Raw genomic sequence first — 57,671 nt, forward strand, 5'->3', positions numbered from 1 at the left:
GTACCGAATGAGAATCGTCTTTTTTTAATTTGATTTACCGTACTAGTTAGAAAAACGTGAGTTTTTCAGCAGCCTCATTAAGAGAGGGGATTTTTTGGTGATTTCCACTACTTTTCAATATAGACCGAACGAATCAGCGTACGGGTTCTTTCAGGACCATTCATGCTTTTTTCCTTGACGTCAATTGTTACATTATAAACACCTGATTTAGGCACTTCTGGAAGGGTACCCGAAAAATTTTCGGTATCCATTTCCTGAATTGTGCTTTTTTCACTAATTTCTTTCCCGCTTTCATCTATTAGATGAAGCAGAAATGTTGTGCTGATTGGCCTTTTTTTATCATTCATCGGATTCTTAATGATAAATTTAGCATCTTTTTGCTTAACTTTACCAGCCATACTTAATGTAATCGGATTCTTTTCGTTAAATTGTGCCGTGAAAAGGTATGCATCTTTTGGTGATTTAGTCTTCATTCGCACTCTCCAGTCACCAATTTCAAGTTTATTCCTATTAAATGTTTGTATGGTAGCACCATTAAAAAAGGAAGTTTGATTTTTTGCAGATTGAACTTTTAAGGAAGGTCTATACTTTATATTAGATGGAGAAATCAATTCAACCTCGACATCATTTGTGGCAGTGTATATGGTTATATTACTTGGAGCTGCTTCATTTACATGGAAACTTTGTTCGTTCCAGACATTTTGTTGCAGGACATCTCCCAGGACAGTTTGCGAAAGAGCGGTTGTGATGACATCATCTTCAACGTTTTCTTTATAATTGACATTTAAACCAGGAATCCCAGCAATAGAAGTGCTTCTTAAATAGGGTTCAATCCTTGAAAATACAGCTGAACCTATTCGAATATTGTCGTGATCATAGTTGGGATCCGTAAATAAATGTGACGCGTAGGGTATTTTCGTACTCCATACATTCACTAAACCATCATTTTCTCCATATGAAGATAAATATTGTCCACCCATTGATAAAGCGGAAAGAACCGGCCCTCTATTCATACCGGCCACGGTGAAATACATATTTTTCCGGGAGTTAACATGGTTATCCGTGACAGAACGAAACTCCGCCATTTTACCAACCTGTAAAGAATAAGTTCCTTCATCTTTTTGGCCCAATAGGGAACCAAGCCAGCCCGCATACCAGCTATATGCCAAATCAGCCAAGTTGGAACCGTGATGAGGGGAAGCTAAAGTGATGACCCTTCCAACATATTGGTGTGCTCCAAAGTGTACTAGAGCCGCTTGGGTGTCTGGCCCCCCCTTGCTGTGAGCTATAATATTTACTTTTTCGCCCCCGAAATGGTTACTGATTTCTGCAAGCATTTGAGCTAGCAGCCTTCCGTTAGCATATTGGCTAACTGATCCATTTCCAGCAGAATCGTAAAGCTGTACAAAAACCGTTTGATAGCCCGCTTCATATGCCATAGTATACATATCATTGACACCGTGATAGTCCGTTTCACCGTACCAGCTGGCTGAATTGCCATTTTTACCTTGGACAAATACGATCGGTGGTTTATTTGGGTCAAGATTGGGAGGGGTACTTCCCAGAAACCAATCCCCTGGGTTGAAAGTTTCGGATGGAGGCTTCAATTTTCCCGCTGAGGAAAAGTTCGGCTTTGCCATAATTAATATGGTTAGTATGAGGACAAGAAAAACGACATAATTGATTACATTCCTTTTCAATTGTTATTCTCCTCCCATGGTATTTTTCGAATTCACCTATTATCAATGGCCTCCTTTACGGGTATCCTATATCATTCATTAGTTTATATTTGTACTTTTTCCTGCCATTACCTGCTAACTTCATAAAAGATGGGAGAAAAAAACTAGAAGAAAATTATAAATATAGAGATAAAGTATGAAGATGTTATAAAGAGTGCGCCTTGTAAAAAATCCAGGTTAGTTTGATGCCTACATGAGTTTATCTGGTTCACATCACTTCCTGAACGATTGGCTTCAGAAGAACTTATGAAGGATATGTTACTAGCGATTGCTAGTAAACACGAAGAAAAAAAGAAAACAAGCCCTTCTCCTGCAAAGGATAGAGGGCTTGACTTTCTTATGAACAACATTATTAATTTTTCCGTCGAATATGCCACTGTCCAATTGCCCCTAATCATGTTGTTTTGAAATCCGTCCTTTGTAAGAAATAAATCACAGCAATTGGCTGTCATAATAGAATTCCAGTATCAAATGGCTATTTTATACAAATGATCGATACATTTCACTTAAACAGGGTCTCATGATACTCCATCAAAATGTTTCACCCTGTGGGTGAGTCCATAACAATTGGGTCCGCCATCGAAGTACATTTCCATAAAAACAATACCAGCATGCCGATTCGGAGTTTGATTATTAACTCCGTTAAGCACTTACCCCTCCCCCATCATACCTGTATTTCACCCTGAGAACTGGATAATTGACTTCAGTGATAAGCTCATCCTTTCGATTGTACAGTTTGAATATACCGTTGTGTACGATAATATCCTCAATGATTTCTCCACGAATTTCCTTTCCAATCGCAAAGGTGCTAACAACAACTCCTACTGCAACTTCAATAGACCTAATTTCTCTTTCCACTTTTCTCACCTTCTTTCCATTCTCACTCGAATCATCATAACCATGAACTTTGTCCCTTGGCAGGTTAGGATTACTATTGATTAGATTTTTCATTCCAGGAATGGCTCTATAGTATGGACACACAATATCGATTGAACTTTCAACTACATTTGAAGTGTAGATGAGGGTCAAAAAAAATGATATCGTCGATGGAGAATCCTACACATTCAGCGAACATATACGCCTTATCGATTCGCAGAGGAATCTTATATTGCTCATAGTCAATGTAGGTTCTCTTGGCCATTTTTAGCACTTTAGCCATTTCCTCTTGGGTTAACCCTTTATACTTCCTCGCTTGTTTAAGTGTAAACTTAACGTTTGTCATACCTTGTCACCACCTATCTAAAAAAATGATATCACACTTGAAGTATAGTTACCAACGATTTTTTGTAAAATTCACGCACTTTAAGTTTACTCACTTTCACTCATAGTGTATATTCAAGTTAGAGGTGAAGAAATATGCACATTGGTGAAAGGATTAAAATGTTAAGAAAAGAGAGAAAAATGACACAAGAAGATTTGGCAAACATATTAAAAGTGGCCCCAACGGCAGTATCAGCATGGGAATCCGGACGGAATAAACCTTTAATGGATAAATTGAGCATGATATCCACATGCTTCGAAATCCCGCTATCCCACCTCATTGAAGGAGCACCTATCATTAGAAATGATCCTGCAATGGAATTTTTAAATGAAAAGAATGTCAGATTAATTGGTGTCTATGGAAATATACCTGCCGGGGAGCCTAACTTTACCAACGAATATATAGAAGCGTATATGCCGACGTTAAATTCCATGCTAAAATCGAATAAGGAATATTTTTTCCTTAGAGTAAAAGGCAACAGCATGAACAAAGAATTCAGTGACGGATCATTGATCCTCGTTGAAAAAACAACCTACGTCGACAGCGGAAAAATTGGTGTGGTCTTAGTAAATGGTCACGATGGTACAGTCAAAAAAGTGATTATCAATGAAGAAAACATCACACTCATCCCCTGCAGCACGGATCCTTTTTATGAAGAAAAAACCTATCATATCAAAAATGATAGAGTCCGAATTTTAGGAAAAGTGGTACAGGCGATTAAAATATACGATTAATACTCAACTCTAGGGTTTCATTAGCAAATTAGTGACAAGCTAAAATACATAGATTAATTCAATTCGTTAAGCCAAACATTTATCCACTTATACATATTAGGTACAAGCCATTTTGGTTTGTGCTTTTTAATATTATTTTATATGAGTGAATGCATTCGGCAACTAACTTCGCCCAGGACGCTTTTTTCAATCTCCTTTCTTTTTATGCAGACTAACCCAGCCAAGGTGCTCCTTTATTTTTCCCAGTAAATGTTCAACCACATAAGAAAAACCTTCTGTATTGGAAAATCTAATTTTCATTTTTCCATTCTCCTATGCCCTTACTTTCTATTCTTTGGTCCACAACCCCCTATAAGAATCGTATAATGGGTTGATACGTATTTGCCTCTGTAGCTCTAGCAGGGAAGAGCGCTGGAAAACATTGTAGCCACCGGGTCGCAAGGTAAGGGTTTCAGAAGCACCGAAAAGCAAATAAGCTGAGGCAGGTGGAATTCCGCCGGTGAAAATCCGTAGGGAAGCGTGTTCTCCCCTAACCTATGCTTATGAAAGGATTTGGGTTCGAATCCGTCAGGGGCTTGTTTCCATGATGAACTGTGATTTATATATACTGCCAAGCCAGGCTTGATGATTAAGATTGATCCCCCCCTTGTATCACGGGTTATAGCTTGTCCTTCCGTTAAAAAAGCGGTTCCCCTTATATGGCATACCATTCAAATTCCCCTTTTGCCTTCTGTGCAAATTTATGATTTCCTTTAGTGAAGAGGCTGTGGCCATCGCAGTCTTTCAATCTTTAATTTCCCCGTTTATCTGTTTTAGAATTGCTTTTTTATAATTCCCCAAAAAAACAGTTAGGGTGAAAAATATATTCAATATATTCACAAAGGCTTCCGCCATTATTGAAAGAATGGCGGAAACGGGAAAAGTCCCTCTCTTTTTAGAGAAGGACTACCTGCGTGATGTGCTTTCTGGAAGCTATAAATAATTTAACCAGTCAACTATAAATTATTCATTTCACCCGCAATTTCTGCTCTACGGTAATGGTGAACTGGCTGTCAAGATCGTTCCAATCCTTAATTTGCTGAACTGTACTGCCATATGCCCCGCTTAAGGAGTATACAGTGTCCCCACTAACGACAGTATGGTATACCGCTGTAATTTTCTTGGTAAGATTGAAGCATTTAACTATACCGTTTACATGTCCGCGAGCCAGTGTTTCAATAAAGGATGCCATTTTTAATTTGGCTGCGTCATTGATATTATCGATAAATCCATTTTCAGTCAGGAGTGCGGGCATGTCCGTTTCACGGAGCACATGTAAATCGCCTGTTTTTTGTCCCCTGTCTTGGAAGCTGATAAGCTTCATGACCTCTGCATGAATATGATCTTGATACGTTTTCGTTATCTGGTTGGTTGACGTATAAACGTAATCCTCATACCCAGTGCCTCCGCCAGCATTAATATGGATGGAGAGGTAGAAGTCAGCTCCCCAAGCGTTCGCTTGATTCGTCCGATCGTCTAAAGAGGGGTACGTATCTTGGGGCCTGCTCATTTTTATAGAAACGTTATTATATTCTATTAATAATATGTCTTTGATTCTAGTTGCAATAGATAAAGTTAAATCCTTTTCTCTCAATCCATTACCCACCGATCCTGAATCCGTACCGCCGTGGCCGGGATCAATAAATATTTTCACCATTTCACTCACCTCTATTAATCTTATGTTGCACATTACCAAATGCCTGTACACATAACTACCGGATTAAAGAAAATTTCATAATATTAGATTCGGTTTCCTCACTAGGACTACGGTTAACATGAAATGCGTTCTTCCTTTTCCCTAAAAAAACACCTCTCCTGGTGTTTCAGTCTGTAGACAAACTCGATTTTCATCGAGTTTGTCTACAGTTTTTTATGGCTTGGACAATTTGAACGTTGATTGGAATGTTGGGAACTCGCTTTCCGCGGGCGGTCCGCCCTCTGCTTGCGCCTGCGTGGTCTCCCATAGACGCGCTTTTCCCGCAGGAGTCACACACACCCGTTCCAATCAACTTTGTTATAAAATTTAGATAAAATCTCTTTTGCCTTCAGTCTTTTTTTTAAGATGGCAGGATTAAAACATTCCCTACAATGCACGAGAATCTTTTTGACTTCTTGAAAAAGCTATCTTCTATTATTTTACTTTGGTAAAATTGAACAATAACTTAAATCAAATAGAGGTTCCATAATATATGGAATTCACTAACCAGGTTCTTTTAAGGATGCTGATACATGGAAACAAATGAAATTAAGGATTTGGATAATGTTATGACCGAGACCTAATCCCGTGAAATGGACCTTTATTCAAATTTACAAAAAAAGGTTAACAACTTCATTCATACTTTCGTTGAAGGGGATTTCATTACAGAATCAATCACTCCAACTTCTATGTTTATTTGGTAAAAAATCATCTGACTTTTTACCAATAGAACAAGCAACACAAAAACAAAGGTTTTATAAAATGGCATGGTGTGGGGAAACGGTGAATTAAATGAAGGGGAAGTCGATGATATCCATTTTGCTGCACCATTGAATCCTTTGATGGTTGATGTGAGGTTATCGGAACGGCAATCGATATCACCGAAAAAAAAGAAGTGAAAGCAGAATTCGAGAATTGGAAAAATTAGCGGCTGCAGGTGAATTGGTGCTGGAATAGCCCATGAAATCCGAATCCTTTGACTTCCTTAACCAAATCATCAGTGAACGGATACATGATGCAAGCATCCTAGAATATCTTGGGATCATGGTGGTGGAACTGGATAGGATTAATAACATCGTTAATGAATTTATATTTATAGCAAAACCTGATGAAACCATTAAAATCAGTAGAAACAATATTTACTCCATCATAACGAATATCATTAAATTCATGGAACCACAGTGAAATTTAAGGCATCCGGTTTATTTTTGAATCCAAACAGCCTCCCTTAAGGCAGTATGTGATCAAAACCTAATGAAACAGGTGTTGATTAACCTTATACAAAACTCTTTTGAAGCAACTGATGAAGACAGTGATGATATAAAAAGCCTTTTTAAACGTTACAGGTGAAAAATTGATGAATGTTTGAAACGGATGTAAAACTGTCCTTTATTCCCATTGGCTGTCTTTCCACTCATTTAAGCTGCTTAATAATCTATATTAGAATGATTTTGGGCCAACAGCAGCTGAAAATTCCTTTTCGCAATTGCATCCCGCACAATATGGATTCTTCTTTCCCTATTGTGCTATTTTTTTCTCTTTTTATAGTGGGTACTTCTTAAAAGATGAAAAAGGCTGTTTTCACATACTATGTTGCTATTTACCAGGTAGTGAGTTGTGGTTGATTTCCACTCCAGATGCTCGCTTTCCTTGGTGCGGGCGGTGAGCCTCCTCGGTGTAAACGCCTGTGGGGCCTCACCTGTCCCGCTGCTCCCGCAGGAGTCTCGCACTTCCGCTCCAATCAGCCTTAAATAGTTTCGTTTTAAAAACAACAATCTTTACGAAAAGAGCCATGAAAAAAAAAGTGTTTGAACGCTAATATTGATATCCCATCTATAATGTGAACTTAAACGCCTGAACATTGTCCGGAATTTTAAAAGGAGAAGACGTATGAAAAATGAATATGGTAAGTTTGAACAATTGGTTCAAAAGTTGGATCCAGGCATCAAACTCATTCGCGCATGGGAATTAAAAGGCGGAATTTCTGCTCAGGTGACAGGACTTGAAATGTTACAATCTACAGGGAGGATCATAAGGATGATCGTTCGTCAGCATGGTGATAATGACTTGAAACGGAATCCGAATATTGCGGCAGATGAACACAGGCTCTTAGGGATATTGAAGTCTGCGGGTTTGCCTGTACCGAAGCCTTATTACATCGAGCAATCCTGTGAGGTTTTTTCTAGGCCATGTTTACTTATCGAGTTTATTGAGGGCAAGCCAGATTTTACCCCCTCAAATCTTAATGATCATATCTTACAATTGGCAATCAATCTAGCAAAAATCCATCATGTTGATTGTGCGAAGCTACCTTTATCTTTCCTCCCTAAACTAGAAAATTCATATGGAGAAATGTTAGATAGTAAAGATGGGGCAATCCTGGAAGAAACCTTAAATCTGAGCTTGATTAGAGATTTGTTAAAATCATACATGCCATTACGCCCAATGAATAAGGAAGTGATCCTTCACGGTGATTATTGGCCAGGAAATATATTATGGAAAGAAGATAAACTAGTTTCTATAATTGATTGGGAAGACTCAGGCTTAGGGGACCCTTTGGCTGACCTTGCCAATAGTCAACTCGAGATTTTATTTCATTTTGGAATGGATGCAATGAGTGACTTTACCATTCAATATAAATCCATGATGCCGGAGTTGAATTTTACAAACTTACCCTTCTGGCAATTATTTGCCGCATTACGATTATCTGATTTTCCTGAATGGGGCTTGGAAAAAAGCAAGGAAAATACCTGGAAGAAAAGACACAAGTCATTTGTTCGTCAAGCAATTAACCAAATTCGTTTAAATTAATGTATCTTCAATTTTTTTAATATGAGTGACAGATCTGATATGCCTATGAACTTTTGATAAAGGCATTTATACCAGTCCCTTTATCAACTTTTTTCATAAACTAACAATGACTTCCAAAAAAATCCAGGAGGTGTTTAAATGTATAATAAGCCCTGGGGGCATCCGAAAGGCGGTCAATGTCCACTACAATATTGCCCACCTCATAGAATCCCTACTCAGTATAATCCACCTCAAATCCCCCCGACAAAGCAATATGTTAAAACTAATGTCATTAACACTGTGATTCCGGTTTTTCACCCGACACATACAACTACCGTGAATAAACATTTCACCACATATATACCGCATACCCGAAGTATCGTGAAAGAGTGTTATACCCAAAGCTTTGTTTGCGGAGTTCCTCAATCCCCCAGTTTTTCGAGGAGAATGTTAAGATATTAATTTAAAAAACCCCGATTCGGGGTTTTTATTAATTCCTTCCATCAACCTTTGAAATTTGACATTCAAAGGATTTACAACTGTCTAAATGCAAACTCCCTATATTTTTTAAAGTGTTGTTTCTTATAAAACTCTTTTGCATCAGTGTTTTCAAACCAATAATCCAGTTCAATTAAATCTATATCATTCTTTTTCGCAATTTCATATATCTTATTCATTAGTTGCTTACCGTAGCCCTTTTGGGTTTGACTTTCAGCGATACTAAGCTGATGCACATATACTGATTTATATTCATTTTTAAAAGCACTTTCTGGATAGTTTTTAATTTCAATCCATGCATAACCGATCGGTTCTTCATATTCTTTTAAAAGAAGAAAAACAAAACTTTTATTTTCAACCAAACTTTTGAAAGTTTCTTTCATTGCACTATAATTATATTCCTTAAAATACTTAGGATATAGTTTGGCATGCAGGCTGTGGACATTTTGATTTAATTTTGCAATTACTTCATGATCCCGGGTTTGACTAACATACATAATAATCCCCCTGTCTATACAATGAAACATTCATTATTTAATATAAATTCCATGAAAGAAGTTCACCCTATCATAAGCATTTAATGAACTTAATTCGGCAAAATCCCTAAAAGTTCCTGTTTGACTTTCTTATATTACGAGCCTTTCAAAAGGAAAGATCAGCCCAGTAGCCTTCGATTTAAAGAAAAGTCTCGCAGGCAATGCATACAAACTGATTCTCTTAATCTTACTGGTATACGAGATGGCCCATCAAATGAAGAGTAACTAGAGTAATGGATGCGCTTGGCAGCAGCCCTGGTATTATTCAATATAAGAAAGACTATCTTGACGTTTTTTTAACATAAAGGAAGTTTGTTCTCATTATTATCCGAACTGCTTCTAAACAATCTGAAATGGCTTATTATATAACTTTCCATATAGGATAAGCCTAATATTGTGGAACATGATAGGATATATCCTGATACGGTAAGGATTATTAGACTGGATATAGGTGGTTTTAGTTTAATTAGGGGGCCTTTGGATGTTAAGATGCTTGGTGAAGAAATAATGAAAATATTGGAGGAGTTCATCTTGAATCCATATGCATATTTGGCAATAGCCATCATAAGTGAAGTGTTTGGCAGCTCGATGTTAAAAGTATCAAACGGATTCAAAAAGTTATTCCCTTCAATTGCTGTTGTAATTGCAATGGGTTTGGCTTTTTATTGCCTGTCTTTATCTCTTAAAACAATTCCACTTGGAACGGCTTATGCTATATGGTCGGGAATAGGTACTGCTTTAACTGCATTAGTGGGAGTTATCGTTTATAAAGAAGGCTTTAACCTGAAAAAAATTTTAGGTTTAGCCCTAATCATTGGCGGAGTGGTTGTTTTGAAACTCTCCAGTGGCGACGCTCATTAATATTTTGAGGAACGGAGGTAATTATATGAAAGGATACATAGCTTTAGGAATATCAATCATAAGTGAAATATTTGGCACAACCATGCTTAAGTTATCTGAAGGATTCACTCATTTATTCGCTTCATTTGGGGTCATTATTGGATTCGGAATCGCATTTTATAGCTTATCCGTATGTCTTAAAACAATTCCGTTAAGTTTGGCATATGCCATTTGGGCAGGAATCGGCACAGCTTTAACTGCATTAATAGGCGTACTATTATGGAGTGAGCCATTTAGTATCACTACATTAGGAGGCTTAGTATTAATCATTGGTGGAGTGGTTTTACTAAATGCTTCCCATACTCCCAAACAAGCAGAAGGATCGTCAAACTAATGGTTTGCGATTCCTCCTATGTCTATAAGAAAAACACGATACCTTGAAATGCATTAGAAAAGGCCGCCTGCGCGACCTTCCCTTTTAAATGGAGCTGAGTTTCATGAATCAGTCCTTCAATTGAATTTAATTTTTACAGACTTTTTTTCATGATAACCTATTTGTTTTTTCATTTCCTCCTTAGCTTGCCAGCATATTTCTCAGGGTTTCACCAAGTCCGTCGAGCAAAGTCCGTGAACTTGAATTTATCGGGTCTATGCCTGGATTCGCTATACTGAAACAAGCTTCCATCAATTAAATGAACCGTACTTTTCACTACTGCCACCATATCGTAGTCTTCTATGTCCAATAATTGTTTATCTTCTTCACTGCATGGCTCCACAGTAATTTCCTTATTGGAAAAACCAATCTGGAGCCCGAGTTCCTTTTCGATATATCCATAAATCGAATCCTCACAAATTTCCCTTGTCAGATTAGTTACGAACCCACTATTGAAATAGTCTTTGTCCAGAATGATTTTATTCCCATTGATTTGCCGAACCCGGAACACTTTCCACACTTCCTCACCTTCAGTTAAGTCAAGAAGCTTGATTATGCTTGTGTCCGGGGACTCAAGCTCCATGGTATGGATGATCGTTTTGGAATGCAGATTCAACTTTTCCACCATTTCTTTATAGGAAATCAAGCCTGCTACAGGAAAATTAAATTTGCTGAAATCCAATACAAAGGAACCCTTGCCTTTGATTTTATGGATATACCCATTTTGTTCAAGCAATTGCAAGGACTTTCTTACAGTATCCCTGGAGATGTCATACTCTTCCATGAAGCTGCTTTCGGAAGGAAGCTTTGAATTTGTCGGAAAGGTTCCTCCTTCAATTTTTGAAACGATATCACCATATAGTGATAGGTATTTGCTGTTCATTTCATCACCACAATATATTTTTGTTAGTCTGCTACTCGTCCTTTTTCAACAAATAGACAACCGATTCATAGGGACGAATGATAATGTCATCTGCAAAGTCTTTCGAATCGATATAGTTCGAGAGTAGGAGCTCTGACTTGAATCCGGATAGGTCTGCATCTTTTGGAATTTCGAAGGGCACTTCATTTGCATAAAAGTTATTGATGACCAAAAGTTTCTCGTCTTCATGACTGCGAACATAAGCGAACAATTGGTCATGGTCGCCAAGAATTTCCTGGTAGTCCCCATATGCAATGATATCATGTTTCTTCCGTAAAAATATAAGTTTTTGGTAATGATGAAAAATGGAATCCTGATCCTTCAGTGCGTGTTCTGCGTTGATTACTTTAGCATTATCAGGCACTGAAATCCATGGTGTCCCTTTTGTAAAGCCTGCGTGCTCCGTATCTTCCCACTGCATGGGAGTTCGAGAATTATCACGGGATTTAGTTTGAAGAATTTCGATTATTTCCTTTTCATCTTTGCCTGCCTCTTTTAAAATATTATAATAATTAATCGATTCCACATCCCGATATTGTCCAATATCATTGAATTTCGGATTGGCCATCCCTATTTCCTCCCCTTGATAAATATAAGGGGTTCCCCTAAGCATATGAATGGCTGTTGCCAGCATCTTGGCAGACTCCTTATGATACTCTTGATCATTCCCAAACCTGGATACAATCCTCGGCTGGTCATGGTTGCACCAGAACAGGGCATTCCATCCATTTCCTTCTTGCATCCCATACTGCCAGCTGCTTAGGATCTCCTTTAACTGTCTGAAGTCAAAATCTGCAAGTGACCACTTTTCCCCATCCTTGTAATCCACCTTTAGATGATGGAAACTGAATACCATGGACAGCTCCTTTTCAACTGGAGATGAATATTTGATGCAATGGTCAATGGTCGTCGATGACATTTCCCCTACAGTCATCACCTCTACATCCTTCCCAAATGTTTCTTCATTCATCTCTTTAAGGAATTGATGAATTTTGGGACCATCTGTATAAAAGCATCGTCCATCTCCATCATTGTCATTTTCATAGATGTCAGGTTTCGAAATAAGATTGATCACATCCAAACGGAATCCTTTAACACCTTTATCCATCCAGAAGTTTACTACATTGAAGATTTCCCGCCTTACTCTGGGATTTTCCCAATTAAGATCAGCTTGGGTCCGATCGAACAAGTGAAGGTAGTATTCATCATGTTCCGCTAGATATTCCCATGCAGGGCCTCCGAATTTCGAAATCCAATTAGTAGGGGGCTCTCCATCTTTCGATTTCTTAAATATATAATAGTCCTTATATTCTTTCTCTCCAGCCAATGCTTTTTGGAACCATTCATGCTCTGTTGATGTATGGTTGAATACCATATCCAGCATGATTTGGATATCCCGCGAATTAGCTTCCTTTACCAATCTTTCGAAATCATCCATCGTCCCGAAAACAGGATCAATGGATGTATAATCCGCTACATCATATCCATTATCATTCTGAGGTGAACGATAAAAAGGGGTCAGCCAAATATAATCTACTCCGAGTATGTTCAAATAATCAAGTTTTTCAATAACGCCATTTATATCCCCGATGCCGTCACCGTTCGAATCCTTAAATGACTTCGGATAAATTTGATAGATGGTACTTTTTTTAAAATCCTTCATTGTGATTCCTCCTCTGCTATCCCTGTTGTCTCTTTTGCAAGTATGGTAAAAAAGAGGGAGAATTCTCTCCCTCCACGTTATTAAGCATTTAATTTCGTTGTTTTCGTTCTTGTTTTCAAATTCATTTTAGGACGTTTGGAGAATACGATAGTCAAAATGAATGGCACAACGAAAGCAACCAACATCGCGAGTGCAAACATTCCCATGTACTGTGGCTGGATGGATAGGATACCCGGGATCCCTCCAACACCGATGGAATTTGCCATTACTCCAGATCCGACTGAAACGATGCCTGCGAAAAGTGAACCGATCATACCGGCTAAGAACGGAAAGCCGTATTTCAGGTTAATCCCGAACATGGCTGGCTCGGTTACACCGAGATAACATGAAATCGTAGCGGGTATGGAAACTTGTCTTTCCTCCTGGTCCTTTCTGTTGATGTAAATCATCGCAAGCACTGCCGTTCCTTGTGCAATATTAGATAATGCGATCATCGGCCATAGGTTCGTACCGCCAAGTTCACTCATAAGCTGAAGATCGATTGCGTTTGTCATGTGATGCAGTCCCGTGATGACAAGCGGTGCATAGGCAAAGCCGAAAACTGCAGCAAATAGCCAGCCAACTGATGAATTCAATCCGGAATATACAACCGTAGAAATGACAGAACCGATTTTCCAGCCTAAAGGCCCCAAAATGGTGTGAGCAATGATCACAGTTGGAAGTAAAGCGAAAAATGGAACGACGATCATGGAAATGGAATTGTGCACTTTATCTCTCAAGAACCGTTCTAAATATGCCAAGACGAACCCTGCAAGTATCGCTGGGATGACTTGAGCCTGATAGCCGATCATATCAACCTGGGCAAAACCGAAATCCCAAAAAGGTATGTCACTTGCCTTTGTGTTTGCCACTGCATATGCATTAAGAAGTTGTGGGGAAACCAGGGTCAAACCAAGGACGATGCCGAGAATTTGAGTCGTGCCCATTTTCTTCGAGATTGACCATGTGATCCCAACAGGAAGAAAATGAAAAATAGCTTCACCTATCAGCCAAAGGAAGGCATGTACTCCTGACCAAAATTGTGAAATATCCACAAGGGTCTTTGTGCTATCATCGAACATTTTAATATCGCCAATGATATTACGGAATCCAAGAATGAGTCCGCCAACGACAATGGCAGGAATCAGCGGGGTAAAAATATCCGCAAGATGGGCAATCATACGCTGCAGCCAGCTCATATTCTGTTTAGCTGCTTCTTTCACATCTTCTTTTGACGCTTCCTGAAGTCCAGCCATGGAAACGAATTCATTATAAAACGATGACACTTCATTCCCGATTATGACCTGGAACTGGCCAGCTTGTGTAAACGTTCCTTTCACAAGCTTAATCGATTCGATATTCGTTACATCCGCCTTGGAGGGGTCCTTCAAAGCAAAACGCATTCTTGTCGCACAATGCGTAACCGTCGCAATATTCTCTTTCCCTCCGACATGTTGAAGCAAATCCGTTGCTGGTTCTGTGTATTTACCCATTTCACTACTTCCTTTCCCTAGAAAGCAAAATATAGTTGTTTTTATAACCTGTACGTATAGGTTCTGTATACGCTTTCATATTATCCTGTACGTACAGGCCCTGTCAAGAACTTTTTCCCTCACTTTAAAGGGATTGATTATCATGCACTTTCATTACTATTCTGTTATTGCTAATATGGATGTTTGATAACACGATTCATGTTATCGCCGTATCTATCAACAATCTCTCAAGAAACCAAGGATTCCTAACATGGATAACTAGCTGAAAAAATCATAAATAGGGTATAATGATGATATAACCTCTCAATTAACATTCTAATGGTTAGATTTTAACAGGGAGATGAACTTATGTCCGAAACTAATAAATTTCCACTTATAACAGGTAATCTTTCTCTGGATTTAGTGAACACAGAACTAGTCAGTCGTGGTCAACGGCAAGACTTATTACTTTCAGAACGGGATGTGCTGGACTGGCTTACTGTAATAAAAGGGAAAAACTCATATTGGGATAATCCGCTATCATTAAACATTAAAGGGAGAATTCAACAAGTATTTGTAGGCGTTCTAGAAATGCGTTCGATTTTAAGAAAACAATTTGAGTCAATAGCAGATGGGAATATGGTTCCTGTTGAGTTTATCGCCTTTTTAGAATATAAAATCGAAAAATCACCTTTCACTTATAAATTAATGGATCAAAAACTGGTTCCCATACCTGTTGGAGAAGCGGAAGATATCCTGCTATCTTATATTGCTTTCGACACATTAACATTAATCGAAGAAAATAAGCTGTCATCACTAAAGCGATGCTCGAATGATGATTGCGTCCTGTTATTTATCGACGAAAGCGGAAGACGCAAGTGGTGTTCAATGAAAATATGCGGGAATAGAAAAAAGGTAGCCCGATTTCAACACCGGAAATCTGATGATCAATGAAGAGCTAACTTATTATATAAGTTTGTCTACATTTTTTAGGGTTGGTACATTTTGAACGTTGATTACCTCTCCAGGCACTCGCTTTCCGCGGGCGATCCGCCCTCGGCGCCTTTGCGCCTGCGGGGTCTCCCCTGGACGCGCTTTTCCCGCAGAAGTCTCGCACACCCGATCCAATCAACTTTGTTTTAACTTTTAGATAAAACCCCTTTGGCTACAGTCTTTCCAACTTATTATATAAGTTGGTTTTTTTATGAATCATTAAAATAACCCCTAAAAATGATTTTGACAGGTTAGTTTAATTCATGTAAAGTCTAATATATAAAAAAGGAGGGGTAATATTGGACCGTATATCAATAGCAAGGCATAAAGAAAAACGCTTTTTTCATATTCGTTATTTATCGAAGATGAAGGGAAAAGGAAGAAGCCCTTTACAGATAAATGTAAAGGACGCAATAACCGGACTGATTGGGGGATTTTTAACGATATTCGCTTTAATTCTTTTAACAAAAATAACATCAGCAGTGTGGTTAATGGCTCCTTTTGGTGCCAGCTGTGTACTGGCGTTCGGTCTGTGGAACGTGCCGTTATCACAGCCACGGAATATTATTGGCGGCCATTTTGTTTCAACATTCGTAGGTTTAGCTTCTTATCATTTTTTTGGCGACGAGCCTTGGGCGATCGGCTTGGCTGTCGGATTAGCCATTGCGGTGATGATGCTGACAAAAACGACGCACCCACCAGCTGGTGCAGATCCGCTTGTAATTATGCTTGGCCAGTATAGCTGGAGTTATTTATTTACGCCTGTTTTAACTGGTGCTGTGATAATCGTTTTCCTGGCATTGTTAATTAATAATTTGCGCAGCAATCGGAGCTATCCAACTTTTTGGATATGATGTAAATAGAAATATAAGCCTTTTAATGCGATAACGATTTAACGAAGTGTATTCAAAATCGGAGAAAAATGAATAATCTGCACTTATATCTAAATAACAAAAAGAGGAGCTAGTGTGCTCCTCTCAGACTGTAGACCAGTTTTTTTAAGTTTTTAAAATTTGACCGTTGCGTGGAACGTAAGGCACTCGCTTTCCGCGGGAGACTCGCACACCCGTTTCAATCAATTTTGTTTTAACAGTTAGATAGAACTCCTTTTGCCTACAGTCTTTAATATTTTAAAATAGAAGTATTAAAACCCTATCGTTAACAACAGTTCTGTTCATTCGAAATTATCAATAAACAATTAATTTTCAGCGTTTAGTTTTACACGCGTTTCTGCAACTTCTACTCCGTTTACGAGAAGGGAGATTCGATGGATTCCCGAGTAATGACGACGCGTAGTTAAATCCTTCCAATTGTGAACCCTCACTCTTTCAACTCCTTCACTACCTGAGAAATCCCTATCTGCCAAAAGGAAAATTTTACGAGAATTTTTCTGATTGGCTTTTACAAAATCGATGGCGTACTCAATGCGAAGTTTCACTGGATTCTTTTCTTGCACTAGAAAGCCGAAATGAAGTTCACTGGTTTCGCCAATAAAAATCGAGTCTGGTTCATTTCTAATAAAAGCGCTTGAAATAATATTAGGATTATTCAATACATCCGCGTATCCAAATAATGAAAGGACTTCTGGATCCGCTTGGCGAACTAGGGTCCTGCATCCCCGTCGGACAATCCAAATCGTGTTGGGGTCTCCGCTTTCATACCAGCGCTTTGCAGTTTCTATTACGGTTTTAGGATGATCTTTGGCAATATCATTCAAGTTATTGGCCACACTTTTGCGAACATAGAGGGATGAATCGTCTTTCAGGTTCTCAAGTAATTCCAAGACTGGTGTCGGATCTGATTTGAACATCGGTAAAGATTGCCCCCAAGGTAACCTAGGCCTGCATCCTTCACTTGCCAGCCTGCGGACATGCTCATCCTCATGTTTTGTCCATTCCTTCATCTTCGCCATCATTTGAACGGAATCAAACAAGATAAAGGCACGTACTGCAAATTCGGATGATGATTTTGAAGTAAACCGCTCCAAGGCATCAAGCGATAACGGCCAATCTTTCTTATTCAATCCATGCACCTCTACAAAATCCGGGAAAAATAAATATCGAAAACCTTCACAATCCTTATCAAGTAGATACAATATATCCAATGCCTTTTCATAATCACTAGAAAGATGCTTTCCAAGGGTAATCGAAATATGTCTAATTCGTTCTTTTAACTTCCTCTCGTCCCAATCCTCATCAATCACTTCCTCTACAAACGATTCAGTAGAGAAAGACGGATGGACACCCTTTACTTTTTCACCGAATTCACGAATAAAAGTTTCATTATATATATCCTTTAAGGGCTCAGCCATTTATTTCACTTCCTTTCTTCAGGTATATATTTTGCTTTTGTAAGCCATTCCTTTATCGTATATGTACTGATCGCAAAATACAATGATATAGCAACTAGCTTTTATTACCCAAGTAACGGGCTTTGTTGATTATGGAATATAAATCACTAAGCTGCTGGATTTCGTAGGTTGGCTCAATTCCCGTTTCATTTTGCTTCCGTTCAGGATTAAACCAGCAGGTATCCATGCCGGCAAGTTGGCCGCCTCTTATGTCTGCACTTAATGAGTCCCCGATTATCAATCCTTGTTCCGGTTTAAAATCAGGAATACAGGCAAATACGTAATCGAAGAATTCTTTCATAGGCTTTTGATATCCAGTATCCTCTGAAATGAAAACTTGTTTAAAATAAACATCCAAGCCTGAATCTCGCAAGCGTTTATCCTGGGTCCTGGAAACCCCATTTGACACAATATATAAATCGTGGTGCAGTTCTAAAATCGCAACCAATTCATGTGCCCCATTAACTTCCTGGTGCCCTTGTTCCAAATAACTACGATAGGTTTTCTCCAGTGCAACCCCGTCAACCACCCGGCCATATTCTTTAAAAAAAGTTGAAAATCGCGTATTGATTACCTCATTCCGCGATATTTCCCCCTTTTCAAATGACTTCCACAGGTTTTGGTTGATCATTTTATAGTGCGCCTCCGCTTGCTGTGTATACAACATTTGTTGCTCCTTGAGAAGTAAGCGCAGTGCATCACTTTCAGCCATCCTAAAATCTAAAAGTGTATCATCTATATCAAAAAATAAAGCTTTGTACCTGTTCATATGTATCGCCCCATTCAATGTTTCCATCCAACTTTGATTAACTCCTGATCATAACATAGTCTTTCTAGGTCATTTCAAGAGGCCGTTTTCCTTTTCCCGCCTATTTTGAATATTATCATCCCGGCAATGATAATCAGGATACCCGCCAACTGCTTGAATGTGAAGGGAACCTTCTCCAGCCCCAACAAACCTGTAGAATCCCAAGCCAGAGCAAATACAAGCTGTGCCGCCATCACGATTGAAATGGCGAAGGTAGGTCCCAGCAGCTTAACTCCCTGTGTCACACAAATGACCACACCTATGCCAACCAACCCGCTGAACCAATACCAGGGCTTCATATTATGCAGTTGAAAAAGTTCCATTCCCTCAAATGCGAACCCGCATAAAAACGAAGCAAGAAAGCCCAAACCTAATACAAGTGTCGTCGTTGACCATGGATTGACATGTTCATTTACTTTACTATTGAAAACGTTTTGTAAACTGACCATTGAACCCGCGAGTATTGCCCAACTTAATCCGAGCAACATCGTAACGCCTCCTTCAAATCATATAAACTATCTACTCATAGATATTATGGCTGGACAGTGCCTTTAACCCTTCCCAGTCCTTAACTTGGATGAACCCATCGGATCGATCAATCAAACCGTCCCTACAAAGCTGTAGGATGACTCGATTCAAGTGCCTGTAACTTGTCCCAATAAAGTTTGCAGTATCCTTCAAGCTCTCTGTATTCAGCCTTCCATTGATTTGGGCACTTGTTTCATCGAACGAAACAGATAAGAGGTAACTTGCAAGCCTTACTTCAACTGGATGCATTAAATTGAAACTAAGTGACTTGGACTTTACATAAAACTTCTGGGTGATGACCCTTAGTAAAAATTGCAGGAAGGCCGGTTGATCTTCGGCATACTTTTTTAACCATTGGTGCTGTATGCCGATAACATAGACATCCGATACCGCTTCAACAGTATTAATGATATCGATTCCCTGTATGTATTCAATATCTCCAATTACTTCAAGAGGGGTCTTGAATGACAAAATCAGATTCTTGCCTTCAACTGATGTCGTAGACACTTTAACTTTCCCCTTAACCAGCACGTACAAATAATTCACGCAATCGCCTTGGGAGCAAATGCATTCACCAGGATTAACCCGGTATAGAGATAAATAGGGCATCAAGGCTCCATTAAAAATGTTTTCCAACTGATGTGTCTTCAAATAGTGATTGAGTTTTTCCGAATCCATTATTTCTTTCATCTGATAAAGTTTCACTTCCTGCCTATTACTTATTATCCTTACAATTATACCGCTAATAAAATGATTCCTGCCATCATCAAGCCAAGCCCAATGAACTGTGGCAGTTGCATCTTCTGTTTCGTTACCCCAAACCATCCCTTGCTATCTATGAAAAAGCTAAGACTTAGCTGAGCCAGCAATAGAGCTGACACCGAAAACGTCACTCCGATCTGTTTATAAGCCGAAATATTACTGAAAATAATCACCGCTGCAAAGGTTCCACCCGACAAATACAAAGGTTTAACTTTTTTTAATTCAAGAGAATCCCCTTTACGCATCGTTATTAAAATTAACCCGGCGATGATGAAACCAGTGAATTGTGTGATTGTTGCGACTTGCCACGTGCTAAGGTCCCGGCTAATCTGGGAATTGGCTACACCCTGCAACGTTAGAAAAGCTCCGCCTAAAAATGAAAAGAAAATCCCTTTCACTGTTTCTCCCCCCTTCTTTCCATTATTTAATAACAGATATAAGATTCCGGAAAGGACATATGTCCCGCTGTTCGACTCCAGGTTCATCGTTGGAATGGAAGATTTTTTGGGGGAAATAACAAAAAATTCTCTGCCAAGACCAATCTTTAACAAGCAAAGGCCACTAATCAATTAGTGGCCTCGCTTGTTTACCATTAACTTGAATAATTAAAGACAAAATAAGTCTAATTCCTAGCAATCATTTTCGGAGAATTTAGCCGGCTAAAAATTAAGTGGTACCTTTTTATTTGTTATACTTATAAAAAGTTTCAATGACTGCTCTGGTTAATATCTCAATACCAGTGAAAATGGCTTCCTGATTGAATACCATGTTGGGATGGTGCAACCCTGGCTCTAAATTGCAGCCAACACCCAGCATCGTGGCTTTAATTGCAGGTCTTTCCTTTGTATAAAAATGAAAATCCTCACCGCCGGGAGTGATGATGGGCTTAACGAGCCCTTTAGCCCCCAAAGTTTTTTCTATTGCCTTCCCCATCAATCGTTCCGCTTCTTGATCAATGGATGCGGCATAAACTCTTTCTTTGTGCTTGAAGGTAATTTGACATTGATGGAAGATGGACATTTTCTTCAAAACATCGTCCACCTTCTCGATCAATTCGTCCATCGCTTCATTCGTTTGGGCGCGTAAGTCAAGACTGAACTTGGAGGACCCAGGTATAATATTTGCATTTTCCCCTCCTGCGGAAACCTGTGTCATTTTGACTGAATAAGATAATTGCGGGTTTAGCCGTATTCCTTTAAGCTGTTCAACGATGGAACTGATCACTTCAATGGCGTTTAAAGTCAAATGAGGCCTGGCACCATGACCATCAAATCCGTGAATCTCACCAAACACTGTATCGGCTGACCCGTGAATGATGCCTGAAGCAGCTTGTCCATGCTTAATCTCATGAATGGGGCGCAAATGAAGACCAAAGAGAAAGTCAACATCATCCAATACCTGTTTTTCAATCATCTTTAAAGCACCCTCACCAACTTCTTCGGCAGGCTGAAAAATAAACTTTAACGTACCTGGAAGAATTGCCTTCATTTTTCTTAATAACAACAACACACCCAATACAATCGTCATGTGAGCATCATGCCCACATGAGTGGTTGGCACGTATTGTCCCATCAACCTCCTGAAGGAGAGCATCCATATCAGCCCTCAATCCGACCGTTAACTTATTTCGCCCTTCCTCTGGATACCATGTCCCCACGATTCCAGGGATATCCACAAAACTGGTCACTTTAAGATCGTTTTGTTTGAGGACCCTTGAAATATAAGATGTAGTCTCATATTCATTCCAGCTCACTTCAGGATTCTCATGAAGATGGTGGAAAATCTCCAAAACTTGAGGTTTTATTTCATTCAATAAGTCCTTCATCAAACCACTCCTTATTCTCTCAGGAAATACCAAGGGCCACTGCAACCATGAGTGCAATGCAAGCAATCAAAGTCCACCCGAAAACTAATTTCCAAATGAAATTTACCCATCGCTCATAGGGAATCCCAGCGATGGCCAAATATCCCATCAACGCTGATGACGTTGGAATGATGGAATTCGTAACCGAATCCCCATATTGGAAGGCAAGAACGGCAAGCTGTCTTTCCAAACCCAATATATCCGTAATGTGAACCATGAACGGCATTGTTGCGGCAGCCTGTCCGCTACCCGAAGAAATGAATAAATTCAGGATTGCTTGAGTGAAGAACATGCCTACCACATTCAACGTTTGCGGTAAGTGGCTTATCCCGGACACTGCCATGAAGACCAATGAATCTATGATTTTCCCTTCTTCCAGCACTACTGTTATAGCCCTTGCAAAACCGACGATCAAAGCCCCAAATGTTACTGCTTTGGCCCCACCGATAAATGAATCGAAAATTTGCCCAAGCTGAAGACCCCCTACTAGCCCGCTAACGATGCCCATAATCAAAAAAGAAGCGGTATGCTCGGTTAAAAACCAATCCATTTGAACACACCATAAATGTTAAAAGCCAGCCCAAAGGTCATCGTCTATACTTAAAACCTTAGCGAAAGAGAGGGATTCATGGAACTTCCCACCTAATAAATCATAAATCGGCAATTTGGTGTACTTCCCCATCAGGTCATAGCAAGCTATATCAATGGCCGCTTTTGCCGAGGGATTTCCGCTGATGGTCGAATAAAACGATTCCCCAGTTACATGTTCATCAGGCACTGCCTCCCCATATCCCACCAGCCCGTTATCGGCTATTAATTTTACGATAACAGAGGGCATATGATTGTATGTTTCATAGGAAATGACAAATGGCTCTTTTAATGGCAAATGTGTGGCATGAATTTCACAACGTTCAATAAGCAAAACAAACCTCCCTTTTCACTGTCGCTATATGTCGTTAATAAAAACAATATATACCAATCTCCTTTTCCTGTAAAGTCTGAAAATTTAATTTTCGGTAAGTTTCTTGAATTTCTCCGCTGGTACATATAAGTTCCGAGGTCTTCCTTGCCCATATGGATGTTCCTCTCCAATTTTGCTGAGACAGCCGCATTCAGTAAGTCTTTTAACGAATCTTTCTGCCGATCGTCTGGTACAACACATGTATTCCTCTAGCTCTGCTGCTGAAAAAGCCCGAAAATGATTTATCGAAATAAACCGATGAATCAATTTTATATTTTTCGCACTCATTTTTAGTTCTCTGGCCAGTATTTGAATGGTTTCATCTTCATTTTTCAATTCCACTTGGTGATTCCCTTCAAATAATGGTCCCTGAAGTTTTTGATCTTCATCCACCAAGCATGCTACCGTTTTTCTTTTTAGGAATTTATCGGTAAAAAATAATGCTTGTGCCGAATGTTTTTCCGCCTCTTGAATCGTATATCCATATCCAATGCCAATTTGGAAGAGGGTTTTAAATTCTTGTTCCATTTGTCCGATGATTTCATCATAAATATCTGATTCAAATGCCTGTAATGCTCCGCGTGTAGTATAAATCAAATGTGGATTAAAATATTCAAGAGAAACACGAGCCTGTATTCTCTTACTCAATTTCTGTAAAAAATTTAAAAATAGACCACTTTCATTAAGCTTTTGTTGATAATCTTGAATGGAAATGACAGCAATCTGTGATTCTTCCGTTTTCCTCAGTTTCAACAAAGATATAGCTCCTGTAAGACTTTCTATCAAGGTATGTTTGGGCTGAACCATAAATCTGGAAGGAATGGATAGCCTTTGAAGTTCCTGATAAACAGCATGAATGCTCGTTAGTGCGAAATGGGTTTTTCCTTCTTTATGCCTGTTGCTATGGAATTGAACGAATTCGGCAATATTTAGTGTCTGGGTGCCTTCTTCCCTTTTGTAAACCCACGGGTAATCCTTCACATAAAGGGATTTTACTACGACTTCCGATTCTTCCAATACCTTCATTAACCGGTTTTTATCCGGTAAATCGATTGAGATTTCATTTATAGTAACCTTTTCCGTATGAGAAATAGATAACAACGAAAGTGCAACTGTCAATTCATCAAAAGGGACATATATAGCTTCTATTAAATTTCTTTTAACTTGTTCGTATCCATAATAAAAAGGGATGGAACCTGAAAACAATACTAGATCGGTTTGTTTACCGGCATCTTCTATTAATAGACTGGTTTCTTCCGGCAGATCATATTGAAAGGAAATGAATTGTACCTCAGGAAACAAAGGAAAGTGGACAGATAAGGATTCCAAAAAATACTTTGAGCCTATTACACCGATTTTCATGTTGCTTCACCTCGAAAATGAAATTTTATTTTTATTATAACGGTAGAATCGTATTAGTAACTACAAATATTCACCAAAATCCTTCATCTAAGTTTAAGCCTGTTTCATCATCAAATTTCGGAAATGTCACCTTACGACAAGCCAACATCGCCCATATTTGTTATTTATAGTATCTTATTAATAGGGAATGGAGAATCATGTTGTATTACGTTCCCATGGAATTTATCCGGTTTAATTTCGAATGACCAGCTTTTAGTTTCACATTTAAAGTTACTAAATCACTGACAAAACGTTTTTTCTGGGAGGAGTTCAAGATGATCAAAGGTCTCTATGAAGCGCATTTACCAGTATCAGATATGCAAAGGTCGATTGATTTTTACCGCAAACTTGATTTAGAACTTGCCTATCAAAGCGAGAGGGTCGTTTTCTTCTGGCTTGAGAAAGGGAAAAGCTGGCTTGGTCTTTGGAAAACGAACCAAGTGGAAATTCCCTATCATCCTTCCATCCGTCATGTGGCATTACAAATTGATATAGGTGACATGCCATCGGCGAAAGATTGGCTGAAAAATAGAGGAATTGACATTCGGCCTTTCTTTAATTTTACTGAAGGACAGCAGCCTTTGGTTCTCGATAATAACCCGCAAGCCCATGCGGCCATTTATTTTGATGATCCAGACGGAAATGTACTTGAATTGATTGCTCCATTAAGGCTGGACTTTGAGGGAAGTTTTGGAGAGATGTCATTAGAAGATTGGTATAAACGATTCCCAATTTAAATGGAGAGATGATTCCAGTTGTTATTTTTGCAATTTAAGAATGGGACCCCCATCTGGGTGTCCCATTGCTTCTGGGGAAGGATTCTTGTTCAAAGGTACAAATGCATTACGGGATATCATGCCCCATCGAGCTAGTTAAAATGTTAAACCATTGTTCTTTTTTCATGCTTAGATTTAGTGAATCAATGGCGCTATCCAGTCGTTCTTTCTTACCTGAACCAACGATCGGAATGATTTTTGCAGGATGCCTCAACAGCCATGCATACATAACCTCATCTATTCCATTAGCACCGATTTCTTCTTTTACGCTTTCTAACGTTTTTCTTAAGCGGACAGCCTTTTCGTTTGATTCCTCAAAGATGCTTCCTCCTGCGAGTGGTGACCATGCCATAGGAGCCACGCCCATTTCCTGACATAAGTTAATGGTTCCGTCTTCGAAGTTTTCAAGATTGTATGCAGAAAGTTCCAGTTGATTTGTTACTAGAGGATATTCAAGGTACGCTTGAAGCATATCCCATTGCGGTTTTTTGAAGTTCGATACCCCAAAGTTACGGACCTTTCCTGATTCTTTTAATTGATTAAACGCCTCAGCCGTTTCCGACGGGTCCATCAGGGGATCAGGACGATGGATAAGTAATAAATCAATATAATCCGTTTTAAGATTCATAAGGGATTGTTCAACAGACTTTATAATGTGGGTTTTATTAGTGTTATAATGGTGACTTTTATGAGAAGGGCGGTTTTCTGATTGTATGACTATGCCACATTTCGTAACGATCTCCATTTTTTCGCGTAAAGATGGCTTTAATGAAAGGGCGTTCCCAAAAATCTCCTCACATGTGTAGCTACCATATATATCAGCGTGATCATATGTAGTGACCCCCCGATCCATTCCATGTTCAATAAGAGATAGGATTTCTTCGGTGGAAAATTTCCAATCTGCCAATCTCCACATACCGTGAACAATGCGTGAAAGACTTAGATCTTCAGTTAGATTGACTCTTTGCATGTTGTTTCTCCCCTTTTATATCATGATTGGGCTTGCTAATTAGGTGTTTGTCATGGCTTACCTATGTTGCGGTTTCTTTCCTTATTATCCTTCATAACATATTGGTTAATTCTGTGCTAGTATCCTAGGCTACTGCAATGAATCTTAGTATAATTTAAAATTTCGAAGAATCCTAATCTTGAGTGACCCTCACATGCCACATTTTTAGAAAGTTAGGTTCATGAACTTTAGATAAGTTATATATCGCCCCCTTGTGGATGCAGAATCCCACGTTAGATCCATAAGAAAAAGGCTGCCGTAGCAACCTCCTAATCGAATAATCAAGAATTCATTTCCATCTAGCTAGCATGAAATATCAAAAATGCTTAGTTAGTTCTTTGAAGTTTTCTTGTGTAATTCAACGATTTCTATCGCTAAATCTTTTGTTGTCATGGAAGTAATCAAGTGATCTTGAGCATAGATTAAGAGCATTGGAATTTCGAATACCTCACCATACACTTCTTGTTGAATCAAACGGTTTGGATTTTATGTGCAGCAACAAACTCATCTTCCGCCTCCTTTTATTTTTCTTGGGCATCGCTTGATTTACCCTGTTTTTGCAATGCGATGGCTTCCATTGCACAACTGCGGGCATTTCCGCTATGGAGAATTAATTGAAATGTTAATTCAGATAGATCCTCTTTCGTTTTCGTCATATGAACACCCTCTTTTTTGTTCGCAAAAAAGGACAGAAAAGGGTAATGGCAACATTCCCTTCTCTGTCCTTTTACCTGAGAGATTTGTTCAAAGTTTTTTTTGGAACTTGATCCTTCGTTGGCTGTGTATTGCACTCTCACACAATCGTCATCCTCTATATTTTTTTGAAACACTGTAAATATTTGCGACTGTAAATTATTTGCATAAGTGGTTTTTATGGTATCACTCTTTATTTATACATATTCAGAAAACTAAGAAATGATAAAACGAAGGAAAATCACTTTATATCAGCAAACGCCTTCAAATTTAATAGACTAATGCTTTTTTATGAAGTTCAGCTCTTGCTGATCGCTGATTGTATCCTGGTTTTTCTCTTTTTCTTTTAAAACATAACTAAGCAAGTCTAATGAGAGACGTGCTGCCACTTGTCCAGTTATTCCCGTATGATCGTAAGGAGGAGCTACTTCTACCATATCAAAACCGATTACTTCTCCTCTTTTTGCAATTCCATGGAGTATTTCGTTGACTTCATCATAAAGCAGGCCTCCAGGAGAAGGTGTGCCTGTCGCAGGGGCGATCGATGGATCGAGACCATCAATGTCCATGGTAATATAATATTTTTCACCTGCTGGAATAAGTTCCAGCACCTGTTCAAATCCCATCTTTCTCATTTGACGTGGAGACAAGATGACACTTCCGTATTCTCTGGAAGCATCGACATCTTCTTTTTTACTGCTGCTGATTCCACGAATGCCCAATTGGAAAATCTTTTGAACATGATTCATTTCAGATAAGCGGCGGATGCAGCTTCCATGTCCAACCCGCATTCCTGAACGGTGATCTGCCCAGTCTAAATGCGCATCAATCTGGATCACATGAAATGGCCCGAGTTCTCCCAAGCCCCTTCCTACTGGTATTGTAATGGAATGATCTCCACCTAAAACAACCGGCATTGCACCTTTTGAAACGATTTTTCGAATGGCTTCTTCCGTATTATCATGGGATTGCATCATATCCCCATGTACCATGTCTACATCGCCGCAATCAACTACTTTCCATTTCGGGCCAAGATACATGATATCATTTTCAATATCATAGGCGCCATCTAACCCGAAACTATATAATGTAGAGCCTTCACGAATTCCTCTTGGACCCATTCTTGCTCCTGACTTCCATTGTGTTCCCATATCATTTGGAACTCCAATGACAGCTACATCTGCATCTAACTGGTCTAGATCAGGACATACGGGATATTTCCCGAAAGTACAGATTCCGGTAAAAGGTAAATTAAGATGTTGTTTTTTATTATTCGACATGAACTTTGCCTCCCACTTGTATTACGTTCTCCTAATGTCTCCTAATGTTCTCCTAATATATATGCAAGCTATGCCAACCTATTAAACTAGACAAAACGGAATTGTGTTGTCAATAATGACTACCAGGAACCGACACAGATTTCTTTCTGTTCCAGGCCATCTTTAGATATAATATTTGAAATAATGGTAATTCAAAAAAATGCTTCCCCTATTAAAAAAAGTCAAAAATTTCTCGATGTAAGCACTCTCTTTTACTCAATTATCTTTACTTCTCCATTTTTAATGATCAAACCACTTGGTTGGCTCCACTTCTAAATTAATGTTGATTTGTTTTACCTCACTAAACTCATCTAAACCAAAAGTTCCTAATCCGCGGCCAATTCCGCTCTGCTTATAGCCTCCCCACGGGGCTTCATTGTAGGCTAAATTATAGGCATTAATCCATGTAATTCCGGCTCTTATTTTCTTAATCACTCTTAAAGCCTTTGCACCGTCTTGGGAAAATACACCTGCTGCGAGGCCATATGGGGTATCATTAGCAAGCTGGATGGCTTCCGCTTCATCTTTAAACTTTTGTACAGTCAGTACTGGCCCAAATATTTCTTCCTGAACAATTCTCATGTCCGGTTTGGTATCAACAAATATTGTCGGCTCAACAAAATAGCCCTTTTCAAGCCCATTGCTTGTTATACGCTTGCCGCCGCAGGCTAATGTCGCCCCTTCTTCTATGCCATGTTGAATATATTGGAGTACCTCATTCATATGTGCTTCACTGACAAGGGCACCCATTTCTGTAGAAGGATGATCACCAGGACCGACTTGGATCTTTTTCGCTTTCTCTATCAGTCTATCGATAAACTTGTCGTGAATGCTCTCTTCAAGCAGCAAACGCGATCCTGCATTACAAACTTGACCTGCATTTACAAAAATCCCATATAAAGCATAATCCACTGCTGTCTCAAAGTCTGCGTCGGCGAAAACGATGTTAGGCGACTTGCCGCCTAGTTCGAGGGCAATGTTCTTAATATTTCCAGCAGCTGTTTTCATGATGCTTCTCCCCGTTGAGGTGCTGCCAGTGAATGAAACCATATCGACTTTATCGCTTTCCGCTAGTTCATTTCCTACTGTTCCCCCACCGCCCATCACGAGATTAGCAACGCCATCTGGAATGCCAACTTCTTTGATAATCTCGAACAATTTGGTAGTGGTAACCGGAGTTATCCCGGCTGGTTTAAACACGACCGCATTTCCTGCAGCAAGTGCAGGGGCTATTTTCCAAGCTCCCGTCAGTAAAGGAAAATTCCACGGAGCGATCAGTCCACATACCCCTACCGGCTCTCGAACAACCATAGCCTGTACAGGACCAGAAACAGGATACGTTTGGCCATCCGGTTTTGTGACTAAACCGGCATAGTAGCGAAAACAATCCGCTGCGTCAGCAATGTCAAACTCTGACTCTTTAAGAGGTTTTCCGGTATTGGCTGTTTCAAGTTGGCTAAGCTCAGATACATTTTCTTCAATCTTCTCCGCTATTTTATATAAATAGGAAGCCCGTTCCGAAGCCGGTAAGTCCGACCAAATCCCAGAATCAAATGCTAGTCGTGCTGCATCAATAGCCATCTTGGCATCTTCTGCATTTCCGTTGGGAGCCTCTGCAATGATCTTGCCGTTTGCCGGATTTACAATATTTCTCTTCTGTTTACTTGAAGAATCCATCCACTCACCGTTTATAAACATTTTCAACTTATGCAATTTGAAAAACCTCCAGTTCATTATTCTTACTTTATAGCAATCTCATATCCATAAATAGCTAATTATGTACCCGCAGCAAGTGGGCATACGCATGTTTTCTGTAAACCATGGCGGCCGCCCAATTAAAACTCCCATCAAGCCGGCCGCCGATTCAAAAATTCTAGATCAACATTAATCTAGTTAAATTTTTAAATTAATGTTGTGTTTTTCGCCTCATAAGTCTTTTGAAATAATTCCAAATAATCTGCAGGTGTCACTTTTCGTGAATTAGCCTGTGTACACAAATGAACGGATGCCCCTTCAGCGAGGAATGGGAAATCTTCGGGATTGACATTACTTAAATCTCGAAAATCAGGAATGCCAATTTTACGTGCAAGCTCTTTTAACAATACAACACCATCATAGGCAATTTCTTCTGTTGTTTTCCCTTCTTTATTTGCTCCAAGTTTTTCAGCTACAATTGCATGCTTTTCCAGGTTTGAAGGAATATTAAATTCAAAAACATGAGGAAGAAAGATAGAATTCGCTACCCCATGTGGAGTATCATAAAGACCGCCGAGTGGTTCAGCCATAGCATGTACAGCACCAAGATCCGCGTTATCAAATGCCATACCTGCAATTAAACTGGCTACAAGCATATTTTTCCTTGCCTCTAAGTCGGTCCCATTTTCTACAGCTAACGGAAGGTACTTAGCAATTAATTCAATTGCATAAAGGCTGAGAGCATCGGAAATGGGTTCAGCAATATTGCTGGTATAAGCTTCGATAGCATGTGTAAGTGCATCCATTCCGGTAGCAGCAGTAATAGATTTAGGCAGAGTTAGAGTTAATTCAGGGTCCAAAATTGCTAGTTTTGGAGCCAATTTAATGTCAAGTATAGCCTCTTTCTGTTTTGTAACTGTATCTGTAATGACAGAACCTGTTGTAACCTCACTTCCTGTACCTGAAGTTGTAGGGATACAAATAAGGGGAGTTATTTCTCGATCTAGTAAATTTAACCCGTAACGATCCCTAAGCTCTCCTCCATGGGTTAAAAGTGTACCAATTGCTTTTGCTGTATCCATCGAACTTCCGCCGCCAAGACCTATCAAAAGATCTATTTCCTCGTCTTTAAATTGTTGATAGGCTCTATGGCAATCTACATCTTTTGGATTAGGAGTAATTTCATCAAAAACAATATAATTGACACTTTCTTGGTCTAACGAATCGGTAACCTTTTGTAAAATTCCAGTTTGCGCCAGTCCTTTATCGGTAATAAGAAGTGCCTTTTTTCCTCCTAGCTCTTTTGCTCTTTTCCCAATATTTTTAACTTTTCCGTTCCCGAACTCTATAGATGTAGGTTGATTGAAATTAAAATCCCAGATCATCATTAATATCCCCTTTCAATTTTTCAAACAGTGTAATAGTAAGTGACTCACTCTCTTTTACTCTTTTATATCTACTTCTCCATTTTTAATGATCAAACCACTTTGTTGGCTCCACTTCTAAATTAATGTTGATTTGTTTTACCTCACTAAACTCATCTAAACCAAAAGTTCCTAATCCACGGCCAATTCCGCTCTGTTTATAGCCTCCCCACGGTGCTTCATTGTAGGCTAGGTTATAAGCATTAATCCACGTAATTCCGGCTCTTATTTTCTTAGTCACTCTTAAAGCCTTCGCACCGTCTTGTGAAAATACACCTGCTGCGAGGCCGTATGGAGTATCATTGGCAAGCTGGATGGCTTCCGCTTCATCTTTAAATTTTTGCACGGTAAGTACTGGCCCGAATATTTCTTCCTGAACAATTCTCATGTCCGGTTTGGTATCAACAAATATCGTCGGCTCAACAAAATAGCCCATTTCAAGCCCATTGCTTGTTATACGCTTGCCTCCGCAGGCTAATGTCGCCCCTTCTGCTATGCCAAGTTGAATATATTGGAGTACCTTATTCATATGTGCTTCACTGACAAGGGCACCCATTTGTGTAGACGGTTGATCACCTGGGCCGACCCGGATCTTTTTCGCTTTCTCTGACAGTCTATCGATAAACTTGTCGTGAATGCTCTCTTCCAGCAGCAAACGCGATCCTGCATTACAAATTTGGCCAGCGTTGACAAAAATGCCATATAAAGCATAATCTGCGGCTGTCTCAAAGTCTGCGTCGGCAAAAACGATGTTAGGTGACTTGCCGCCTAATTCAAGTGCAATGTTTTTAATATTTCCAGCTGCTGCTTTCATGATGCTTCTGCCCGTTGAGGTACTGCCAGTAAACGAAACCATATCAACTTTATCGCTTTCCGCTAGTTCATTTCCTACTGTTGCACCACCACCCATAACTAGATTGGCAACGCCATCTGGTATGCCAACTTCTTCGATAATCTCAAATAATTTAGTAGTCGTAATCGGAGTGACCTCGGATGTTTTAAATACAATCGTATTTCCGGCAGCAAGGGCAGGGGCTATTTTCCAAGCTCCAGTCAGTAAAGGAAAATTCCACGGAGCGATCAGTCCACATACCCCTACCGGCTCTCGAACAACCATGGCCTGTACAGGACCGGAAACAGGATACGTTTGGCCGTCCGGTTTAGTGACTAAACCGGCATAATAACGAAAACAATCCGCTGCATCCGCAATGTCAAACTCTGCTTCTTTAAGAGGTTTTCCGGTATTGGCTGTTTCAAATTGGCTAAGCTCAGATGCATGTTCTTCAATTTTCTTTGCTATTTTAAATAAATAGGAAGCCCGCTCCGAAGCCGGCAGGTCTGACCAAATGCCGGAATCAAATGCGGTTCGTGCCGCATCAATGGCCATCCGGGCATCTTCTGCATTTCCGTTGGGAGACTCCGCAATGATCTTACCGTTTGCTGGGTTAACAACATTACTCTTTTCTTTACTCAAAGAATCCATCCACTCACCGTTTATAAACTTTTTCAGCTTCAACAATTTGAAAAAACCTCCTGTCCGTTATTATTACTTTAACGATCTCGCTTTAAATATAGGCAGCGCTTTCATTTTTCTTTATTTTCAAAATATTACACCTCCTTTAGATACATTTACTTACTTCAGTGTAAGAAACGGATTAAAAGTCTTCTACCTTTTGGGAAAGAATTTTTTTATTCACATCTTCTACCTCTTGAGGAATGATCTCTTCATCAAAATGAAACTCAGGAAGAGGCTTGCGAAAAAAATTTGTCATATAAAGAAGATATGCTAAGCCACATATCACCCAAATGCCTCCAAGAATCAATGCCTCTATTTCTAAATGTGACCATAACCACATAGTAAATACTGCGCCCATGAACGGTAAAAATAAATACCTTATGCAATCGTTAAAAGATCGTTTCTGATTTTTTATAAAATAATGGGCGATGACAGATAGATTAACAGATGCAAAAGCAATGAGCCCTCCAAAATTGATAAACTTGATAACTTGCTCCAAAGTTAACACGACGCCTAGTAAAGAAATTATTCCTATCACGATAATACTGTGTGACGGTGTTTTAAATTTGGGATGAATATAACCAAATAGATTTTCAGGCAATACTGAATCCCGGCCCATCGCATATAACACACGTGATGCGCTTGTAATTGAAGCAACTCCTGATGAAAAGTTACCAATAATTACCGCAGTTATAAATAATGATTTGAATAGGTTTCCTCCTACAAGTATAGCGATTTCCATGGCTGCTGAATCAGTGTTTTCAAATGAAAAACCCGGAAAGACCAATTGTGCTAAGTAGGAAGAGCCAATATACAAAACCCCTATTAACAGCAACATTATGATAATAGCTCTTGGGATGGTTTTTTCAGGATTGATTGTTTCCTCTGACAAGGTAGTAAGTGAGTCAAAACCAAGAAAACTAAAACAAAGGATTGAGGATCCTGCTAAGATTACTGACAAGGGAACCTCTGAATTGAATAATGGTTTACTCGAGAAAAGAGTACCTGTCCCTACTCCATCTAATAAATTTTTGACGGTTAATATCCAGAAAAGACTAACGAAAATGATTTGAGCAATAACGAAAATTTTACTTGCAGATGCTGATGTCTTTACCCCTAGAATGCTCGGTACAACTATGATAGAAGTTAAAAGAATAATCCACACATAATGTGGAATCCCTGGAAACACTGCACTTAAAAAGACAGTGGACATCAAACACGTCACCATAGGTGTTAACATATAATCAAGCATAATTGTCCAACCAACAATAAACCCAACTTTAGGATTAATAGATTTTTGAGTAAATGTATAAGCAGAACCTGAGATAGGGTATGCTTTTGCCATCTTTCCATAGCTGAGCGCTGTAAAAAATATTGCTAGAAATGCAATACTATACGCACCCGTAATTACACCATGTGAGGTTACGGTAGCTATTCCATAGGTATTAAAAAATACCATGGGGTTATTCCAAGCAATCCCTAAAAAAACAACCTGTGACAAAGTAAGTGTTCTAGCAAGTTTTTTCCGTTTCATAATCAGCTCCCCCACATTTATAAAGAATACTCAGAAGATTTGAATTATTGTGTATTTTGATTATAAAGGTTGTTGTAACACAAAGGTCAACACCTGTATTATATTTTTTAAGGGGGCGATTAAACTGAAAGAAAAATTAACTATCGGTGAGATGGCAAAGTTACGAGGGATGACAACGGAGACCTTGCGCCATTATGATCGGATTAACTTATTCAAGCCGCAATATATCGATTCACATTCGGGATATCGCTACTATTCAATTTTCCAGTACGAGGTTTTAGGAACCATTAAAGAATTACGGCAACTTGGAATGAGTACGGACGAAATAAAGGATTATTTCAATGAACGTAATTTCAGTAAGTCTTTAGACATTCTTAAAGTCAAACACGCAGATCTTGTTTCAAAGCTAAATGAATTAACTGACTTGGAAGAAAGTATCCAGAAAAAAATTGAATATTTAGATCAAATATCAAGAGAAAAGGAACTACAAACAGTCATGTTCCACAAAATAGGACCCAGGAAATTAATTACATTGAATGAAAAAATCAATAATAATTTAGAGCTCTGTTATGGAGTTATAAGGCTAGAAAATATGCTTGCTGAGAAGTCACCAATTCTGGCCAGTAACAGACTAGGAATTCTCATCCAGGAAGCAGATCTTAAATCTAAACGTTTTGAAGAACCATCAGTCATTTTTGTTGTGGCAAAAAATAAAGAAAAAATACCAAAGCAGCACCAAAGAATCATTCAGGCTGGGTTGTTTGCGTGTATCCGTTATAATGGGGAATTATTATGGAACCGAAGTGAAAGCTTGAGTAAAATAATGGATTATCTTGATGAAGGTGGTTATCAAATTACCGGCGATGCGCTGCAAATTATGCATGTTGATATTACGATCACAGATAAACCAAACGAGGTTACCTTTGAAATTCAAGTTCCCGTTCAAAAGGTCTGACCTATTTGCGCAGGACAAATGTTTATGTGTGTGGTTTAGACAAAAAAAATAGGAGTAGAGGTTCTGGTGCAAGAAATCTATGAAACTTTGACATACTGATACCACTAATCTAAAAAGGATGTGGATTATATTTCATCCGTTAAAGAAGAGTGGTTAATTATTAAAAAGAGGGAAAGAAGATAAAATGTTTCCAAAATTAGCACAGAAAGACTATTACTAAGAGAATGACAAAAGAGGATGCAGAAGGTATTTTACTTGCATTTCTAACGAAGATCTAACACGTTTTTATGAGCAAGAAACATTACAGAATATAGACAAGCAGAGAGATTGATAGATTTTCTTTCAAAAAAACTATAATGAAAAAAAGACGCATTCGCTGAGGGATTGAAAGAAAAGATGCCAAAGATATAATTAGAACAATTGGCTCTAATTCTTGGTTTACTTTGCATAAAAAGGAAGAAATAGGTTGCTAAATCCACCCATAGCAGTGGAGAAGAGGGTATACTTCAGAAGCAATATATTTTGAATAGTTTGATTAATGCATCTCGGTAATAAAGTCGTTTTTAATTTTTAATGCTAAAAAGTAAAAGCCTTTGTACTTACCCTAACAAAGGCTCTTTAAAGTTACTTAAAAAGTTCATTAAAAGAGAAGCTAAAATATTCTAATCGCACTTTTCCCTTCTCCCCCATAGGTATCATCGTTAGTTATTGCCATGATGTCCGAGATTGGGATTGTCACTTTGAAAAACTGCCATTTAATGATCAAATTTTCATTTATTTTTTCAATTTGAATTCCAATCAATATAAGTCCCTCCTTAATGCAACCGGTTAATTTTAACATTTATCATCTACTTTTCATTAATGACTACTAATTCATTTTTATAGAATTCTATTTTAAGCATATAAGTTAACTTGATAATAGAGGGAATATGTTCATACGATGTTCTGAGAAATTAATTCTTTACTATAAACATTTTTTTATCCATTAAAAGGCCCCTCTCGATGGAGAAGAGCCTTTTATGATTGCACTTAACACTTAACCTTCAAGTTCCTTTTTCTTGTTCAAAAGTTGAAGATATTCCCTATCCAATTCCTCCTTTTCCTCTTCATTCATAACCCTGGACAGTTTCCCAAGTGTATCGATGATTTGCACTTCAATCATAAGAAGTTCATCCTGTTTAACTTGATGGCCATCCATGCCCTTATCCAATTTTGTTGATTCCTGGTTGACAGTTCTTACTCTCGGAGGTTCATCCTCGAATGAAAGTACATGCGTTGCAAGTGATTGGATCAATGAACGATCATGACTCACAAAAACGATTGTTCCTGGATATGCTTTTAACACTTCGATTAAAGCCTCTTTCGTATTTATATCCAGGTAATTTGTAGGTTCATCCAAAACCAATACATTATAGTTTCCCAAAAAAACTTTTGCCAGCGAGGCCCTGACTCTTTCCCCACCGCTTAAGAGTGATACTTGTTTGTGAACGCCATTTTCTTTAAAAGCCAATCGTGATAATAATGTACGAATGAAGGCTTGATTGTAGGGACTATCCTCCAAAATATTTTCAAGTACCGTTTTACTTTCATTCAAATTTTCTTGTTGTTGTGCAAAAAATCCTATCTTTGCCGGCTTCGCGACATATATATCTGTGTGGCGTTTCACTATCTTTTTCAGTAATGTCGATTTTCCTGAACCATTTTGACCATTGATGGCGAGTCTGCATGCCAGGGGAACATCGCCATAAATATGTTGTTTCAGCATTCTAGAACCAACCTTCAGGGAACAGCCATTAAATCGAATGACCCTTTTGCTGTGCAGTGATGGAAATTCCGAAATATCAAAAATGATAGGAGAATCTTCCCGCGGTTTTTCTTTTTTTGCTAATTTTTCGATCCGAGTTTCAATCGCTTCAGCAGAACGGTTCAGTTTCGCTTTTTGTTTCCCAGCGCTGCGTTTATGCAGCCTTGCTTCTGAATTGCCCATTCGTTTAGGGGCTTTCCTAATTGAATCAGATTTGCCTTGCAGGTTTTGTGCAGCCTGTTTCAATCTATTCTTTTCGCGAGTATACTCTTCAAATTCCTTCTTTTCTTTTTCTGTTTTTGCTTGCTTCTGCTTTGTATACGCTTCGTAATTCCCTTCATATACAGTAACCTTGCCTTGCTCAACTTCCCATATTGTTGTACAAAGATGATTTAAGAATGCCTTATCATGTGAAGTAAGCAATATAGCGCCATTAAAAGACTTTAAATCCTTTTCCAATTGTTCAATTCCGAATACATCTAAATGGCTAGTAGGTTCATCCGCAATCAATACATCCGCATTGGAGGTCAGGGCAGCGGCGATTTTTCTTCGAGTCCGTTCACCGCCGCTTATCATTTCTTGATCCTCATCTGGCAGTTTCCATATACTCGTTAATACTCCGCTTATTTCTTGTTCATTTTCCTCTATCTGTGGGATATAGCTGACTGTTCCATAGCTTTCTATATGACCGGAATCTGGTTCATTAACGCCTGCTAATATAGAAAGCAGGGTCGTTTTGCCTTCTCCATTTCTACCAACTAAACCAATACGGTCATGACTGTATAGATGAAGTGATTCAACGGAAATAACTTCATGGTTCCCGTAGCTTTTCTTTAAATCATTCGCCTTTAAAAATAACATGAAAAATCCCCCTCTATTTTTTCTAGAGAGAGATCGCCTGTTACTAAATTAATATACATAAACCAAATATACCTCTCCTGATTTCGATACCAGAAAAAGTATTTGTATATGAATTAGTACCTATAAACGAACAGACGAATCCCATCTCTAAACATAATCATTAAAAATCTCACATGGGTATCTAAAAAGATTCTTGTTCAAATGAAAAATTGACGCTCACTTAGAACTCACCAATAAAATCGGTAAGCACACAAAGTGACGCACGCTTGCATTGAACATACCTAACCGTTTACACCCATTGAAATAGATCTAGATTTACTGTTTATTAGATAGGATTACTGCTTCATTGTATAAGGTACCTTTTCCTTCCAATGTAATAAATTAATGATTGCACATTATTATATGTTTGTAAAGCTAATATATACCCGTTTTTCTTAATGATCAAAAAAAAGAGTTCATTAATTAGGTTCTACATGGACATGAACATCGTATACTCCATGATTCCTCATCATCACTTTTTCTACATGGGTCGCAATATCATGAGCTTCTTTAATATCCAACGTAGAATTGACAAGGATCACAACATCAATCACTTCATTATTCCCGTAATTCCTCCCTTTAATTTCTTTTATCCCCTTGACTCCATTCAGATTTGTAATTACATCCTTATAAAGTTGAATTTTATTTTCATCAAATCCATCAGAAAGTTCATGGGAGGCTTGAATGAATATATCCCAGGCTGTTTTGCATATTAATAGTCCAACAATGATGGCAGTTAGGGAATCCAGCCAAGGCATTTTTAATTGGGAGCCGAAAATCCCTATAGCTGTTCCGATACTTACCCAAGCATCGGAAATATTATCTTTTGAAGCTGCCAGAACGGCTTTACTGTTAATCTTAATAGCAAGCTTTTTATTATACCGATATACAAAATACATAGCTATTGCTGATAAAACGCCTACATACCCTGCCATAATGTCAGGTGATTCTTTTCCACCTTTAAGCATGGAAGCAACTGCATCTATTAAAACTTGTAAACCAACAGCAAACATAATAAATGAAGCAACCATCGAAGCAATCGTTTCACTTTTCCAATGGCCATAGCCATGATCTTTATCGGGGGGTCTTTGAGCCAGCCTTAATCCGATCAGTACAGCAATCGAGGCGATAATATCAGTGGTGTTGTTCAAACCATCCGCCTTTAATGCAGCTGAGTCACTTATGTATCCTATAGCCAATTTCATGATTGATAGACAAATATAAGCAATGATACTAATGATTGCACCACGTTCGCCTAATTTGAGGTCATTATATTTTTGTTCTTCCATTCAACTTCCCCCCACAATTAAGTACATGAATATAATATCAACTTAAAAATGGGTGGGTCTATAGCAACCTTTTTGTATCGTTTTATATAAGTAAGTGCTAGATAACTATGTTGCATTCGGTAAACTATCTGAAAAGAATAATATTTACGGTAACCTGACAAAAAGCCCAGCATGAAATAATCCTGCATCACGCCGCAAAATAACGAGCTAAGTGAGATTTAAATCGTTTTTTCGACTGTAAAACAAAATAAAGTTCCTCTTTCATTTGATTGTAAATTATATTTTATTTGCAGGATCCTTGCTATGTCCTCAATTATTTTTAAACCAAGCCCCCTACTTTTACTATCGATAACAAAACCAATCCCATTATCCTTGATAATCACCACATTTTTTTCAATGGTTATCTCAAGTTTGTCAGCCTTCGAGTGCTTTAACGCATTTTGGAAAATGTTATCAAATAACCTTTGGAGCCATAAGTCGTTACTGATCCACTTCAACTCTCTATTTAATGGATGATATATTAATTCAATGCCATGCATGTTATATAAATAACCCCATTTTTTAACCATCGTTTCTAATAAATCATGCATATTCACTTCTTCGTTTAAGATATAAGAATTATCTAACGTATCTGTGGATTGAATATTATATTCATTCGTTAATTCAGAAATATAACCTATTTGTTGATATAGTGACTCGATTAGTGGAGCTTGATCAGTAAATTGACCTTCTAAATAAAATAATTGCAATCTAACAGCTGTTAAAGGTGTATTGATGTCATGCCTTAATTTATTTAAGAGTTCCTTTTTTAATTCCTGTTGTTGTTTTAGTTCTAATTCTCGATAGGTCGTTCTTTCAATTAATAAATTCACCGATTTAATTAATTTACCGATTTCATCATTGCCATTAACCTCTAATTTATTCGGAATCTTTTCATCACTAGCTAAATTTCGAATGGTTTTATTCAATATATTTATTTTATTTAAAAGCGAGTTAATAGAATTAGAAAATAAAAAGGCTAAAAATAATAATGATAAAATAAAAACGATTAGCATTGTAGTATATGCAAAAGATTCATGAAAAGGAATGCCATAATTTTTCGTTTTAAAGGCATTCTCATAAATTACAGACATTAAGATACTAATCAACAATAATAAAAATGGTACGCTAATAACTGCAATAAATAACAATAGCCGGTATTTATTCTTTAATTTCATTTCTTTATATAGGTATTCAATCTATACCCTTCTCCATAAATATTCTGGATGATCTCACCCGTTGTATCATTGATTTTTGTCCTGACTTTTTTTATATGTACATTAATGATATTTTGATTTCTATCTTCGAGTTTCCATAAATATTCAAAAAAATGTTCTTTCGTTAAAATCCGATCCCTATTTTCATATAAATAGAAAAATATTTTACGCTCAATTGCAGTAAATACCACTTCATTTCCCAAGCCATTACTGAATACTTTTTTATGTTCAGCGTCAATAAATAAATGTTTAATATGCGTGAAAGTACCATATTTATTATCTAGCATTTTCTGCATTCTTAAGCATAGTTCTCTAGGATCAAAAGGCTTTGTCATATAATCCTCACCAATTGTCAATCCTTGGAGTTTGCTATCCATATCATTTCGAGCGGATAGCAAAATAACTGGAATATTTAATCCTAGATTTTTCACTTTCTTTGTAAGTTGATAGCCATCCTCTCCTGGCAGCATAACATCCATAATGACTAAATCCATCTCATGGATAATATCAATAATATCTTTACCTTCTTTCATCCAGAATACATTGTACCCTTCGCGTTGCAATATTTTTTGCAATAAATCACCTATCATCAAATCATCTTCAACAATTAAAATATTATATCCCTTCATCAAATTGGTCCTTCAGTTTTTTTGATAAATTCCATGGTAAGTTTATATATCTCATCAGGCGCGTATAAATAAATGCTGTGTGTACCATTCAGTTTTATTACATCCCCTTTTAATAGTTGTTCTGCAAACTCCTCATAATCTTCATTTTTTTGTTTTGTATATTTCGAATTTTTATATTGATCGGCAATCGCATCTATAAATAAAATAGGTGTCTCTTTTGGAATCGGCAGGTTAACTGATTTTTTACCATTATTGTAACTTTGTAAAAGCTCTTGCTCCATATCATCATTAAAAAATTGTTTATATGATAGTGCTTTATACATTTCTTTTTCATGGTCAGTTAAGAAAGATTGCTGAATCACTACAGGATTATAAGCAACTGAAGGAATCAGACGGTGCATACCGATTTTCGTTAAAATATTCACTCCTCTTACAGTCAATGAATCAACCAGGCCCATTTTATGAGTTACATACTGGTGCGGTAAACCGATATCTAAAGCAATAATTCCCTTTACTTCACTTGGGTATTTTTGTGCCCAGTAAATAGCTTCTATACCTGATAAAGAGTGTGGAACCAATATATAAGGAGGTTTATTTCCACTTTTAATTAGCGACTTCCTGCTTTGCTCCAAAATTTTATCAATATCCCTATCATCCTGAAAAACATCACTGTATCCATATCCGGCTCTTTCAATGACAGCAACCTTATTTTTTTTTGCAAACTTGCTATATAGTCCTTTCATTTCATAAACAGGAGCAGCAATCCCGGAGCCAGACATAAAAACGTACGTATCCTCACCGCTGCCTTCATTATATATATTAATTTCTTCGTTATTAACATTAACTAATGTCCCCTCACCTTTAATTAATGCTGATTCCTTGTGCAATTTATAACTATGGTAAATAAAAACAGATACTGATGCGAGTAAGATAACGGCAATGAATATAAAAAATATATTCTTTAATACTTTAAATAATCTTTTCATTGTATTCTCCTTTCAAGTTATATTGAAAGGATATGATTTAAAAATAAATTTCTCATTAATTTTCATTGAATATTTTCGCTTTTCACTTAAGATAAGCCACCATTTGTTCATTTTGAGGAGAATTCATCTTCAATAACCAGGGAATTAAAAAGTCACTTCACTAGTAAACTTTAATTATTACAAAAGAAAAGGGCCGCTCCAACGCAACCCCCACCATGAAATAAAGCATCCCTAATTAGGGAATGAAGTTTTTATTTAGCTGCCCGTCCCTAATTCCTATGTATAAATAATATTATACGTGGATTTAATCACTCCGTTTTGATATTGTTTCATTTCAACTAAATCTAATTTCAGACCTGCTTAACACTGCCAAAAAGAGGGATACCTTCACCGATGATGATTGGATTCACTTTCAGCACAAATTGATCTATGAGTTTATGTTTCAACAACGTTCCAGCCAATTCGCCGCCCCCGCAAAGCCATAACTTACCGTCACTTTTCTGCCTTAGGTCTTCAATAAAAGCTACGGCGTTTCCTTTTATAAGTTCTACTTCCTCGTTCGATTCAAACTGAAGGGAGTTCGAGAATATATAATGTTTCAAACCCTTATAGCCTGGTTCACCCGGTTTAGCTCCGAATTGAAATCCAAATTCATACGTTTTTCTTCCCATCAACACTGCTTCATATTGCTGGATATCGGATAAAAAGTCTGGGACATGATCACCTTCAAATAAAAAAAGTGTTTGATCGATATTCCCATCCAAAAGAGCTTGGTCGGCAATGAAATTGTCCAGTGAAACCGCTACATGATATACCAATTCTGCCACTTAGTCATCCCTCCAAAAGTGATTACACATTTTACATGAACAACGAGTGTCCCATAACCTTTTGTAAGTATCAGATAACCATATCTATTATTCTTTTGATATGATCTTCATTTATTTCGACACCCACTTGAGTACAAAGATATTTATTTAGTCTAAGGAATTCTGGGATCATATCTCTCAACGTTTTAATAATTTCATTTGAATTACGTCCACAACTCCAGCTTTCTAAAAGGGATAATTGTTTTTCATCTAATTTACTTATTTTGCCCTCGATTTTTGACCAAACCCCATATGGCCCATCTATATGTTCTCCCATTTCCATATATCACCCAGACACAATCAGCCACCGTATCCTATCAAGATTGGATAGTGCATATAAACACTTCTCTCCTCATAACGGCTCTGTAGGTTTCATGGACAAAAGCAAGCAGCTTTCCTCTCCAATGTTCAACTTCATCTGGTGAAGGTCTATACACTTGCTTTGCTGATTCCTCAATAACATGTCCCATAATATGAAAGGGATCATAAATGACTTCAACCTCTTTTAACCAGATGGAAGGTACCATTTCCTCAGGTGAGTGATACCAGCTATCCACTTTCACAAAGGTATCATAATGAGTTACGACATACGGTGAAGAAGGATTGTAGTCTTCGTGAAATGAAACATTTCCCCAGTTATTGGCTCTATCCCTTTTTCCCTTTAAAAAATCTGCTTTCCTTTCTGAAATAACAATGGTGTGCAAATCTATATCAGAGTAATGATCATAGTTTCCTTTTGCTAATGAACCGGCTAGGTAAATAGCTAAAACATCAGGATCTGCTGATAGATCCTTTAATGCCTTTTTCAAATGAATATCGCGTTGTTTCGGTAAAAATACATCTCTTTCTTTATGTTTACTGACAAATCCCGCACACAGAAACCATCTCCTTTTTTTGTAAAAACCTTAAATGTAATATATTCGTGCATCAGGAGAAAAAACCTTCCGCTGAACAGGCTTATTAAGGAAATTAAGAGCTTCCGAAAACTATTTAGGCTTTTATTAGTTTCTTGGCTAGAGATCAAGGCCCCACTTCACCCTGCACAGGCTGTCTGTAAATATTTTCGTACCTAGACCGATTTTCAATTTTACAATCAGTTTTCTATATTGTGGAATAGCCCCTATCCACGTTCTTCCCTATGTGATATTATTTTGAATATTAAGATAGAGGGAGGCGCCATTCCATGTTTCTTGCAAATACACCTGAACCACCCTATTACGCTTGTATTTTCACTTCTCAAAGAAACGATAAAGATGTTACAAGCTACAATTCAACCGCTGATTTCATGGACGAACTTGCCGCCCAACAAGATGGCTATTTAGGAGTAGAAAGCGTAAGAGACCAAAACGGAGTAGGAATTACCGTATCCTATTGGAAATCCCTGGATGCCATTAAACTTTGGAAAGAAAATGCTGCCCACAAAAATGCACAAGAAAAAGGAATGAAAGATTGGTACTCGTCATACACAACCCGAATTTGCAAGGTTGAAAGAGATTATACAATCAAGTAAGCAAACTAAGACTTCATGTACATAGATGTTGTGTTTATGAATTTTCAGCTATAGAAAAAGACCGCTTTTTAGCGGTCTTCACACTGTAATAAGAAAATGTCATTAAGATCTTCTTTTATGAGTGAGTACATATATAAATCATCGAATTTGCCACAAGTATATTCATAATGCCTCAGCAATCCTTCTCTTCTAAATCCTTGTTTTTCCACTAGTTTATAGGATGGGCTATTAGCAGGTTCAATTAAAGCTTCTATCCTTTCCAGGTGAAAGTGACGATAACCATACTTTACAACGGCTTCCAATGCTTCACTTGCAATGCCTTTTCCCCAATGATCTTTATTTAATTCATATCCAATTTCAGCTCGATGATGTTTGGTGACCATATTCAGGAAACCGCAGCTGCCTATAACCTTACCGGATTCTTTTAATGTAATTCCCCATCTAATTCCAGTACCTTCTTTGAATATAGATTCGTACCACTTAATTTCATCCCATACTTCATTTTCTGATTGGCATGGATATAACCCCATTGGCTTCACGACATCTGTATCAGATAGGTATGTAAACATATCTCCAGCATCCTCTATTGTAACTTTCCTTAAAATCAATCGGCGTGTTTCAATAAGCGGAAATGCTTTTTCCATCCAAATCCCCTCCCCCCAAGTCCCTTTTTCCATTCTTTACTATTTCAATCATTACCTAATTAATGCCGATAATCAACTCTTTATCGCTGTAAGAATTATTGAATCCTCGTTAATGTTAATAATAAAAAGGCGTTCTACTTTTGTAGAAACGCCTTTTTATACCATTTACTTGATTCAAGCATTTATAAATCAATTTCTGTTACTGCTGAAATCATTTAGAACATTGGCCTCCGATTTTTATTTTTCATTTCAAGAACACTTCTTAACATTTCATCAGGGCATCGGTCCCTTTACTGCTCTTATGCTGAAACCTGCACCAATCAAGTCATTTATATATGTTGGAATTTTTAGTCAAGAAGGTTTTTTCACGCACACCTTCAGATCGATAGTTCCCAACTGGCCAAAACAGATGATTTTCTTGTTCATCTACATACCAAGTTTGCTCTTTGCGGGAAGTGAAGGTTAGATGTCAAAGTCGTCTCATACGCAAAAAAAATTGCATCACCATTTTTGTTTTGTTTCACTTTTCATACATCTCCTATAAATCAAGATAGCCTCCTAATACTACGTCAATTTCAGTAGGCTATCTTCTCCTTCTTACCATTTCATTCACCTCATTTTTCTTGATGAATCATTGTCCTTATACTTTCAAATGCTTGTTTATTTACCTTCCCATCAGAGGTTCAGATTCAATCAAACCATAACATGTAATTTTATGATTAAAGCGTTCCTTCAACAAGGTAAATCACACGCATTAGGCCTTACCTCCTAATGTGTTTTGCAGGAATAAGTCTTTTTTACTCATCCTTAATAAGTTATCAAGAAGATAAGCAAACTATATCCATATTGCAGCTTATAAGAATCTCCCTGCCTAGGCTTAGTTTTCGACAAATTATCCAGGTAGTAAATAAAGAATAAATGAATAACGGTTATTCTAATCGCTTAATCAATATTTAATGGGGTGAATGTTTTATGAGAATGAAAAAAGCTTTTATAGGTCTCTCACTCTTATTTATGATTGTTCCTGGTATAGCTAAGTCGGCCGATTCTTTTAATCCCGCTTCTAAAAATGATCGTAGCGGTATCGTGGCAAATTGGAAATTCACAAAACAACATGTTAAAAGCGGTTCAATCGATAAAGGTAATTTAATTTTAGAAGATACAAGCAAACAAGGAAATGATTTGAGGTTAGTGACGATAGGTGATCCTGCCTCGCCTGAATTGAAAAATATGATTCAATGGTCTGAAGAAGATTATTATGATCAACAAGAAGGGGGAAGCATGAAATTCGCAAATTACGAGAACGCACCTTCAGGAAGATATTTCAAAACCAAAAAGGATGCACCAATAAATTCTGAGAAATTCGATAAAGGTTTTACCATTGAAGCGGTTTTTAAGTTGCCAAGGGAATCCAAGAGCGGCATGGGTCTCTTTTCCAGACAAGGACAGGCTGCCGATCTTAATAAATTGGAAGGCGAGAAGAAAATCCTTTCGGCATTAACTATATCCAGTGATCAAAAAATACACTGGACAAGCCATCCATCTAATTTAAATTATAATGTAAGCAATTGGTCCCGAGCTTTAAATCCTGATGAGTGGTACCATTTGGCGGTCGTTAATGATAGTTACACGACTACTTTAACTTTGAATGGCGTAAGTGATTACGGAAAATCAGAAAAGGTCATAGGAATTGCAGCATTAAAAGGTAAAGGCTGGAACATCGGAGCATCTGAATGGGGAAATAAGCTGGGTGGACTATTCAGGGGGAATATCCAAGAAATACGTATTGCTAATAAGGCTTTGACTGAAAAAGAATGGATTGTGCAGGATGCTCGCGATGATAAACCATTCGAAGGATCAAACAAAGCGTTACATTTTCTAACGAATAGAAAGAATTATAATTTTCTTTTTGTTCCAGATGTCCAGAAATATTCAAGCCAAAATCCCGAGATTTTCAATAGCCAAATGAACTGGATTTCCAAAAACACTAAAAAGAACAATATCATTATGAATACATTTGTTGGGGACATAGTCGATAATGATTTAGAAGAACAATGGCAGAATTCCCTTGGAGCCATTTCCCATATGGATAAAAATGAAGTTCCATATATGATAGCGGCCGGAAATCATGACTATGCTAAAGGAGATCCTTTCTTAACACATTATGGGCCGAAGCGTTTTGTTAATAAAAAATACTATAAGGGGTCTTCTCCGTCTGGATATAGCTCTTATGCAATGGCTAAAGCAGGAAGTTATGAATACTTAATCTTAATAGTGGATATGAAAAGTCTGCATAAGGACTTGGAATGGTCAAAACAGGTTCTAGATCAACATAAAGATAAACCGACGATCCTCGTCTCACATGATATTATTTACCCTAAAGTTAAAGATGATAAAACCATTGCCGCCGAGTCTTCCAATGGCCGACTGATTTGGAGGGAACTTGTTGAGGACCACAATCAAGTGTTCATGACGGTAAATGGACATTATTTTGGAATAGCACATCAGGTCAAACAAAACTCAGCAGGAAATGATGTCATTCAAATGCTAGTCAATTACCAAACGAATTATCGAGGGGGGAATGGCTGGCTACGACTTGTAGAATTTGATGAAAAGAAAAAAGTACTGATATTCCGTACTTTTTCCCCATTTGTCGATGAAATGTCTAAGAAAGAAAAATCTTATATCGATTATAAATTTTTAACTGGCGAAAATAATTCATTTAAATTGAATTGGGACTTTAAAAATAGATTTAACTTTAATTAATTTAACTAAGATGAAGAAAAAAAACACTCCCCTAGGTGTAACCAAGCTATATCATCAACCTAGGGGGATTCCTTTATTTGGAGCCTTTTTTTCTACTAATTTTAATCGTCATGCTTATTTCATCATTTTTTTTCCAAAACCAGATAATATTTAGATTTAGTAATTGATATATTTTTTTCTTTACCGTAATTCAGTATATCCTTTAAGACCTCATCTGGATTAAAACCAAAAATCCGAATATTTAGCCCTTTTTTCAAACGGATAATAACGCCTTTGGTTGCCCATCCGACAGTTGTGAATTTCAACTGGATGATTTGTTCAGGGTAGATTACTTTTTTATAAATTGGCATTTTCCAAAATTTTATTTGGTATGATAAACAATCATTCTCCATGATAAATTCATAATGAATGACGAATGCTGCGAGAAGAAAAACCAATATTGCAAATTGAATGTAACTTATGAATCCCATGGAGAAATCTTTTATAATGATGTTAGGAAGGATTATACTTGACATTAAAAATCCTAATAGCACCCTTTGAGTTCTTGCAATATAGATCATTCCTATCCCCTTTTAGTCTTATTGATGAAATATTTTTTTACTTTTATATTCTTTTAGAACGCACCTTATCAGGGATTCGAGCGACATTCTTTGTTTTAGTTTATTTGAATGAAAGTTATGATTCGCTACATGGTTACGCGGACTTAATCAAAGTCGCCCTCAAATGTAAAAAGTAGTCAGTAGATAACCTAGTTTCCCAGATACAATAAATCCCAATGTAATTACGAACTTGCCCCAGGATGTCATAATAAAACAAATAAGGGCTGGGGTATTCCTGAGTTAGAATAAACCATGAATTTTCATGCAGCTTTTTTCATCACTGATTGATACTTTCCGAACAAATTGACAACAAGGACTCCGAAAATTGCAATCACGCCGCCAATGACTGAAAGAGTACTCGGCACCTCTTGCAGCCAAACCCAGGCGACGAAAATGGCAATAACAGGTTCAATGTATAACAGACTAGAAACGGAACTGGCTTTTCCTAGCGAAAGTGCAATTGCCCATGTAACATAACCGATGGCCGCAGGGAAAATACCAACAAAAATCGCTGATAAGTGACCTTCCATTGTAGCTTGTTGAATTTCTTGAAAGAGCCCAGGAAAGAATATGAAAAAGGGTATCGTACCAATCCATGTGAAATAAGCTGTCAATTCAATCGGATTATAGCGGCTAAACAGCGGCTTTTGGAAAACAAAAAACACCGCAGAAGCAACAGCAGACATCAGCACTAAAAAGGCTCCTTCAGATATATTTAGTGATGGGCCTGCAGTACCTAATGTTATTAAGGTGATTCCTATGAATCCAATGCCTAAACCAATCCATCCCAATAAACCAAGGCGTTCTTTTAAAACGATTGCAGCAATGATCGCGATGAAAACAGGTGCTGAACCAATCAGCATTCCAGCGGTTCCCGCCGAAACGGTTAGTTCCCCGAATGTCACCCCGATGTGGTAAATACTAATACCAATTAATGAGAGAATCGATATCCTTAACATATCCCCTTTTTTCGGGAGTCGAAATTTCACCCCAGGCCATAGAGCATAAAGGACAAAAACCCCTGATGCTATTAGATAACGAACAAGCACCAAATGGCCAGCTGAATACCCGCCATGCAAGCCTGCACGAATAGCAGCGAATGTAGATCCCCAAATAATAACTGTAATAAATGCCAATAAAAATGCCTTTGTGTTCAAAACCTATTCCTCCCAACCATTCCCTATAAACTGAAGGTATCATGGATACGTGAGAACTTCAATAAAATTTCTATCTCGCTGTGAAGTGGCATAGTAAATTAAGGGATTTTCATTTGCTGTCATTCTTTCCTGCTTTCCATATATCTTAGACTAAACCCACATCCATTCCTTCACGCTGACATCTTTGAACTCTATCCCGTCTTCTTCCGTCATCCTTTTAAGAATCTGGCAAAATCAAAACAGTAATGAATGTATCAAGGCTATCCTTAAATTGAGTCGTGTCCAACAAATGCAAATCCATCACAACGAAGTCTGCTTGAATGTTTTTCGTGATGACATTCCATTCGTGAAGATCTTTATTTCGTCCAAACCGTTTCAGGTTAATAAATGTAAATCTAAACAATAAATCCTGCTAATTACGAATAGTAAGTATATAGCTATTTTGGGATGCCCAATACAATATGTATTCTAACGAGGTTTATTTTAAAATAAACAAAATATTGTCCGACAGTAATACCTACAACATCTTGTACTAGTAACGATAAAAAATGGGACTGATACTACGGGGTTTTTGGGTTTAAAATGACTGTATTGCTGAAACACAAGTAATTTTGATTTAAAGAAATCTCCTATTTGTTTTCCTTTTGCACAGGGAACCAAGTCCATTTCAGAAATTGCCTAAAGGGTAATATTGTTAGTCAAAAAAACTTTTAATAGTTTTAGGGGGGTTACTTTACATTTCCTATACATTCACTTTACATGCGTAGTTTACTATGGGAGACAAGGTTATCAATTTGAACTAAACACGGAGGTTACTGACATGAAAAAAGGAAAAATAGTCGCACCACTCTTGAGCTTAGCTGTTTTATTGCCATCCACTACAAATGTATTGGCTCAACCAGATAAACAAGTTTCAGTACATAAAGTCGAGTTTATTGGGATGAATGCGCCTGATACGCAAGACCAGCGCTCAAAGATGTACAGTGAAGCATCAGTTAAGGTGACCTACACTAATGGTTCCCAAAAGATGCTACCTCTTGAATACAAATCACTGTTCCAACCTGGGGATGAATTTAAAAATGGCATTGCCGGTGCTGCCTATGATGTAAAAGGCAATATGATTAAGAGTCCTGAAGGCACCCCCTATATTTCTACTGCACCTGACAGCAATACGGTCATAAGTATAAAAGGTAAATTGTATATGGTGAACCATTATGAGGCAATGCCTTCAAATGAGACTGGTAATATGCCAAAATCGATGATGTTAAATACTCTAAAGCAGAATAAGAAGACTGGAGAACTGACTGTAACAGATACAAAGCCGATTGATTTTTCAGCAGACGGTGGAATCTGGACCCCTTGTGCAGGTTCTCTATCTCCTTGGAACACCCATCTAGGCAGCGAAGAATATGAGCCCGATGCTAGGTCACATGAAGCAAATCCTGAAAATTCTGTAGTGACTCAATTTGCCCGTAACTATTATAACGATAAAACAGTCATAGGTAATCCCTATCTATACGGTCATACCCCTGAGGTAACCGTTCATCCTGGAGGAAAATCCACGGCTGTGAAACACTTCAGCATGGGACGACTTTCATCTGAAAACGTTAAAGTGGCTCCAGATAACCGTACCGTTTACTTCGGTGATGATGGTGCTTACACTATGGCTTTCATGTATATAGCAGATAAAGAAAAAGACCTGTCTGCTGGAACGCTGTACGCAGCAAAATGGATTCAAACTGGACAAGAAAATGGTGGTTCCGCTGATTTAAAATGGCTTAAATTAGGTCATGGAACTGATTCAGAAATTAAAAAACTTGCTCACAAGCTGAAATTCAGCGATATGTTTGAAGCTACAAATGATATAGAATTTGCAAAAGCGAATGGATTTAAACGAGTAAAAGCGGGTGGAAGAGATGAATGGCTAAAGTTGAAGCCTGGCATGGAAAAGGCCGCAGCTTTCTTGGAATCTCGTCGTTATGGTGCATTGCTCGGTGCGACTTCAGAGTTCAACAAAATGGAAACCGTTGAATTAAACAAGGCAGATAACAAGATCTATATGACTATGTCTACCATAGCTGGCGGGATGGAGGCTAATCCATCTGATCAAGTGGATGACATTCAGGTTCCTAAAATTAGTTCTGGCGGGATATATGAACTTTCGCTTGCCGAGGGACAAAAAGACCAGAATGGAAATACGATTAAAAGTAGATACGTAGCCAATGAGATGGCTGGTTTAATCACAGGAAAAGATCTTTCTTCTAAGGATGCCGCAGGGAATACGGCAGATTCCGAAAAAATCTCAAACCCTGATAATATCGTATTTTCTGAAAGAATGAGAACATTATTTATTGCCGAGGATGGCGGGAAACATCACAATAACTATGGCTGGGCTTATAATGTGGATACAAAGAAACTTTCTCGCATTATCTCAGCCCCTGACGGCGGAGAAGTGACAGGTATACAGGCACTTGATAATTTAAATGGGTTCACATATCTAATGGTCGGTTCTCAAAATCCAGGGAATGCAGGTTATTTATCTGGTCTACCTTCTCTTGATGATAAAGATAGTGAACGAGATGACGATGATAAAAACGATGACCATAATGATTAAAGAGGACTATTGCAACAATAACTGAGACAATAATCATAACAATAATAAAAAAGAATTATTGGAGAAATCCAATGATTCTTTTTTATATAGGTACTTTATAAATCTGAGATAACTTTCTAGGCGTTATCACATGTTTCATGCAGAAACGGTAACGGGAGTTATCAACTAACAAATCATTATACCCTATAATTTGCGCAGCTTTTTTCACTATTGTTTTTTTGTCTTTTGCTGAAGTTTTTACCAGAAGCAACTAGGAGGTTCTGCGTGTGTGTGTCCAATACAAAGGTCTATTGAGGATTAAAAAGTAAATCATGGTGTATTTAAATAGAAAGCAACACTATAAAAGAAGATTAAGCTTAAATAAAAAGCGAAATGGGAAAAAAGCAGACGCAACTTTCTTTTCCTCAATGCTGCTATATTTCCCCTCCAAAGATAGCCACATTCTGACGGTCAGGACCAAACTCTCGCCCGTTCCATTTCAATACAGTCTGTACAAATCCGAGTGAGTCGGCATTATACATCCCGGCTATCCTCTGATACGCTTCTAGCTCATATATGCCGTCCCTATTAAAATCAACCGGATATAAACCAGATAAAGGATTGACCCATCCTTCTATCGGTGCCTTCAAAACACCATTCTTATTATAAATTTCAGATAAATATCCCTTATCCTTATTCGTAAGGTCAAGAATATACTTTTCCTTCAGGTAATAACTGTTCACCATTACTTTGTATTGATTTTCATAAGTCACATCGTACTTATATGTTTCATTGAATGAATCAGAATTAAAAATATTCATAAGTTGACCATTAAAATAAGAAAATACATACGCATAAATAGTACCACCGCTCCCTCCTGTATCAATGACCACTAATATGTCATCCCCCTTGTTAGCCGTGAAATCACCAAGTATAAGGGTCGGATTGTATCCAGAGTTATTTTTTATGGGGATTTGTTCATTTTGGTTAGTCCTCCCATTTTGGATAACCAAAGTTAAATTCCTCCAAAATGGGCTTTCAGGGGTTTTGTTTGCGGTAAGAAAAACATTGTCCATTATCCCGTCCCCATCAATATCGCCTCGCTTTTCAGTCACTATGATTGTTCTGTTCATGTTAAATTCTCTTAAAAGAACAGATTGGAGGCTCAATTGCATTTCTAGCAGTTCCTGCTTTGAAGGATAAGGATTTGGAAACGACAACGCGTTATCAATCGTTTGCAGTGCTTCATTCGTTAATCCGGCTCTTACTTGAGTCTCAGCCAAACAGTACCAATAATAAGGGTGATTCGTTTCTTGCATTTTTGTGAAATAGTAATGAATCTTTTTTCTGATATCATCCGTAACCATCTTCCTCCCATCTGTCTCAATTAATTTCAATATAAAATTATATGCAGGAATTTGGGGCATATCCTTGGAGTTTTTCATGACTTTGGGTCTGGCATGACCTTAAACGATGAGCTAAGCAACTTAAAAGAGGATTTTCTTTAGGCTGTGGATCAAACATCAGGTTTCCCGAATTATTACTTTCTTCTTATTGAAAAATATTTCATTTTATGTCAATTGAAACCGAATTACAAGTTTGTTATCTTAGAAGAATGAACCGGTTCATGACTATTTACTGTATAAATATTAGCCAATATAAGGAGAGATGAAACCATGACACAAGAACAGAAGTCAACGAGTGCAGTGGAGCAGTATGCTAACCTTATCCCCATGAGAGAAATTGATTCTAACGGAGATCAATTATTTCCATTTCCAATCTTTAATGATTTACGGCAAAAAAGCCCTGTAAGGTATGACGAGTCTCGAAGTTGCTGGGATGTGTTTCGATATGAAGACGTTCATTTTATTCTAAAAAATCCAAAAATGTTTTCATCGGAACGAGGTTCTGGAACTTTGCAAGGAAGCATTTTGACAATGGATCCTCCTAGACATACGAAAATGAGAAACTTAGTGAACAAGGCCTTCACTCCTAAAGCAGTAAAGGATTTAACAAATAAAATCGAAGAAGTGACACTTTATCTTCTCGATCAAGTTAAAGAGAAGGGAACTATGGATCTCGTTCATGATCTTGCTGGTCCGTTGCCTGTCATAATAATTGCCGAATTATTGGGGATCCCTACTAAGGATCGGGATCTTTTTAAAACTTATTCCGATGTTCTCGTGGAAGGGGCTAAAGACAATTCAAGTGAAGCCTTCCAAAGAATGACACAAAAACGCAAGGAAGGAAACGAGTTTCTTAAAGAATATTTCAAAAAAATAATTAAAGAGAGAACAAATAATCCTGAAGAAGATTTAATTTCGCTATTAATAGTGGCAAAAATTGATGGGGAGAAATTAACAGAAGAAGAGTTACTATCTTTCTGTGTTTTATTATTAGTTGCGGGGAATGAAACAACAACCAATTTAATTACAAATGCCGTACGCTATATGACAGAAGATAAAAAAATACAAGAACAAGCTAGGACAAATCTGCCTTTAATACCAAAATTGGTAGAAGAAACATTACGCTTTTATCCTCCAATACAGGCAATTGGCCGTATTGCAAAGGAACATGTCAAAGTTGGAGGCAAAACAATCCAAAAAGGGGAACAAGTGATTTGCTGGGTAGCTTCGGCAAACCGGGATGAACAAAAATTTGCAGAGCCTAACCAGTTTACGTTAGAAAGAAAGTTAAATCCTCATTTGAGTTTCGGGTTTGGTATTCATTTTTGTTTAGGGGCCCCACTTGCACGTCTGGAAGCTGAAGTAGCTCTCATGACTCTATTAAGTACATTTTCCAAATTGGAAGATGTAAAAGGGACTAAGCTGGAGGCGATTCCAAGTCCATTTGTTTTTGGAGTGAAAAGCCTTCCTTTAAAATTCACAAGATAATGTGCCTTGCTGCCTAAGATTAAAACATAGATTGGTCAATATAAAGCCCATCAATAACAAAAAATGAGGTTTTTCCATATAATCCTAATGGAATAGAGACCGTATTAGTTACGACCTTTCCCATTGGGATTATTCGGAAATGGTTTGTCGAGTTTGAACCCTATATTTATTATTGAAGTACTCGGATTTTAAGAACTAAAAATACAAAATCGAAAATGAAAATCACAAAATGGTTTTCACTTTCGTTTAAATACTATTTTGGGGTTAGCGCATCTAACTTGTTCACTTCACTTTGGCATGCTTTTCTTTACCAATTATCCGTTTTATCTAATAATTGATCAATGTCAAATGTATCGAGATGGAATGGAATTGACTCCTCGGCAATTTCTTCAGTATCTAATAGCAATTGGTCAATATTAATTATAGCCAAAACAATTCGCCTTCCTTTTTTCACTTTTCATATTAAATATAATAAACATTACGTTTACTAGTTAAACCTTTTGAGGGTATTATTTGTCATTTATTTAAGTATTTAATGCAAAAATGAAAGAAGTCATGACACAGTCCGAAGAAATAGTGAGAAAAATATTTTGTGTCTTTTTTTGTTTTATGTTCAGATAGGGATATTGTGAAGGTTTCTATTTAAACTAACAGATGCGCTAGTTCATTAAGGTACGAAAAAGATCAATCCTTTTTCAAAACATCCCCTTTCTATTTATTCATTTATCAAGGTTTCTTGTATTAACTTGATAAAACTTTGTTTCAAAGCCACACTTTTCCGATTTACTTTTTTTCTAAATAGCTATAAATCGGTGTGTCACTTTCAATGAACGATTTCATCATGTCAATATCCTCGGTCCAAATTTTTCAAGACGTCCACGCGCTATAGCAGCAGAACGTCCTGCAGCCGAGCGTTCCTCAATCAAATTACGATCAAATTCCGCAAACGCTGCGAACAGGTGAAACATCAATAGACCCGTTGCCATATTTGAATTTTCTTAACGTTGTAAATCCGCATTTTTCTGACGCTCTCCTTTTAGTAATGTTTATCATCCTAAAAAGACGCATGAATCATAAATAAAAGAAGAAACCCAATAGCCAATTTAAAGTGCCATTTTTTATCTTTTCTTTTGAATCGTCTAAGCCCCATAAATAGGAGGAAAATCAAAAGAAAAATAGCGAGAATTCCCGTGATATGCGTAAAGTCCCATTTAAATCCTCTAATGATCGCCAAATATCCATGAAGAAAAACGACTCCAGTAGATGCTAACGCAAGGGGAACATGCCATTTTCTTACTAACTTTCCGAGAAACTGGAGGGAATTTTTTATTTGAAAGTTCCTCCACTTTATCGTTTTCAAACGTTTCCACTTTAATAAAAGAAAAACAGGATAGATAGCAAAAACGGCAAAATATAAAATTCTTGAAATCGACCCAAATTGTTTTACGATTATCTTAAAATGTTTGTAATCTTGCATCATTAGCTGCTGATGATTAAGGGAAATAAGTAAAAGTCCTATGAAAAATAAACAAATGGTTATGGTTAAACAGATAATGATGATTCTTAGTTCTTTTGGATTTGGAATATGGCTGGATAAAAAGTGATTGTTTTTTCTTGTATTCCGTTTTGAACTCATCGTATAGTACCCCTAGTCCTTTGAATGGAAAATATATTGTCAGTATAAATGAAATTGGATTATTTTTATAGAATCCACGGAAATATCTAAAACTATACTTTAGGAAAACTAAAGAACCCTCCTTTATCCATCAATGGATAAAAAGGCAGGGCAGTCTAGCTTATTATGATTAAAATATTTTTTGGAATTATGGATACGGGATACCTCCTTTAATTTTTTTATATAATAGACTATAGGAGTTAAATGAATGAAGAACTTCAAAAATTAATTAATAATTTAATACAAATTGAGCATGTTCAAGCCTCAAGATTCTGTTATTAAATGTATGAAATTTTACATAATCATACATTCAAATTCAAGTGAAAGCTCCCCCTATTTGGGTAGAATTAAAATTCCGAATATGTACAAGTTAAGAAACCTGCGGTAAAGCACCCGTCAATTGGAGTATGTGTTACGTGAAATGGTGCTAGGACCCTAATCATTAGAAGCTTGAACAATCCATTCATATCTTTTTCGCAAAAAATACTTCATAAAGGGAATACTAAATTGAAGATGTTCCTTACATAAAATATCATAAAACCATCAGATGGCAATTCTAGAAAACCTTACTTAAGCGGAAATCAACAAGTGAACGGGGGATGAGTGTGAACGGGAGAAATACTGCATTACTTATAATTGACCTTCAAATAGGATCATTTTCGGAGACGAAACTCATATATAAAGAAGATGAATTATTAAAAAATATTCAATTCCTCATTTCAAAGGCCCGAATTGAGCAGGCCCCTATTTTTTTCACGAAACACAATGGTAAAGCAGGAACACTTAATTACAAAGGAAATCCTGGATGGGAAATTCATCCGTCGATCCCTCTTTTAAAAGAAGACGTTATAATT

General features: G+C 37.6%; 54 protein-coding genes and 2 pseudogenes (1 of these 56 running past the window's edge). 16 read left to right on the forward strand and 40 right to left on the reverse strand.

All coding sequences use genetic code 11. From position 1 onward, the window contains the following. Positions 1-107 precede the first annotated feature (107 nt). From SB775_RS16155 to SB775_RS16165, 3 genes are all read right to left on the reverse strand, one after another. Positions 108-1,640: an esterase/lipase family protein gene (locus tag SB775_RS16155; RefSeq protein ID WP_410862277.1), complete on the reverse strand. Its 1,533-nt coding sequence runs from the start codon at positions 1,638-1,640 to the stop codon at positions 108-110. A 741-nt stretch (positions 1,641-2,381) separates the two neighbouring features. After that, on the reverse strand, positions 2,382-2,690 hold the full coding sequence (locus SB775_RS16160; protein ID WP_410862191.1) for a hypothetical protein: 309 nt from the start codon (positions 2,688-2,690) through the stop codon (positions 2,382-2,384). A 46-nt stretch (positions 2,691-2,736) separates the two neighbouring features. After that, positions 2,737-2,961 (reverse strand): helix-turn-helix transcriptional regulator, encoded by a 225-nt coding sequence (locus SB775_RS16165; RefSeq protein ID WP_061462697.1) that lies wholly within the window; start codon positions 2,959-2,961, stop codon positions 2,737-2,739. Between the two features lie 134 nt (positions 2,962-3,095). Here SB775_RS16165 and SB775_RS16170 point away from each other — a divergent pair, with 134 nt between their 5' ends. Next, the gene (locus SB775_RS16170; protein ID WP_089364973.1) at positions 3,096-3,734 is read left to right on the forward strand and encodes a LexA family protein; all 639 of its coding nucleotides are present in this window, start codon (positions 3,096-3,098) and stop codon (positions 3,732-3,734) included. A gap of 1,006 nt (positions 3,735-4,740) precedes the next feature. Here SB775_RS16170 and SB775_RS16175 read toward each other — a convergent pair. Then, the gene (locus SB775_RS16175; protein WP_410862193.1) at positions 4,741-5,430 is read right to left on the reverse strand and encodes an N-acetylmuramoyl-L-alanine amidase; all 690 of its coding nucleotides are present in this window, start codon (positions 5,428-5,430) and stop codon (positions 4,741-4,743) included. 806 nt (positions 5,431-6,236) lie between these two features. On the opposite strand from SB775_RS16175, the gene SB775_RS16180 reads away from it, so the two are divergent. The 4 genes from SB775_RS16180 to SB775_RS16195 all read left to right on the forward strand — a co-directional run bounded on the left by SB775_RS16180 (position 6,237) and on the right by SB775_RS16195 (position 8,721). After that, positions 6,237-6,368: a hypothetical protein gene (locus tag SB775_RS16180; protein ID WP_284149567.1), complete on the forward strand. Its 132-nt coding sequence runs from the start codon at positions 6,237-6,239 to the stop codon at positions 6,366-6,368. A 61-nt stretch (positions 6,369-6,429) separates the two neighbouring features. Beyond that, a complete protein-coding gene (locus tag SB775_RS16185) occupies positions 6,430-6,654 on the forward strand; it encodes a hypothetical protein (protein ID WP_410862195.1) in 225 nt (74 codons plus the stop codon). 705 nt (positions 6,655-7,359) lie between these two features. Beyond that, positions 7,360-8,280: a phosphotransferase family protein gene (locus SB775_RS16190; protein WP_410862196.1), complete on the forward strand. Its 921-nt coding sequence runs from the start codon at positions 7,360-7,362 to the stop codon at positions 8,278-8,280. A gap of 138 nt (positions 8,281-8,418) precedes the next feature. After that, complete coding sequence (locus SB775_RS16195; RefSeq protein WP_289320578.1) at positions 8,419-8,721, forward strand: CotD family spore coat protein; 303 nt, start codon at positions 8,419-8,421, stop codon at positions 8,719-8,721. A 71-nt stretch (positions 8,722-8,792) separates the two neighbouring features. Here SB775_RS16195 and SB775_RS16200 read toward each other — a convergent pair whose 3' ends face one another. Next, positions 8,793-9,254 (reverse strand): GNAT family N-acetyltransferase, encoded by a 462-nt coding sequence (locus tag SB775_RS16200; RefSeq protein ID WP_289320579.1) that lies wholly within the window; start codon positions 9,252-9,254, stop codon positions 8,793-8,795. A 570-nt stretch (positions 9,255-9,824) separates the two neighbouring features. Here SB775_RS16200 and SB775_RS16205 point away from each other — a divergent pair. Then, complete coding sequence (locus tag SB775_RS16205) at positions 9,825-10,154, forward strand: DMT family transporter (RefSeq protein ID WP_061466043.1); 330 nt, start codon at positions 9,825-9,827, stop codon at positions 10,152-10,154. Between the two features lie 25 nt (positions 10,155-10,179). Then, on the forward strand, positions 10,180-10,527 hold the full coding sequence (locus SB775_RS16210) for a DMT family transporter (protein WP_289320580.1): 348 nt from the start codon (positions 10,180-10,182) through the stop codon (positions 10,525-10,527). A 208-nt stretch (positions 10,528-10,735) separates the two neighbouring features. On the opposite strand, the gene treR is transcribed toward SB775_RS16210, so the two are convergent. The 3 genes from treR to treP form a co-directional block, all read right to left on the reverse strand. Beyond that, positions 10,736-11,449, reverse strand: coding sequence for a trehalose operon repressor (gene treR, locus SB775_RS16215; protein ID WP_061462682.1), 714 nt, complete (start codon positions 11,447-11,449; stop codon positions 10,736-10,738). 31 nt (positions 11,450-11,480) lie between these two features. Next, complete coding sequence (gene treC / locus SB775_RS16220) at positions 11,481-13,151, reverse strand: alpha,alpha-phosphotrehalase (RefSeq protein ID WP_410862199.1); 1,671 nt, start codon at positions 13,149-13,151, stop codon at positions 11,481-11,483. A gap of 80 nt (positions 13,152-13,231) precedes the next feature. Next, positions 13,232-14,683 (reverse strand): PTS system trehalose-specific EIIBC component, encoded by a 1,452-nt coding sequence (gene treP / locus SB775_RS16225; protein WP_410862201.1) that lies wholly within the window; start codon positions 14,681-14,683, stop codon positions 13,232-13,234. A gap of 348 nt (positions 14,684-15,031) precedes the next feature. Between treP and SB775_RS16230 the strand changes: the two genes are divergently transcribed. Further along, positions 15,032-15,616 carry a CGNR zinc finger domain-containing protein gene (locus SB775_RS16230; RefSeq protein WP_410862202.1) on the forward strand — a complete coding sequence of 195 codons (585 nt, stop codon included), beginning with the start codon at positions 15,032-15,034 and terminating at the stop codon, positions 15,614-15,616. A gap of 338 nt (positions 15,617-15,954) precedes the next feature. Continuing rightward, positions 15,955-16,509, forward strand: a complete 555-nt coding sequence (locus SB775_RS16235; protein WP_125162410.1) for an HPP family protein — start codon at positions 15,955-15,957, stop codon at positions 16,507-16,509. A 344-nt stretch (positions 16,510-16,853) separates the two neighbouring features. Here SB775_RS16235 and SB775_RS16240 read toward each other — a convergent pair whose 3' ends face one another. The 9 genes from SB775_RS16240 to SB775_RS16280 all read right to left on the reverse strand — a co-directional run bounded on the left by SB775_RS16240 (position 16,854) and on the right by SB775_RS16280 (position 24,289). Continuing rightward, positions 16,854-17,966, reverse strand: coding sequence for a DNA alkylation repair protein (locus tag SB775_RS16240; protein WP_410862204.1), 1,113 nt, complete (start codon positions 17,964-17,966; stop codon positions 16,854-16,856). A gap of 94 nt (positions 17,967-18,060) precedes the next feature. Further along, positions 18,061-18,774 (reverse strand): YjjG family noncanonical pyrimidine nucleotidase, encoded by a 714-nt coding sequence (locus SB775_RS16245; RefSeq protein ID WP_289321233.1) that lies wholly within the window; start codon positions 18,772-18,774, stop codon positions 18,061-18,063. Between the two features lie 74 nt (positions 18,775-18,848). Then, positions 18,849-19,301: a DMT family transporter gene (locus tag SB775_RS16250; protein WP_061462671.1), complete on the reverse strand. Its 453-nt coding sequence runs from the start codon at positions 19,299-19,301 to the stop codon at positions 18,849-18,851. A 31-nt stretch (positions 19,302-19,332) separates the two neighbouring features. Next, positions 19,333-20,031, reverse strand: coding sequence for a Crp/Fnr family transcriptional regulator (locus SB775_RS16255; RefSeq protein WP_061462669.1), 699 nt, complete (start codon positions 20,029-20,031; stop codon positions 19,333-19,335). Between the two features lie 44 nt (positions 20,032-20,075). Next, positions 20,076-20,501, reverse strand: a complete 426-nt coding sequence (locus SB775_RS16260) for a DMT family transporter (RefSeq protein WP_061466041.1) — start codon at positions 20,499-20,501, stop codon at positions 20,076-20,078. 283 nt (positions 20,502-20,784) lie between these two features. Next, positions 20,785-21,927: a M20 peptidase aminoacylase family protein gene (locus SB775_RS16265; RefSeq protein WP_410862206.1), complete on the reverse strand. Its 1,143-nt coding sequence runs from the start codon at positions 21,925-21,927 to the stop codon at positions 20,785-20,787. A 19-nt stretch (positions 21,928-21,946) separates the two neighbouring features. Further along, on the reverse strand, positions 21,947-22,516 hold the full coding sequence (locus SB775_RS16270; protein ID WP_410862207.1) for an AbgT family transporter: 570 nt from the start codon (positions 22,514-22,516) through the stop codon (positions 21,947-21,949). A gap of 18 nt (positions 22,517-22,534) precedes the next feature. Then, the gene (locus tag SB775_RS16275) at positions 22,535-22,888 is read right to left on the reverse strand and encodes a hypothetical protein (protein ID WP_410862209.1); all 354 of its coding nucleotides are present in this window, start codon (positions 22,886-22,888) and stop codon (positions 22,535-22,537) included. Between the two features lie 84 nt (positions 22,889-22,972). Next, a complete protein-coding gene (locus SB775_RS16280) occupies positions 22,973-24,289 on the reverse strand; it encodes a MarR family transcriptional regulator (protein WP_410862211.1) in 1,317 nt (438 codons plus the stop codon). 314 nt (positions 24,290-24,603) lie between these two features. Between SB775_RS16280 and SB775_RS16285 the strand changes: the two genes are divergently transcribed. After that, a complete protein-coding gene (locus tag SB775_RS16285) occupies positions 24,604-25,065 on the forward strand; it encodes a VOC family protein (RefSeq protein ID WP_061462662.1) in 462 nt (153 codons plus the stop codon). Positions 25,066-25,171: 106 nt separating this feature from the next. Here SB775_RS16285 and SB775_RS16290 read toward each other — a convergent pair whose 3' ends face one another. From SB775_RS16290 to SB775_RS16325, 8 genes are all read right to left on the reverse strand, one after another. After that, the gene (locus SB775_RS16290; protein ID WP_410862213.1) at positions 25,172-26,074 is read right to left on the reverse strand and encodes an aldo/keto reductase; all 903 of its coding nucleotides are present in this window, start codon (positions 26,072-26,074) and stop codon (positions 25,172-25,174) included. A 369-nt stretch (positions 26,075-26,443) separates the two neighbouring features. Further along, a complete protein-coding gene (locus SB775_RS16295) occupies positions 26,444-26,545 on the reverse strand; it encodes a PTS lactose/cellobiose transporter subunit IIA (protein WP_410862214.1) in 102 nt (33 codons plus the stop codon). A gap of 89 nt (positions 26,546-26,634) precedes the next feature. Continuing rightward, positions 26,635-26,769 (reverse strand): PTS lactose/cellobiose transporter subunit IIA, encoded by a 135-nt coding sequence (locus SB775_RS16300; protein WP_410862216.1) that lies wholly within the window; start codon positions 26,767-26,769, stop codon positions 26,635-26,637. Between the two features lie 315 nt (positions 26,770-27,084). After that, the gene (gene speB, locus SB775_RS16305; protein ID WP_089364955.1) at positions 27,085-28,086 is read right to left on the reverse strand and encodes an agmatinase; all 1,002 of its coding nucleotides are present in this window, start codon (positions 28,084-28,086) and stop codon (positions 27,085-27,087) included. Between the two features lie 279 nt (positions 28,087-28,365). Then, complete coding sequence (locus SB775_RS16310) at positions 28,366-29,838, reverse strand: aldehyde dehydrogenase family protein (protein ID WP_410862217.1); 1,473 nt, start codon at positions 29,836-29,838, stop codon at positions 28,366-28,368. A gap of 188 nt (positions 29,839-30,026) precedes the next feature. After that, positions 30,027-31,208: an iron-containing alcohol dehydrogenase gene (locus SB775_RS16315; protein WP_410862219.1), complete on the reverse strand. Its 1,182-nt coding sequence runs from the start codon at positions 31,206-31,208 to the stop codon at positions 30,027-30,029. Positions 31,209-31,290: 82 nt separating this feature from the next. Next, on the reverse strand, positions 31,291-32,763 hold the full coding sequence (locus SB775_RS16320) for an aldehyde dehydrogenase family protein (RefSeq protein WP_410862221.1): 1,473 nt from the start codon (positions 32,761-32,763) through the stop codon (positions 31,291-31,293). Positions 32,764-32,899: 136 nt separating this feature from the next. After that, positions 32,900-34,294 carry an APC family permease gene (locus tag SB775_RS16325; RefSeq protein ID WP_410862222.1) on the reverse strand — a complete coding sequence of 465 codons (1,395 nt, stop codon included), beginning with the start codon at positions 34,292-34,294 and terminating at the stop codon, positions 32,900-32,902. A 49-nt stretch (positions 34,295-34,343) separates the two neighbouring features. Between SB775_RS16325 and SB775_RS16330 the strand changes: the two genes are divergently transcribed. Beyond that, complete coding sequence (locus SB775_RS16330) at positions 34,344-35,249, forward strand: MerR family transcriptional regulator (protein ID WP_410862224.1); 906 nt, start codon at positions 34,344-34,346, stop codon at positions 35,247-35,249. A gap of 652 nt (positions 35,250-35,901) precedes the next feature. Here the strand turns inward: SB775_RS16330 and SB775_RS16335 are convergent. The 9 genes and pseudogenes from SB775_RS16335 to SB775_RS16375 all read right to left on the reverse strand — a co-directional run bounded on the left by SB775_RS16335 (position 35,902) and on the right by SB775_RS16375 (position 43,788). Further along, entirely contained in the window at positions 35,902-36,051 is a 150-nt protein-coding gene (locus SB775_RS16335) for a SunI/YnzG family protein (protein ID WP_410862226.1), read from the reverse strand. A gap of 234 nt (positions 36,052-36,285) precedes the next feature. Further along, a complete protein-coding gene (gene abc-f / locus SB775_RS16340; RefSeq protein ID WP_410862228.1) occupies positions 36,286-37,914 on the reverse strand; it encodes a ribosomal protection-like ABC-F family protein in 1,629 nt (542 codons plus the stop codon). Positions 37,915-38,372: 458 nt separating this feature from the next. Then, the gene (locus SB775_RS16345) at positions 38,373-39,242 is read right to left on the reverse strand and encodes a cation diffusion facilitator family transporter (protein ID WP_410862231.1); all 870 of its coding nucleotides are present in this window, start codon (positions 39,240-39,242) and stop codon (positions 38,373-38,375) included. A gap of 218 nt (positions 39,243-39,460) precedes the next feature. Beyond that, complete coding sequence (locus SB775_RS16350) at positions 39,461-40,459, reverse strand: sensor histidine kinase (RefSeq protein ID WP_410862233.1); 999 nt, start codon at positions 40,457-40,459, stop codon at positions 39,461-39,463. Then, on the reverse strand, positions 40,456-41,127 hold the full coding sequence (locus tag SB775_RS16355; protein ID WP_410862235.1) for a response regulator transcription factor: 672 nt from the start codon (positions 41,125-41,127) through the stop codon (positions 40,456-40,458). Before SB775_RS16355 ends, SB775_RS16350 begins: the two co-directional genes overlap by 4 nt. After that, on the reverse strand, positions 41,127-42,113 hold the full coding sequence (locus SB775_RS16360) for an alpha/beta fold hydrolase (protein WP_410862237.1): 987 nt from the start codon (positions 42,111-42,113) through the stop codon (positions 41,127-41,129). The genes SB775_RS16355 and SB775_RS16360 overlap by 1 nt, the downstream gene beginning before the upstream one ends. Before the next feature lie 276 nt (positions 42,114-42,389). Continuing rightward, positions 42,390-42,940 (reverse strand): annotated as a pseudogene (locus SB775_RS16365) (dihydrofolate reductase family protein). A gap of 70 nt (positions 42,941-43,010) precedes the next feature. Beyond that, complete coding sequence (locus tag SB775_RS16370; protein WP_410862239.1) at positions 43,011-43,256, reverse strand: hypothetical protein; 246 nt, start codon at positions 43,254-43,256, stop codon at positions 43,011-43,013. Between the two features lie 40 nt (positions 43,257-43,296). After that, complete coding sequence (locus SB775_RS16375; protein ID WP_410862241.1) at positions 43,297-43,788, reverse strand: nucleotidyltransferase domain-containing protein; 492 nt, start codon at positions 43,786-43,788, stop codon at positions 43,297-43,299. A 374-nt stretch (positions 43,789-44,162) separates the two neighbouring features. Here SB775_RS16375 and SB775_RS16380 point away from each other — a divergent pair, with 374 nt between their 5' ends. Then, complete coding sequence (locus SB775_RS16380) at positions 44,163-44,489, forward strand: antibiotic biosynthesis monooxygenase family protein (RefSeq protein WP_410862243.1); 327 nt, start codon at positions 44,163-44,165, stop codon at positions 44,487-44,489. Positions 44,490-44,557: 68 nt separating this feature from the next. Here SB775_RS16380 and SB775_RS16385 read toward each other — a convergent pair whose 3' ends face one another. After that, the gene (locus SB775_RS16385) at positions 44,558-45,133 is read right to left on the reverse strand and encodes a GNAT family N-acetyltransferase (RefSeq protein ID WP_284471115.1); all 576 of its coding nucleotides are present in this window, start codon (positions 45,131-45,133) and stop codon (positions 44,558-44,560) included. Between the two features lie 972 nt (positions 45,134-46,105). Between SB775_RS16385 and SB775_RS16390 the strand changes: the two genes are divergently transcribed. Further along, complete coding sequence (locus tag SB775_RS16390) at positions 46,106-47,899, forward strand: laminin G domain-containing metallophosphoesterase family protein (protein ID WP_410862245.1); 1,794 nt, start codon at positions 46,106-46,108, stop codon at positions 47,897-47,899. A 122-nt stretch (positions 47,900-48,021) separates the two neighbouring features. On the opposite strand, the gene SB775_RS16395 is transcribed toward SB775_RS16390, so the two are convergent. The 3 genes from SB775_RS16395 to SB775_RS16405 all read right to left on the reverse strand — a co-directional run bounded on the left by SB775_RS16395 (position 48,022) and on the right by SB775_RS16405 (position 50,058). Then, positions 48,022-48,459, reverse strand: a complete 438-nt coding sequence (locus SB775_RS16395; RefSeq protein WP_410862247.1) for a hypothetical protein — start codon at positions 48,457-48,459, stop codon at positions 48,022-48,024. Between the two features lie 299 nt (positions 48,460-48,758). Beyond that, positions 48,759-49,655, reverse strand: coding sequence for a DMT family transporter (locus SB775_RS16400; RefSeq protein WP_089364878.1), 897 nt, complete (start codon positions 49,653-49,655; stop codon positions 48,759-48,761). A gap of 217 nt (positions 49,656-49,872) precedes the next feature. Beyond that, the gene (locus tag SB775_RS16405; RefSeq protein ID WP_410862249.1) at positions 49,873-50,058 is read right to left on the reverse strand and encodes a hypothetical protein; all 186 of its coding nucleotides are present in this window, start codon (positions 50,056-50,058) and stop codon (positions 49,873-49,875) included. Between the two features lie 417 nt (positions 50,059-50,475). Here SB775_RS16405 and SB775_RS16410 point away from each other — a divergent pair, with 417 nt between their 5' ends. Beyond that, positions 50,476-52,269: a PhoX family protein gene (locus SB775_RS16410; protein WP_410862251.1), complete on the forward strand. Its 1,794-nt coding sequence runs from the start codon at positions 50,476-50,478 to the stop codon at positions 52,267-52,269. A 413-nt stretch (positions 52,270-52,682) separates the two neighbouring features. Here the strand turns inward: SB775_RS16410 and SB775_RS16415 are convergent, their stop codons facing one another. After that, entirely contained in the window at positions 52,683-53,423 is a 741-nt protein-coding gene (locus tag SB775_RS16415) for a VCBS repeat-containing protein (RefSeq protein ID WP_250211821.1), read from the reverse strand. Positions 53,424-53,924: 501 nt separating this feature from the next. Here SB775_RS16415 and SB775_RS16420 point away from each other — a divergent pair. Continuing rightward, positions 53,925-55,142 carry a cytochrome P450 gene (locus tag SB775_RS16420; RefSeq protein ID WP_410862253.1) on the forward strand — a complete coding sequence of 406 codons (1,218 nt, stop codon included), beginning with the start codon at positions 53,925-53,927 and terminating at the stop codon, positions 55,140-55,142. Positions 55,143-55,925: 783 nt separating this feature from the next. Here the strand turns inward: SB775_RS16420 and SB775_RS16425 are convergent. Beyond that, positions 55,926-56,125: pseudogene (locus SB775_RS16425) on the reverse strand (recombinase family protein); the annotation flags it as partial. Positions 56,126-57,422: 1,297 nt separating this feature from the next. On the opposite strand from SB775_RS16425, the gene SB775_RS16430 reads away from it, so the two are divergent. After that, on the forward strand, positions 57,423-57,671 hold the start of the coding sequence (locus tag SB775_RS16430; RefSeq protein ID WP_410862255.1) for an isochorismatase family protein. 282 nt of this gene lie beyond the right edge of the window; only the first 249 of its 531 coding nucleotides appear in the window; the start codon lies at positions 57,423-57,425; its stop codon lies off the right edge, out of view.

This window comes from Peribacillus sp. SIMBA_075, assembly GCF_046534585.1.

Excerpts from the sequence above, each read along its gene's own strand:
- SB775_RS16155 (WP_410862277.1), bottom strand. The coding sequence starts at position 1,640 with ATGGCAAAGCCGAACTTTTCCTCAGCGGGAAAATTGAAGCCTCCATCC.
- SB775_RS16160 (WP_410862191.1), bottom strand. The coding sequence starts at position 2,690 with ATGAAAAATCTAATCAATAGTAATCCTAACCTGCCAAGGGACAAAGTT.
- SB775_RS16165 (WP_061462697.1), bottom strand. The coding sequence starts at position 2,961 with ATGACAAACGTTAAGTTTACACTTAAACAAGCGAGGAAGTATAAAGGG.
- SB775_RS16170 (WP_089364973.1), top strand. The coding sequence starts at position 3,096 with ATGCACATTGGTGAAAGGATTAAAATGTTAAGAAAAGAGAGAAAAATG.
- SB775_RS16175 (WP_410862193.1), bottom strand. The coding sequence starts at position 5,430 with ATGGTGAAAATATTTATTGATCCCGGCCACGGCGGTACGGATTCAGGA.
- SB775_RS16180 (WP_284149567.1), top strand. The coding sequence starts at position 6,237 with ATGGTGTGGGGAAACGGTGAATTAAATGAAGGGGAAGTCGATGATATC.
- SB775_RS16185 (WP_410862195.1), top strand. The coding sequence starts at position 6,430 with ATGAAATCCGAATCCTTTGACTTCCTTAACCAAATCATCAGTGAACGG.
- SB775_RS16190 (WP_410862196.1), top strand. The coding sequence starts at position 7,360 with ATGAAAAATGAATATGGTAAGTTTGAACAATTGGTTCAAAAGTTGGAT.
- SB775_RS16195 (WP_289320578.1), top strand. The coding sequence starts at position 8,419 with ATGTATAATAAGCCCTGGGGGCATCCGAAAGGCGGTCAATGTCCACTA.
- SB775_RS16200 (WP_289320579.1), bottom strand. The coding sequence starts at position 9,254 with ATGTATGTTAGTCAAACCCGGGATCATGAAGTAATTGCAAAATTAAAT.
- SB775_RS16210 (WP_289320580.1), top strand. The coding sequence starts at position 10,180 with ATGAAAGGATACATAGCTTTAGGAATATCAATCATAAGTGAAATATTT.
- treR (WP_061462682.1), bottom strand. The coding sequence starts at position 11,449 with ATGAACAGCAAATACCTATCACTATATGGTGATATCGTTTCAAAAATT.
- treC (WP_410862199.1), bottom strand. The coding sequence starts at position 13,151 with ATGAAGGATTTTAAAAAAAGTACCATCTATCAAATTTATCCGAAGTCA.
- treP (WP_410862201.1), bottom strand. The coding sequence starts at position 14,683 with ATGGGTAAATACACAGAACCAGCAACGGATTTGCTTCAACATGTCGGA.
- SB775_RS16230 (WP_410862202.1), top strand. The coding sequence starts at position 15,032 with ATGTCCGAAACTAATAAATTTCCACTTATAACAGGTAATCTTTCTCTG.
- SB775_RS16240 (WP_410862204.1), bottom strand. The coding sequence starts at position 17,966 with ATGGCTGAGCCCTTAAAGGATATATATAATGAAACTTTTATTCGTGAA.
- SB775_RS16245 (WP_289321233.1), bottom strand. The coding sequence starts at position 18,774 with ATGAACAGGTACAAAGCTTTATTTTTTGATATAGATGATACACTTTTA.
- SB775_RS16250 (WP_061462671.1), bottom strand. The coding sequence starts at position 19,301 with ATGTTGCTCGGATTAAGTTGGGCAATACTCGCGGGTTCAATGGTCAGT.
- SB775_RS16255 (WP_061462669.1), bottom strand. The coding sequence starts at position 20,031 with ATGAAAGAAATAATGGATTCGGAAAAACTCAATCACTATTTGAAGACA.
- SB775_RS16265 (WP_410862206.1), bottom strand. The coding sequence starts at position 21,927 with ATGAAGGACTTATTGAATGAAATAAAACCTCAAGTTTTGGAGATTTTC.
- SB775_RS16270 (WP_410862207.1), bottom strand. The coding sequence starts at position 22,516 with ATGGATTGGTTTTTAACCGAGCATACCGCTTCTTTTTTGATTATGGGC.
- SB775_RS16280 (WP_410862211.1), bottom strand. The coding sequence starts at position 24,289 with ATGAAAATCGGTGTAATAGGCTCAAAGTATTTTTTGGAATCCTTATCT.
- SB775_RS16285 (WP_061462662.1), top strand. The coding sequence starts at position 24,604 with ATGATCAAAGGTCTCTATGAAGCGCATTTACCAGTATCAGATATGCAA.
- SB775_RS16290 (WP_410862213.1), bottom strand. The coding sequence starts at position 26,074 with ATGCAAAGAGTCAATCTAACTGAAGATCTAAGTCTTTCACGCATTGTT.
- SB775_RS16295 (WP_410862214.1), bottom strand. The coding sequence starts at position 26,545 with ATGCTCTTAATCTATGCTCAAGATCACTTGATTACTTCCATGACAACA.
- SB775_RS16300 (WP_410862216.1), bottom strand. The coding sequence starts at position 26,769 with ATGACGAAAACGAAAGAGGATCTATCTGAATTAACATTTCAATTAATT.
- speB (WP_089364955.1), bottom strand. The coding sequence starts at position 28,086 with ATGTCGAATAATAAAAAACAACATCTTAATTTACCTTTTACCGGAATC.
- SB775_RS16315 (WP_410862219.1), bottom strand. The coding sequence starts at position 31,208 with ATGATGATCTGGGATTTTAATTTCAATCAACCTACATCTATAGAGTTC.
- SB775_RS16325 (WP_410862222.1), bottom strand. The coding sequence starts at position 34,294 with ATGAAACGGAAAAAACTTGCTAGAACACTTACTTTGTCACAGGTTGTT.
- abc-f (WP_410862228.1), bottom strand. The coding sequence starts at position 37,914 with ATGTTATTTTTAAAGGCGAATGATTTAAAGAAAAGCTACGGGAACCAT.
- SB775_RS16345 (WP_410862231.1), bottom strand. The coding sequence starts at position 39,242 with ATGGAAGAACAAAAATATAATGACCTCAAATTAGGCGAACGTGGTGCA.
- SB775_RS16350 (WP_410862233.1), bottom strand. The coding sequence starts at position 40,459 with ATGAAATTAAAGAATAAATACCGGCTATTGTTATTTATTGCAGTTATT.
- SB775_RS16355 (WP_410862235.1), bottom strand. The coding sequence starts at position 41,127 with ATGAAGGGATATAATATTTTAATTGTTGAAGATGATTTGATGATAGGT.
- SB775_RS16360 (WP_410862237.1), bottom strand. The coding sequence starts at position 42,113 with ATGAAAAGATTATTTAAAGTATTAAAGAATATATTTTTTATATTCATT.
- SB775_RS16370 (WP_410862239.1), bottom strand. The coding sequence starts at position 43,256 with ATGGGAGAACATATAGATGGGCCATATGGGGTTTGGTCAAAAATCGAG.
- SB775_RS16380 (WP_410862243.1), top strand. The coding sequence starts at position 44,163 with ATGTTTCTTGCAAATACACCTGAACCACCCTATTACGCTTGTATTTTC.
- SB775_RS16385 (WP_284471115.1), bottom strand. The coding sequence starts at position 45,133 with ATGGAAAAAGCATTTCCGCTTATTGAAACACGCCGATTGATTTTAAGG.
- SB775_RS16390 (WP_410862245.1), top strand. The coding sequence starts at position 46,106 with ATGAGAATGAAAAAAGCTTTTATAGGTCTCTCACTCTTATTTATGATT.
- SB775_RS16395 (WP_410862247.1), bottom strand. The coding sequence starts at position 48,459 with ATGATCTATATTGCAAGAACTCAAAGGGTGCTATTAGGATTTTTAATG.
- SB775_RS16410 (WP_410862251.1), top strand. The coding sequence starts at position 50,476 with ATGAAAAAAGGAAAAATAGTCGCACCACTCTTGAGCTTAGCTGTTTTA.
- SB775_RS16415 (WP_250211821.1), bottom strand. The coding sequence starts at position 53,423 with ATGCAATTGAGCCTCCAATCTGTTCTTTTAAGAGAATTTAACATGAAC.
- SB775_RS16420 (WP_410862253.1), top strand. The coding sequence starts at position 53,925 with ATGACACAAGAACAGAAGTCAACGAGTGCAGTGGAGCAGTATGCTAAC.